At 62.4% G+C, this 54,574-nt stretch carries 62 protein-coding genes and 1 tRNA gene (1 of these 63 only partly in view); 39 read left to right on the plus strand and 24 right to left on the minus strand.

The genetic code is table 11. The annotated features are described in order from the left end of the window. Together lon and clpX are read right to left on the minus strand one after the other, a co-directional pair. Positions 1-141: the 5' end (the start) of an endopeptidase La gene (gene lon / locus ABC419_RS11385; protein ID WP_412877435.1), read on the minus strand. The gene continues 2,259 nt to the left of window position 1, outside the view; the window shows 141 of its 2,400 coding nt (coding positions 1-141); its start codon is at positions 139-141; its stop codon lies beyond the left edge, outside the window. A gap of 274 nt (positions 142-415) precedes the next feature. Next, a complete protein-coding gene (gene clpX, locus ABC419_RS11390) occupies positions 416-1,684 on the minus strand; it encodes an ATP-dependent Clp protease ATP-binding subunit ClpX (protein ID WP_200167455.1) in 1,269 nt (422 codons plus the stop codon). Positions 1,685-1,880: 196 nt separating this feature from the next. Here clpX and ABC419_RS11395 point away from each other — a divergent pair, with 196 nt between their 5' ends. Continuing rightward, entirely contained in the window at positions 1,881-2,528 is a 648-nt protein-coding gene (locus ABC419_RS11395) for an HAD-IB family hydrolase (protein WP_368924829.1), read from the plus strand. Between the two features lie 3 nt (positions 2,529-2,531). Here the strand turns inward: ABC419_RS11395 and ABC419_RS11400 are convergent, their stop codons facing one another. From ABC419_RS11400 to tig, 3 genes are all read right to left on the minus strand, one after another. Continuing rightward, positions 2,532-3,074 carry a cytochrome b gene (locus ABC419_RS11400; protein WP_200167451.1) on the minus strand — a complete coding sequence of 181 codons (543 nt, stop codon included), beginning with the start codon at positions 3,072-3,074 and terminating at the stop codon, positions 2,532-2,534. A 103-nt stretch (positions 3,075-3,177) separates the two neighbouring features. After that, complete coding sequence (locus ABC419_RS11405) at positions 3,178-3,819, minus strand: ATP-dependent Clp protease proteolytic subunit (protein WP_003165321.1); 642 nt, start codon at positions 3,817-3,819, stop codon at positions 3,178-3,180. Between the two features lie 169 nt (positions 3,820-3,988). Beyond that, the gene (tig, locus tag ABC419_RS11410; RefSeq protein WP_412877434.1) at positions 3,989-5,332 is read right to left on the minus strand and encodes a trigger factor; all 1,344 of its coding nucleotides are present in this window, start codon (positions 5,330-5,332) and stop codon (positions 3,989-3,991) included. A gap of 172 nt (positions 5,333-5,504) precedes the next feature. Here tig and ABC419_RS11415 point away from each other — a divergent pair, with 172 nt between their 5' ends. Continuing rightward, positions 5,505-6,218 (plus strand): MBL fold metallo-hydrolase, encoded by a 714-nt coding sequence (locus ABC419_RS11415; RefSeq protein ID WP_412877433.1) that lies wholly within the window; start codon positions 5,505-5,507, stop codon positions 6,216-6,218. Between the two features lie 61 nt (positions 6,219-6,279). Here ABC419_RS11415 and ABC419_RS11420 read toward each other — a convergent pair whose 3' ends face one another. Continuing rightward, complete coding sequence (locus tag ABC419_RS11420) at positions 6,280-6,576, minus strand: hypothetical protein (protein ID WP_368924834.1); 297 nt, start codon at positions 6,574-6,576, stop codon at positions 6,280-6,282. Positions 6,577-6,761: 185 nt separating this feature from the next. Between ABC419_RS11420 and ABC419_RS11425 the strand changes: the two genes are divergently transcribed. Next, positions 6,762-6,995 carry a con-10 family general stress protein gene (locus tag ABC419_RS11425; protein ID WP_125900964.1) on the plus strand — a complete coding sequence of 78 codons (234 nt, stop codon included), beginning with the start codon at positions 6,762-6,764 and terminating at the stop codon, positions 6,993-6,995. Positions 6,996-7,076: 81 nt separating this feature from the next. On the opposite strand, the gene egtB is transcribed toward ABC419_RS11425, so the two are convergent. Continuing rightward, positions 7,077-9,245 (minus strand): ergothioneine biosynthesis protein EgtB, encoded by a 2,169-nt coding sequence (gene egtB / locus ABC419_RS11430; RefSeq protein ID WP_412877432.1) that lies wholly within the window; start codon positions 9,243-9,245, stop codon positions 7,077-7,079. Positions 9,246-9,441: 196 nt separating this feature from the next. On the opposite strand from egtB, the gene ABC419_RS11435 reads away from it, so the two are divergent. Together ABC419_RS11435 and ABC419_RS11440 are read left to right on the plus strand one after the other, a co-directional pair. After that, positions 9,442-10,053, plus strand: a complete 612-nt coding sequence (locus ABC419_RS11435; protein WP_412877431.1) for a sigma-70 family RNA polymerase sigma factor — start codon at positions 9,442-9,444, stop codon at positions 10,051-10,053. A gap of 59 nt (positions 10,054-10,112) precedes the next feature. Further along, on the plus strand, positions 10,113-10,313 hold the full coding sequence (locus tag ABC419_RS11440) for a hypothetical protein (RefSeq protein ID WP_292060385.1): 201 nt from the start codon (positions 10,113-10,115) through the stop codon (positions 10,311-10,313). 13 nt (positions 10,314-10,326) lie between these two features. Here ABC419_RS11440 and ABC419_RS11445 read toward each other — a convergent pair whose 3' ends face one another. Both ABC419_RS11445 and ABC419_RS11450 read right to left on the minus strand, forming a co-directional pair. Next, on the minus strand, positions 10,327-11,523 hold the full coding sequence (locus ABC419_RS11445) for an acyl-CoA dehydrogenase family protein (RefSeq protein WP_412877430.1): 1,197 nt from the start codon (positions 11,521-11,523) through the stop codon (positions 10,327-10,329). 76 nt (positions 11,524-11,599) lie between these two features. Continuing rightward, entirely contained in the window at positions 11,600-11,905 is a 306-nt protein-coding gene (locus tag ABC419_RS11450; RefSeq protein WP_024354161.1) for an SCP2 sterol-binding domain-containing protein, read from the minus strand. 199 nt (positions 11,906-12,104) lie between these two features. On the opposite strand from ABC419_RS11450, the gene ABC419_RS11455 reads away from it, so the two are divergent. Beyond that, positions 12,105-12,287 (plus strand): hypothetical protein, encoded by a 183-nt coding sequence (locus ABC419_RS11455; RefSeq protein WP_200167444.1) that lies wholly within the window; start codon positions 12,105-12,107, stop codon positions 12,285-12,287. A 130-nt stretch (positions 12,288-12,417) separates the two neighbouring features. Here ABC419_RS11455 and ABC419_RS11460 read toward each other — a convergent pair whose 3' ends face one another. Both ABC419_RS11460 and ABC419_RS11465 read right to left on the minus strand, forming a co-directional pair. Beyond that, positions 12,418-13,611 (minus strand): tyrosine-type recombinase/integrase, encoded by a 1,194-nt coding sequence (locus ABC419_RS11460; RefSeq protein WP_412877429.1) that lies wholly within the window; start codon positions 13,609-13,611, stop codon positions 12,418-12,420. Further along, positions 13,595-14,086, minus strand: coding sequence for a winged helix DNA-binding protein (locus ABC419_RS11465; RefSeq protein WP_412877428.1), 492 nt, complete (start codon positions 14,084-14,086; stop codon positions 13,595-13,597). The genes ABC419_RS11460 and ABC419_RS11465 overlap by 17 nt, the downstream gene beginning before the upstream one ends. 212 nt (positions 14,087-14,298) lie before the next feature. Between ABC419_RS11465 and ABC419_RS11470 the strand changes: the two genes are divergently transcribed. The 10 genes from ABC419_RS11470 (at position 14,299) to ABC419_RS11515 (ending at position 24,926) form a co-directional block, all read left to right on the plus strand. After that, a complete protein-coding gene (locus ABC419_RS11470; protein WP_412877427.1) occupies positions 14,299-16,719 on the plus strand; it encodes a DNA-directed RNA polymerase in 2,421 nt (806 codons plus the stop codon). A gap of 36 nt (positions 16,720-16,755) precedes the next feature. Next, positions 16,756-17,043 (plus strand): hypothetical protein, encoded by a 288-nt coding sequence (locus ABC419_RS11475; protein WP_412877426.1) that lies wholly within the window; start codon positions 16,756-16,758, stop codon positions 17,041-17,043. Then, the gene (locus ABC419_RS11480; protein ID WP_412878209.1) at positions 17,040-17,303 is read left to right on the plus strand and encodes a hypothetical protein; all 264 of its coding nucleotides are present in this window, start codon (positions 17,040-17,042) and stop codon (positions 17,301-17,303) included. The genes ABC419_RS11475 and ABC419_RS11480 overlap by 4 nt, the downstream gene beginning before the upstream one ends. A gap of 393 nt (positions 17,304-17,696) precedes the next feature. Then, a complete protein-coding gene (locus tag ABC419_RS11485) occupies positions 17,697-17,882 on the plus strand; it encodes a hypothetical protein (protein WP_128116628.1) in 186 nt (61 codons plus the stop codon). After that, the gene (locus ABC419_RS11490; protein ID WP_412877424.1) at positions 17,879-18,097 is read left to right on the plus strand and encodes a hypothetical protein; all 219 of its coding nucleotides are present in this window, start codon (positions 17,879-17,881) and stop codon (positions 18,095-18,097) included. Before ABC419_RS11485 ends, ABC419_RS11490 begins: the two co-directional genes overlap by 4 nt. 345 nt (positions 18,098-18,442) lie before the next feature. Continuing rightward, positions 18,443-19,963: a portal protein gene (locus ABC419_RS11495; protein WP_412877423.1), complete on the plus strand. Its 1,521-nt coding sequence runs from the start codon at positions 18,443-18,445 to the stop codon at positions 19,961-19,963. Then, positions 19,963-20,814 carry a capsid assembly protein gene (locus tag ABC419_RS11500; protein WP_412877422.1) on the plus strand — a complete coding sequence of 284 codons (852 nt, stop codon included), beginning with the start codon at positions 19,963-19,965 and terminating at the stop codon, positions 20,812-20,814. Before ABC419_RS11495 ends, ABC419_RS11500 begins: the two co-directional genes overlap by 1 nt. 249 nt (positions 20,815-21,063) lie before the next feature. Then, on the plus strand, positions 21,064-22,023 hold the full coding sequence (locus ABC419_RS11505) for a major capsid protein (protein WP_412877421.1): 960 nt from the start codon (positions 21,064-21,066) through the stop codon (positions 22,021-22,023). 87 nt (positions 22,024-22,110) lie between these two features. Next, positions 22,111-22,722, plus strand: a complete 612-nt coding sequence (locus ABC419_RS11510) for a phage tail tubular protein A (protein ID WP_412877420.1) — start codon at positions 22,111-22,113, stop codon at positions 22,720-22,722. After that, the gene (locus ABC419_RS11515; RefSeq protein WP_412877419.1) at positions 22,719-24,926 is read left to right on the plus strand and encodes a phage nozzle protein; all 2,208 of its coding nucleotides are present in this window, start codon (positions 22,719-22,721) and stop codon (positions 24,924-24,926) included. The genes ABC419_RS11510 and ABC419_RS11515 overlap by 4 nt, the downstream gene beginning before the upstream one ends. Before the next feature lie 10 nt (positions 24,927-24,936). Here ABC419_RS11515 and ABC419_RS11520 read toward each other — a convergent pair whose 3' ends face one another. Next, positions 24,937-25,401, minus strand: a complete 465-nt coding sequence (locus tag ABC419_RS11520) for a surface-adhesin E family protein (protein WP_412877418.1) — start codon at positions 25,399-25,401, stop codon at positions 24,937-24,939. 52 nt (positions 25,402-25,453) lie between these two features. On the opposite strand from ABC419_RS11520, the gene ABC419_RS11525 reads away from it, so the two are divergent. From ABC419_RS11525 to terL, 12 genes are all read left to right on the plus strand, one after another. Beyond that, complete coding sequence (locus tag ABC419_RS11525) at positions 25,454-25,972, plus strand: hypothetical protein (RefSeq protein WP_412877417.1); 519 nt, start codon at positions 25,454-25,456, stop codon at positions 25,970-25,972. Positions 25,973-25,985: 13 nt separating this feature from the next. Beyond that, positions 25,986-26,447: a virion core protein, T7 gp14 family gene (locus ABC419_RS11530; RefSeq protein WP_412877416.1), complete on the plus strand. Its 462-nt coding sequence runs from the start codon at positions 25,986-25,988 to the stop codon at positions 26,445-26,447. Between the two features lie 3 nt (positions 26,448-26,450). Beyond that, entirely contained in the window at positions 26,451-28,646 is a 2,196-nt protein-coding gene (locus tag ABC419_RS11535; protein ID WP_412877415.1) for a M23 family metallopeptidase, read from the plus strand. After that, positions 28,646-32,560 (plus strand): hypothetical protein, encoded by a 3,915-nt coding sequence (locus tag ABC419_RS11540; RefSeq protein ID WP_412877414.1) that lies wholly within the window; start codon positions 28,646-28,648, stop codon positions 32,558-32,560. Before ABC419_RS11535 ends, ABC419_RS11540 begins: the two co-directional genes overlap by 1 nt. 81 nt (positions 32,561-32,641) lie before the next feature. Next, on the plus strand, positions 32,642-34,636 hold the full coding sequence (locus ABC419_RS11545) for a phage tail fiber domain-containing protein (protein ID WP_412877413.1): 1,995 nt from the start codon (positions 32,642-32,644) through the stop codon (positions 34,634-34,636). Next, entirely contained in the window at positions 34,633-34,938 is a 306-nt protein-coding gene (locus ABC419_RS11550; protein WP_412877412.1) for a phage tail assembly chaperone, read from the plus strand. The genes ABC419_RS11545 and ABC419_RS11550 overlap by 4 nt, the downstream gene beginning before the upstream one ends. Before the next feature lie 68 nt (positions 34,939-35,006). Next, the gene (locus ABC419_RS11555) at positions 35,007-35,234 is read left to right on the plus strand and encodes a hypothetical protein (RefSeq protein ID WP_412877411.1); all 228 of its coding nucleotides are present in this window, start codon (positions 35,007-35,009) and stop codon (positions 35,232-35,234) included. 4 nt (positions 35,235-35,238) lie between these two features. After that, a complete protein-coding gene (locus ABC419_RS11560) occupies positions 35,239-37,713 on the plus strand; it encodes a shufflon system plasmid conjugative transfer pilus tip adhesin PilV (RefSeq protein ID WP_412877410.1) in 2,475 nt (824 codons plus the stop codon). Continuing rightward, positions 37,713-38,177: a hypothetical protein gene (locus ABC419_RS11565; RefSeq protein WP_128116624.1), complete on the plus strand. Its 465-nt coding sequence runs from the start codon at positions 37,713-37,715 to the stop codon at positions 38,175-38,177. Before ABC419_RS11560 ends, ABC419_RS11565 begins: the two co-directional genes overlap by 1 nt. A gap of 27 nt (positions 38,178-38,204) precedes the next feature. Beyond that, positions 38,205-38,426 (plus strand): hypothetical protein, encoded by a 222-nt coding sequence (locus tag ABC419_RS11570; RefSeq protein WP_128116623.1) that lies wholly within the window; start codon positions 38,205-38,207, stop codon positions 38,424-38,426. Next, on the plus strand, positions 38,423-38,701 hold the full coding sequence (locus tag ABC419_RS11575; protein WP_128116622.1) for a DNA packaging protein: 279 nt from the start codon (positions 38,423-38,425) through the stop codon (positions 38,699-38,701). The genes ABC419_RS11570 and ABC419_RS11575 overlap by 4 nt, the downstream gene beginning before the upstream one ends. A gap of 65 nt (positions 38,702-38,766) precedes the next feature. Then, positions 38,767-40,521, plus strand: coding sequence for a phage terminase large subunit (gene terL, locus ABC419_RS11580; protein WP_412877409.1), 1,755 nt, complete (start codon positions 38,767-38,769; stop codon positions 40,519-40,521). On the opposite strand, the gene ABC419_RS11585 is transcribed toward terL, so the two are convergent. The 4 genes from ABC419_RS11585 to ABC419_RS11600 all read right to left on the minus strand — a co-directional run bounded on the left by ABC419_RS11585 (position 40,518) and on the right by ABC419_RS11600 (position 42,414). Further along, on the minus strand, positions 40,518-40,757 hold the full coding sequence (locus ABC419_RS11585) for a hypothetical protein (RefSeq protein WP_174085339.1): 240 nt from the start codon (positions 40,755-40,757) through the stop codon (positions 40,518-40,520). The genes terL and ABC419_RS11585 overlap by 4 nt on opposite strands. Then, positions 40,757-41,593, minus strand: coding sequence for a hypothetical protein (locus tag ABC419_RS11590; protein ID WP_412877408.1), 837 nt, complete (start codon positions 41,591-41,593; stop codon positions 40,757-40,759). The genes ABC419_RS11585 and ABC419_RS11590 overlap by 1 nt, the downstream gene beginning before the upstream one ends. Positions 41,594-41,794: 201 nt before the next feature. Beyond that, positions 41,795-42,025: a hypothetical protein gene (locus ABC419_RS11595; protein WP_412877407.1), complete on the minus strand. Its 231-nt coding sequence runs from the start codon at positions 42,023-42,025 to the stop codon at positions 41,795-41,797. Beyond that, entirely contained in the window at positions 42,022-42,414 is a 393-nt protein-coding gene (locus tag ABC419_RS11600) for a hypothetical protein (protein WP_412877406.1), read from the minus strand. Before ABC419_RS11600 ends, ABC419_RS11595 begins: the two co-directional genes overlap by 4 nt. A gap of 65 nt (positions 42,415-42,479) precedes the next feature. Between ABC419_RS11600 and ABC419_RS11605 the strand changes: the two genes are divergently transcribed. Next, positions 42,480-42,626, plus strand: coding sequence for a hypothetical protein (locus ABC419_RS11605; protein ID WP_252865872.1), 147 nt, complete (start codon positions 42,480-42,482; stop codon positions 42,624-42,626). A gap of 30 nt (positions 42,627-42,656) precedes the next feature. On the opposite strand, the gene ABC419_RS11610 is transcribed toward ABC419_RS11605, so the two are convergent. Genes ABC419_RS11610 through ABC419_RS11620 form a run of 3 tightly spaced genes read right to left on the minus strand, consistent with a single transcriptional unit; the run spans position 42,657 to position 44,740 of the window. Further along, complete coding sequence (locus tag ABC419_RS11610; RefSeq protein WP_412877405.1) at positions 42,657-43,115, minus strand: hypothetical protein; 459 nt, start codon at positions 43,113-43,115, stop codon at positions 42,657-42,659. An 8-nt stretch (positions 43,116-43,123) separates the two neighbouring features. Continuing rightward, a complete protein-coding gene (locus ABC419_RS11615) occupies positions 43,124-44,362 on the minus strand; it encodes a Y-family DNA polymerase (RefSeq protein WP_459562593.1) in 1,239 nt (412 codons plus the stop codon). Between the two features lie 3 nt (positions 44,363-44,365). Then, positions 44,366-44,740 (minus strand): LexA family protein, encoded by a 375-nt coding sequence (locus tag ABC419_RS11620; RefSeq protein WP_412877403.1) that lies wholly within the window; start codon positions 44,738-44,740, stop codon positions 44,366-44,368. A 78-nt stretch (positions 44,741-44,818) separates the two neighbouring features. Between ABC419_RS11620 and ABC419_RS11625 the strand changes: the two genes are divergently transcribed. Then, positions 44,819-45,394, plus strand: a complete 576-nt coding sequence (locus tag ABC419_RS11625; protein WP_412877402.1) for a hypothetical protein — start codon at positions 44,819-44,821, stop codon at positions 45,392-45,394. A gap of 329 nt (positions 45,395-45,723) precedes the next feature. Here ABC419_RS11625 and ABC419_RS11630 read toward each other — a convergent pair whose 3' ends face one another. After that, positions 45,724-46,533 carry a hypothetical protein gene (locus ABC419_RS11630; protein ID WP_412877401.1) on the minus strand — a complete coding sequence of 270 codons (810 nt, stop codon included), beginning with the start codon at positions 46,531-46,533 and terminating at the stop codon, positions 45,724-45,726. A 509-nt stretch (positions 46,534-47,042) separates the two neighbouring features. Here ABC419_RS11630 and ABC419_RS11635 point away from each other — a divergent pair. The 9 genes from ABC419_RS11635 (at position 47,043) to ABC419_RS11675 (ending at position 52,203) form a co-directional block, all read left to right on the plus strand. Further along, the gene (locus ABC419_RS11635) at positions 47,043-47,216 is read left to right on the plus strand and encodes a hypothetical protein (RefSeq protein ID WP_292077064.1); all 174 of its coding nucleotides are present in this window, start codon (positions 47,043-47,045) and stop codon (positions 47,214-47,216) included. A 32-nt stretch (positions 47,217-47,248) separates the two neighbouring features. Next, complete coding sequence (locus ABC419_RS11640) at positions 47,249-48,667, plus strand: ArdC family protein (protein WP_412877400.1); 1,419 nt, start codon at positions 47,249-47,251, stop codon at positions 48,665-48,667. Between the two features lie 69 nt (positions 48,668-48,736). Next, on the plus strand, positions 48,737-48,988 hold the full coding sequence (locus ABC419_RS11645; RefSeq protein ID WP_412877399.1) for a hypothetical protein: 252 nt from the start codon (positions 48,737-48,739) through the stop codon (positions 48,986-48,988). Between the two features lie 249 nt (positions 48,989-49,237). Then, the gene (locus tag ABC419_RS11650; protein ID WP_412877398.1) at positions 49,238-49,876 is read left to right on the plus strand and encodes a hypothetical protein; all 639 of its coding nucleotides are present in this window, start codon (positions 49,238-49,240) and stop codon (positions 49,874-49,876) included. A 399-nt stretch (positions 49,877-50,275) separates the two neighbouring features. Continuing rightward, positions 50,276-50,782 (plus strand): hypothetical protein, encoded by a 507-nt coding sequence (locus ABC419_RS11655; RefSeq protein WP_412877397.1) that lies wholly within the window; start codon positions 50,276-50,278, stop codon positions 50,780-50,782. A 42-nt stretch (positions 50,783-50,824) separates the two neighbouring features. Then, complete coding sequence (locus ABC419_RS11660; protein WP_412877396.1) at positions 50,825-51,361, plus strand: hypothetical protein; 537 nt, start codon at positions 50,825-50,827, stop codon at positions 51,359-51,361. Between the two features lie 178 nt (positions 51,362-51,539). Next, positions 51,540-51,716: a hypothetical protein gene (locus tag ABC419_RS11665; protein WP_412877395.1), complete on the plus strand. Its 177-nt coding sequence runs from the start codon at positions 51,540-51,542 to the stop codon at positions 51,714-51,716. Further along, positions 51,713-51,979 (plus strand): hypothetical protein, encoded by a 267-nt coding sequence (locus tag ABC419_RS11670; protein WP_412877394.1) that lies wholly within the window; start codon positions 51,713-51,715, stop codon positions 51,977-51,979. The genes ABC419_RS11665 and ABC419_RS11670 overlap by 4 nt, the downstream gene beginning before the upstream one ends. Further along, positions 51,976-52,203, plus strand: coding sequence for a hypothetical protein (locus ABC419_RS11675; RefSeq protein WP_412877393.1), 228 nt, complete (start codon positions 51,976-51,978; stop codon positions 52,201-52,203). Before ABC419_RS11670 ends, ABC419_RS11675 begins: the two co-directional genes overlap by 4 nt. Positions 52,204-52,209: 6 nt before the next feature. Here ABC419_RS11675 and ABC419_RS11680 read toward each other — a convergent pair whose 3' ends face one another. From ABC419_RS11680 to ABC419_RS11695, 4 genes are all read right to left on the minus strand, one after another. Then, entirely contained in the window at positions 52,210-52,803 is a 594-nt protein-coding gene (locus tag ABC419_RS11680) for a hypothetical protein (protein ID WP_412877392.1), read from the minus strand. A 117-nt stretch (positions 52,804-52,920) separates the two neighbouring features. Further along, positions 52,921-53,832 carry a TIR domain-containing protein gene (locus tag ABC419_RS11685; protein WP_412877391.1) on the minus strand — a complete coding sequence of 304 codons (912 nt, stop codon included), beginning with the start codon at positions 53,830-53,832 and terminating at the stop codon, positions 52,921-52,923. Then, a complete protein-coding gene (locus tag ABC419_RS11690; RefSeq protein ID WP_412877390.1) occupies positions 53,829-54,107 on the minus strand; it encodes a YuaX family protein in 279 nt (92 codons plus the stop codon). Before ABC419_RS11690 ends, ABC419_RS11685 begins: the two co-directional genes overlap by 4 nt. Positions 54,108-54,437: 330 nt before the next feature. Continuing rightward, positions 54,438-54,529, minus strand: a tRNA-Ser gene (locus tag ABC419_RS11695). Positions 54,530-54,574 lie beyond the last annotated feature (45 nt).

Below are 54,574 nucleotides of genomic sequence, written 5' to 3' on the forward strand. Positions count from 1 at the left end.
CAGGATCTGCTTCTCGCCCTTCATGATCTCGTCGAGGGCGCGCACGGACTTCTCGCGCCCGACGAACAGGGGCACGACCATGTGCGGAAAGACGACGATGTCTCTCAACGGCAGGACAGGGAGGATTTTGCTCTCGGTCATGATGCGTACTTTCCGGGGCCTTCGTGAATCTCAGACCCGCCGAACCGATCCGACTTGGCGTTACTGCCGCCTCGTCTCGACTCGACCCGCTATTTTTCAGCGGCTTTCGTGTGAGTATGTGGTTCTGTCTGGACGCGGTTCAAGCGTAACGGGGCGGCGGCCCACAGAAGCGTGAAAAAGCGTGTGATTTCAGACGGCCGCCTGGGTCGCCTCTGAAACGATGAAGGGGCGGCCGTGGCGAGCCGCCCCTTTTCGCTTGGATCGGACCTCAGCGTCAGGCGGCGCCGTCGGCCGTCTTCTTCTTGGTTTCCGAATAGATCAGCAGCGGCTGGGCCTTGCCCTCGATCACCTCGGCGTTGACCACGACTTCCTCGACGCCCTCATAGGTGGGCAGTTCGAACATGGTCTCCAGCAGCACGCCCTCCAGGATGGAGCGCAGGCCGCGGGCGCCGGTCTTGCGGGTGATCGCCTTCTTGGCCACCGCCGACAGGGCGTCGTCGGTGAAGGTCAGCGTCACGTTCTCCATCTCGAACAGGCGCTTGTACTGCTTGACCAAGGCGTTCTTCGGCTCGGTCAGGATCTTGATCAGAGCGACCTCGTCCAGATCCTCCAAGGTCGCCAGAACCGGCAGACGGCCGATGAACTCGGGGATCAGGCCGAAGCGCATCAGGTCGTCAGGTTCGACCTGCTTGAGGATTTCGCCGGTGCGACGCTCGTCGATCTCCTTGACCTTGGCGCCGAAGCCGATTGAGGCCCCCTCGCCGCGCGCCGAGATCACCTTCTCCAGGCCGGCGAAGGCGCCGCCGACGATGAACAGGATGTTGGCGGTGTCGACCTGCAGGAACTCCTGCTGCGGATGCTTGCGGCCGCCCTGCGGCGGCACGGAGGCGACGGTGCCTTCCATGATCTTCAGCAGGGCCTGCTGCACGCCCTCGCCCGACACGTCGCGGGTAATCGACGGATTGTCCGACTTGCGCGAGATCTTGTCGATTTCGTCGATGTAGACGATGCCGCGCTGGGCCCGCTCGACGTTGTAGTCCGACGCCTGAAGCAGTTTCAGGATGATGTTCTCGACATCCTCGCCCACATAGCCGGCTTCGGTCAGGGTCGTGGCGTCGGCCATGGTGAACGGCACGTCGATGATCCGCGCCAGCGTCTGGGCCAGCAGCGTCTTGCCCGAGCCGGTCGGCCCGATCAGCATGATGTTCGACTTAGCCAGTTCGACGTCGTTGTTCTTCGTCGCGTGGTTCAGGCGCTTGTAGTGGTTGTGAACGGCGACGCTCAACACCTTCTTGGCGTGGCTCTGACCGATCACATAATCGTCGAGGACGTCGCGGATCTCCTTGGGCGTGGGCACGCCGTCCTTGGAGGTCTTGAACGCGATCTTGTGCTCTTCGCGGATGATGTCCATGCACAGTTCGACGCATTCATCGCAGATGAAAACGGTCGGTCCGGCGATCAGTTTGCGGACTTCGTGCTGGCTCTTGCCGCAGAACGAGCAGTAGAGCGTGCTTTTGGCGTCTGTGCCGGCGGCTTTGGTCATAGACCCTTCTCACTATCCGCGATCCGCCCCGACATTGGGACGAAAGGCGCTTCCTTCACGATCGATCCAGGGAATCTATCATCGAAGGTCTTCAAAAAATGACAATCACCCATCACACGTTCCGCCACAACCCCGTTGCGGCGCCGCAGCGCGCTTCGGGGAACGGACAGGACAGATAATATGGGGATCACGGCTAATGTCTGACATGGGAAGCGGAAAAGCCTTTCACCAGTCCCCTGCCCCCGGCCAACTCATCGTCGCCTTCGATTTCGACGGCACCCTGACGATTCGCGACAGCTTCACCAGCTTTTTGAAATGGCGAGCCGGGCCGGTGCGCTGGCTGACCGGACTGGTGCAGATGATCCCGGCCGTCTTCGCCTATCTGGGCGACCGGGATCGGGGCCGGATCAAGGTCGCCTCGGTGCGCGAGTTCCTGATGGACGCCGACCGCAAGGCGCTGGAAGCCGAGGCCGAGCGCTTCGCCGCCGAGATCTGGCCGCGCTTCATGCGCCCCGACGCCCTGGCGACCTGGGAGGACTGGGGCCGTCGCGGCGCCCACCGCGTCATCGTCACCGCCTCGCCCGAAACCACCGTCGCCCCCTTCGCCCGCAGGCTGGGCGCCGAGAACCTGATCGGCACCCGCCTGGCCTTCGACGACCAGGACCGTGTGCTGGGAACCTTCGTCGGCGGCAACTGCCGGGGCGAAGAGAAGATGCATCGACTGCGCGCCGCCTATGGCGCGGACATGCAGTTGGCCGCCGCCTATGGCGACACCTCCGGCGACGCTCAGATGATCGCGGCGGCCGAGGAGAAGGGCTACCGCGTTTTCACGGGCCGCCCCTGATCCCTAGCCGACCATCCGGCCGACCGTATCGTCCTTCCAGATGAAGCGGTGGACCAGCACCATCAGAATGTGGCCCGCGATGGCCGCCAGCAGCACCCAGGCCAGCAAGCCGTGCGCGGCGTCAGCGGGGGCCGTCATCCACGGCAACTCTGCCCACCCGCCCTCAATCAGGCGCACGCCGAACACGTCCAGCGGCTTGCCCGATCCATACTGCCGCAGCAGCGCCAACGCCGGCACGATCAGCATCAGGGCGTAGAGCATCAGATGTCCGACCTTCGCAGCCAGGCCCCAGAAGCCGCCGCCGTGCGCCGGTCGCGTCTTCATGTTGTAGAGGCCCCACAAAGCGCGCAGCACGATCAGGCTCAGCAGCACGACGCCGATCCCCTTGTGCGTGCCGACCCAGAAAGCGGTGATCGGCGCCCGGCCGACAATCAGTTTGATCGCCATGCCAGCGAACTGCCACGTCAGCAGCAGGGCCATCGCCCAGTGCAGCCCCCGTGTGACGGCGCCATATCGAAACCCGTCGTCTCTCCACTGCATCGCCATGAAGCGCCCCCTTCGCTGATAACGAGTCTCAAACACGATTCGAGGCGGAATCCGTCGCCGGACTCCGCCTCGCAAATTGTCGCAGCCGAAGCGCGTTTAAGGCTTAGGGAGCCTTCACGCCGTCGTCGTCGGCTTGGGTGCGTTTGTCATAGACGTGATCGACGATGCCCCAGGCCTTGGCTTCCTCGGCGGTCATGAAGTGGTCGCGGTCCAGGGTGCGCTCGACCTCTTCATAGGTGCGGCCGGTGTGCTGGACGTAGATTTCGTTCAAACGGCGCTTGGTGGCGATGATGTCCTCGGCATGGCGTTCGATGTCCGAGGCCGTGCCGCGGAAGCCGCCCGAGGGCTGGTGCACCATGACCCGCGCGTTCGGCAGAGCGATGCGCTGGCCCGCTTCACCGGCCGTCAGGATCAGCGAACCGGCTGAGGCGGCCATGCCCATGACCACGGTCGAGACCGGCGACTTGATGTATTGCATGGTGTCGTAGATCGCGAGCGCCGAGGTCACCTGACCGCCGGGGCTGTTGATGTACATGCTGATTTCCTTCTTCGGGTTCTCCGATTCCAGGAACAGCAGCTGAGCGCAGATCAGCGAGGCCATGCCGTCCTCGAACGGGCCGGTCAGGAAGATGATCCGCTCGCGCAGCAGGCGCGAAAAGATGTCGAACGACCGTTCGCCGCGGCTGGATTGCTCCACCACCATCGGCACCAGGTTGTTGGAGATGTAGTCGATCGGATCGCGCATGAAGGCCTTCTCGAATTTCAGGGGGGTCGCACGAACTCATGGAACGCGCGCCTGTCTCCTACGATATCGCGTTCATGAGGCTTCGGCGCAAGGCGGCGCCGGAAAGCAAAATCCCCGCCCCGGAAAACCGGGACGGGGATCGCAAGCTCAGAGCCTGAAGAAGAAGGGCTTAGGCCTCGTCTTCTTCCTTCATCAGCTCTTCCTTGGAGATGGCTTCGTCCTTCACCTCGGCGACCGAGACGATCAAGTCGACGACCTTCTCTTCATAGATCGGCGCGCGCAGCTGGGCGGCGGCGTTCGGATTCTGGCGGTAGAAGTCCAGGACCATCTTTTCCTGACCCGGATAGTTGCGGGCTTCGGCCATGATGGCGTTCGAAAGTTCCTGATCCGAGACGCCGACGTTGTTGGCGCGACCGATCTCGGCCAGCACCAGACCCAGGCGCACGCGGCGCTCGGCGATCTTCTTGTACTCGGCCTTCAGTTCGTCTTCCGACTTCTTGGCGTCGTCTTCCGGCAGTTGGCCGGCGTCCTTGTCGGCCGAAACCTGGGCCCAGATGCCTTCGAACTCGGCGTCGACCATCTTCGGCGGCAGGGCGAAGTCGTGGCCTTCGTCCAGCACGTCCAGCAGGGCGCGCTTCAGCTTGAAGCGGGTAGCGCCGGCGTATTGCTGGTTCAGGTTGGTCTTCAGCAGTTCCTTCAGCTGGTCCAGCGACTCCAGGCCGATGCGCTTGGCGAACTCGTCGTCGATCTTCGATTCGACCTCGGCCTTGATGGCCTTGACGGTGACGTCGAAGGTCGCGGCCTTACCGGCCAGGTGCTTGGCCTGGTACTCTTCCGGGAAGGTCACTTCGATGGTCTTTTCTTCACCGACCTTGGCGCCCTTGAGCTGCTCTTCGAAGCCGGGGATGAAGCGGCCCGAGCCGATCACAAGGTCGGCGTCGGTGGCGGCGCCGCCGTCGAAGGCCTCGCCATCGATCTTGCCCAGGAAGTCGATGGTCAGTTGGTCGCCGTCGGCGGCCTTGACCGTCTTGCCCTTCTTGTCCTCGTAGGACTTTGCTTGCGAAGCCAGTTCCTTGAGCGCCTCGTCCAGATCCTCGTCCGAGGCCTCATAGGTCGGGCGCGTCAGCTTCAGGGTCTTGGGGTCGACCGGGGTGAATTCCGGCATGACTTCCAGCGACATTTCATAGGCCAGGTCTTCCTGACCGGCGATGACCTTGTCCATGTCGGAGGTCAGGTTCATCTCGGCCGGAGCGGCCGGACGCAGCTTCAGCTCGTCCAGAGCGCCCTGGCTGGTCTCGTTCAGCGAGGCGTTGATGATTTCGCCCATGAAGTCACGGCCGAAGGTCTTCTTGACGTACGAGGCCGGCACCTTGCCCGGACGGAAGCCCTTCAGCTTCATCTGGGGAGCCACTTCCTTGATGCGGGCTTCGAGCTTCTCATTCAGCTCAGCGACTGGAATGGTCACCGCGATCACGCGGCTGAGGCCTTCGTTCGACTTTTCGACGACTTGCATGGTCGGGTATCTGACGCTCTGTGGCGACGCCGCAAAGGCGCGCGGTGGATAAAGCAACAGGGCCGCCCCTTTCGGGAGCGGCGCCTCGGAGCCCGCCCTTATGTCGAGAAGGGGCCGAAACGTCAACGCAACGCGGTTCCTTTGTGGGCATCGGGCCGCTATCTCATGACGCATGAGCCAGTCGTCCGCCTCTTCGGCAGCCCCCATCGGCGTCTTCGTCACGCCCGTTACGCCGCTTCAGCAGAACTGCACGACGGTCTGGTGCACGCAGACGAAGAAGGCCGCCGTCATCGATCCCGGCGGCTCGGTCGACGCCATCTTAGGCGAGGTCGCGCGGCGCGGGCTGACGCTGGACGCCATCTGGATCACCCACGGCCATCTGGACCACGCCGGCGCCGCCGCCGAGATGCAGGAGAAGACCGGCCTCGATATCGTCGGCCCGCACCTTGAGGACCAGTTCTGGATCGACCTGATTCCCACGCAGGGCCAGAAGTACGGCCTGCCCGAGGCCCGCAGCTTCACCCCCACGCGCTGGCTGGACGACGGCGACGTGCTGACGCTGGGCGAGACGACGTGGGAGGTCTTCCACTGCCCCGGCCATACGCCCGGCCATGTGATCTTCTTCAACCGCGAGGCCCGCTTCGCCCAGGTCGGCGACGTGCTGTTCCAGGGCTCGGTCGGCCGCACAGACTTCCCGCGCAGCGACCATCAAGCCCTGCTGACGGCCATCACCACCAAGCTGTGGCCGCTGGGCGATGACGTGACCTTCGTGCCGGGGCACGGGCCGCATTCGACGTTCGGGGCCGAGCGGCGTAGCAACCCCTTCGTCTCGGACCGGGCGATGCAGGCGGCGCCGATCGCACGCCCGGCCTCCGGCCCGGCCTGACCCCTTGGATGCCGAACCATCGATCCGAGTTCGGATTGAATCAATCAGAACCGGTAATGGCCTAGCGCGCGGCCAGCAGGCCGATCAGAACGCCGATCCCGAGCGCATAGAGCGTCATGCGGATCGGCTCATCGCGAATCGCTTCGCAGGCCCGAGAGCCGCGATGACGCGCCCAGTCGCGCACCTCGGCCGCATCCTCGCGCACGGCCCGGCGCAAGGGACGCGGTCGAGCGCCCGCCGCCAGAATCTCATCGGCGGCCCCTTCAAGGCGGCCGCTGCGCGTCGAGCGGCCTTCGGTGATGTCCTCAGGCGAAGGCGCGTTGTCGGCGCGTGGGGTCGGGTCGTTGGAAACCGGCATGGGCTGAACTCCTGACTTCTGCACTCAGAGCCTCGAAGAACCCGCCGAAATCGTCACGGTTCCGCCGCCTGCACATGGGCGCGGTTCGTGTCGACCGAACAGGGTTTTAATCCTTTCTCGGAACCTCCGCGCCGGCGCCGGGTTCTTTTGCGCAAGCGCCACCGTCTACGAAAGGAACATCTGAAATGACCGAAGGTCAGCCCACCCGCGGCTCCGGTGTTTCCAAGCGAGGCTTCGCCTCCATGGACCCGGAACGTCAGCGTGAAATCGCTCGCAAGGGCGGCGCGAGCGTGCCCAGCGAGAAGCGCAGCTTCTCCCAGGACCGCTCCCTCGCGGCCCAGGCTGGACGCAAGGGCGGCGAAGCCTCCCACGGCGCACGAAACAAGACCGGCCAGGATCCGGCGCCGCCGAAACGCTGATCGCAGCGATCGATTTCAGAACTTTTCGACGGCGCGGGAAACCTCGCCGTTTTTCTTTGCCTGACACGCGGGACGATGTGTTCAGCAGGCCAGAAGGGCCAGGGCCACGCGCGGGGTTTCGCTGACCTCGAACGCCTCGACGCGCCAGCCGGCGGCTTCGGCCAAGGCGCGCACGCGGGCTTCGTCGAACTTGCGCGAGTTCTCGGTGTGGATCGTCTCGCCCTGCGCCAAACGGAAGACCAGCTTGCCCAACCGCACCGTCATGGGGCGAAGGGCCTCCAGATGCATCTCCATCCGCGCCTCGGTCGCGTTCCAGACCGCGCGATGAGCGAAGGCGTCCAGGTCGAAGTCGGCGCCCAGGTCGCGGTTGGCGCGCGCCAGGACATTCAGATTGAAACGGGCCGTCACCCCCTCGGCGTCGTCATAGGCCGCGATCAGGGTCGAGGGTTCCTTGATCAGATCGACGCCCAGAATGAACAGGGCGTCCGGCCCCAGCATGTCGCGCATGCCGCGCAACAGGGCCTCGGCCGTCTCCGGCGCCAGATTGCCGATGGTCGAACCGGGGAAGAAGCCGATGCGACGCCCCTGCCCCGCCTCAGGCGGCAGAACGCCCAGGTGTTCAAAGTCGCCGACGATGGGCAGCACCTTCAGGTCGGGATAGGCCTGCCTCAGCCGCGCGGCCGCCTCGTCCAGCGCCGAAGGGCTGATGTCGATGGGAACATAGGCCGCCAGGTCCGGCGCGGCGTCCAGCACGATGCGCGTCTTCTCGCTGGCGCCCGAACCCAGCTCGACCAGAACGGCGTCGGAGCCGAAGCGGTCGGCCCAGTGCGGAGCGACCCGACGCAACAGAGCCGCCTCCTGCCGGGTTGGATAGTATTCCGGCAGGCGGGTGATGGCCTCGAACAACTCTGACCCGCGCGCGTCATAGAACCATTTGGGCGGCAGGCTCTTGGGCGACGACGCCAGGCCCGCGACCAGATCGCGGCGGAAGGCCTCGTGCTCGTCGTCGGCGCCGTCGCGATAGGCGTCGTCGTCAGCGGCGGCGGCGAGGCGGACGCCCGCGAAGGCCCAACGCTGATCCGGGTAGAAGAAGTTGCGATAGGTCGGCCGCGCATGGCCCGGCGCCGTGGCGAAGGCGCCGCCGCGCAGCACCATCTGATTGGCCATGAACTTGCCGTTGTACTCGGCCGCCGTGCCCTCGGTCGGACGAAAACCGGGGTAAGGAGCATAGGCGCTGGCGGTCCACTGCCACACCTCGCCATCCAGGTTGGAGAAGGCGTCAGGGCGGCTGCGCGCCGCATGCTCCCACTCCGCCTCTGTCGGCAGACGCCGGCCCGACCACCGCGCGAAGGCGTCCGCCTCGTAGAAGCTGACATGGCGCACCGGCGCAGCGGGATCGACGGGGCGTCGGCCCGCCAGCGTCATGACCGTCCAGCCCTTCCCCTCATCCTCTCGTCGCCAGTAGAGGGGCGCGGTCCAGCCGCGCGCCTGGACCGCCGCCCAGCCGTCGCTCAGCCACAGTTCGGGCCGGGCGTAGCCGCCGGCATCCATGAAGGCCAACCAGTCGCCATTGGTCGTCAGGCCGGCGGCCAGGACGAACGGCTCCAGCCAGACGCGGTGCGCGGGCCGTTCATTGTCGAAGGCGAAACCCTCGCCCGAAGCGCCCATCTCGATCAGACCGCCCTCGAACGCCTCCCAACCGCTACGCGCCGGTTGCAGCAACGCCGCATGCGGCTCGTTTTCATAGGCCGCCGGGTCCAGCGGCGAACGGGACATCAGATGCAGCAGGTCCATCAGGAACAGCTCCTGATGTTGCTGCTCGTGGTTGAGACCCAGCTCGAACAGGTAGCGCTCCAGCCCTTCCAGCGGGGCCGAGGCGTCGGCCAAGCGCACCTCCATCCGTCGGTCGATCTCGGCGCGATAGGCCATGACCTCAGCCAGAGACGGGCGCGTCATCAGACCTCGCTCATCGCGGCCGATGCGTTCGCCGAGCGCCTCATAGTAGGAATTGAAGACCTCCTTCAGCCGAGGATCGAACGGCTCATAGCCCGGCCTGTCCAACAGCATGGTTTCGAAGAACCAGCTCACATGGCCCAGATGCCACTTGCCCGGACTGGCTTCGGCCATCGACTGCGCCTGCAGGTCTTCGGCGGACAAGGATGCCGCCAAGGCGGGCATCACCGCGCGCACGCGGCGATAGCGCTCCAGATCCCCGGCGACGCGCGCCGGCCTGCGCTGCGTTCCGGCCATGATCCCGCCTGCCCCTGGGTGAGTGTTCGCTGTGGTCACCCTGTAGAAATGCAGCCTGAGACGAGGCGGTTCCGCGTGATTGAAACCCGTCTCCGCGCCCCTTCACGGTCCTGTTTCAGAGGAACAGTCACGATCAGAGGGCGTTCTGATTCAATCAAGTCGCCGTAACGGCGCAGGTTTTTCAGGATCCCGCCGCATGCCCGAAGTTCGCATGCCAGAGGGGCCGAACGCCATCGAGCCCCCGCCATCGCCGCACCCGCTTGATCGGGCGCCGGATCTGGCCGACCCGGCCAACTGGCGCGCCATGCTGGCCTGTCAGATACCGGCGCTGAGAGCCTTCGCCTTTTCGCTGGCGCGCAACCGGGCGGATGCGGACGACCTGGTTCAGGAAACCCTGGTCAAGGCCTGGGCCCACCGGGCGCGGTTCGAGGCGGGGACCAATCTGCGGGCCTGGTTGTTCACCATCCTGCGGAACAGCTGGTACACCGGCGCCGCCCGCCGTCGACGCGAAGTGGCCGATGAAGAAGGCCGCCACGCCGCCAGCCTGACCTCCGAGGCCAACCAGGAATGGACCGCCGAACTGACGGCGCTTCAGCAGGCGCTGAACACCCTGCCGCCCGACCACCGCGAGGCCATCATCATGGTCGGCGCCGCCGGTCTTTCCTATCAGGAGGCGGCCGATATCGCCGGTTGCGCCGTAGGCACGGTCAAGAGCCGGGTCAATCGCGCGCGGCGCCGCCTGGCCCTGCTGCTGGCGCACGAACTGCCGCTCGGCGGCGCAGAAAATAATGAGGGTGACGACAGCTAGGCGGAGGGAACGGAGGAACCGGCGAAGGGGTTCAATTCCCGATCTCAGGAGAGTCCGTCATGATGACTCCGCAACGTCCTCCCTCCCCCGCCCCCCCGCGCACGGGCAAGCGCGGCTTCATGGACTGGCTGTTCGGTCGCACGCCGCCGCCGCCCAGCAAGGCCAGCCCCAACCTCTATCTGGGCGACATCGTGGACGGCGACTTCAGTTCGCCCTCGGTCCATCATCATCACAAGCGGCCGCCCAGCGACGAGCTATGAGCCGGGCTACAGCCTAGCGTCGCGCGGCGTACTCCAGTCGGGCGATGGTGCGGTTGTGCACCTCGTCCGGACCGTCGGCGATGCGCAGAGTCCGCACCATGGCGTAAAGCTCGGCCAGCGGCGTGTCGCCCGACACCCCCGCCCCGCCGAACGCCTGGATCGCGTCGTCGATGACCTTCAGCGCCATGCGCGGCGCGGCGACCTTGATCTGGGCGATCTCGGACTTGGCGCCCTTGGCCCCGACCTCGTCCATCATCCAGGCGGCCTTCAGCACCAGCAGACGGCACATCTCGATATTGGTGCGCGCCTCGGCCACCCGCTGCTCCCACACCGAATGCTCGGCGATGGTCTTGCGGAAGGCGGTGCGGCTGAGCAGGCGGTCGACCATCAGCTCCAGCGCCTTCTCGGCCGCACCGATGGTCCGCATGCAGTGGTGGATGCGGCCCGGCCCCAGGCGGCCCTGGGCGATCTCGAAGCCGCGCCCCTTGCCTGCGATCAGGTTGGAGGCGGGAACGCGGACGTTCTCCAGCACCACCTCGGCGTGGCCGATCGGCGCCTCGTCATAGCCGAAGACCGACAGCATCCGCTCGACGCGGAAGCCGGGCGTGTCGACCGGGACGATGATCTGGCTCTGTTGCTGGTGAACGGCGGCGTCGGGATCGGTCTTGCCCATGACGATGGTCACGGCGACGTTCGGGTGCGCCATATTGGTCGACCACCATTTGCGGCCGTTGATGACGTAATGGTCGCCGTCGCGCTCGATCCGGGTCTGGATGTTGGTGGCGTCGGACGAGGCGACCTCAGGCTCGGTCATCAGGAAGGCCGAGCGGATTTCGCCCGCCATCAGGGGCTTGAGCCACCGCTCCTGCTGGGCGGCGTCGCCGTACATGTGCAGCACTTCCATATTGCCGGTGTCGGGCGCGTTGCAGTTGAACGCCTCGGCCGACCACAGCGCCCGGCCCATCAGCTCAGCGATGGGCGCGTATTCCAGGTTCGACAGCCCCGCCCCATGCTCGCCCGGCAGGAACATGTTCCACAGGCCCTCTGCCTTTGCCCTGGCCTTCAGCGCCTCCATCACCGGCGGCTGGCGCTTGGAATCGGCGCGGACCTGGGCGCGATATTCCGCCTCGCGCGGCAGAACCTCCGCCTCCATGAAACGGCGCACCCGCTCGCGCCAGTGTTCGCCCCGCTCGCTCAGCTGGAAATCCATCTTACGCCTCTCCCTACATGAAAACGGCGCGGCCCCGTCGGAGCCGCGCCGTTGAACATCAAGCCTCAGCCCGCGCTCAGCCCTTGAGCAGCGGCGCCAGCTTCTGGGCGATCATCATGTCGCCCGCGATCTTCAGCTTGCCCTGCATGAAGGCCATCATCGGGTCCAGACGACCTTCGGCCAGGGCGACGAAGTCGTCCCACTTGATCGAAACGGTGGCGTCGGCCGGCTTGTCGTCGTTGCTGACGGTGTTCGGAGCCGAGGCGCCGTCGATGAAGATCTTGCCGTCATCGCCGAAGTCCAGCTTCACAGTCTTGCCCAGACCCGAGTTTTCGCCGACGGCGGCGCGGATCTTGTCGGTGGCGAGGGCCAGATCGGCCATGTGCGTCTCTCCCGTTGAGAAGTTGAACCACACGCCTAACCCGCGCGCCGGGCGGCGCCAAGATCACGCAAGGGAAGGCCAGGCCACGAAGCCCCCAATCGCGCCGGTTCCATCACCTATGGCTCAGCTTACATGAGTTTGCGTTCGGCCGTGACGAGATGGCCTAGAAGTTGCGCGTTTGCGTAACAAGGACTCGCCAATGACCCGCCTGCTCACTCCGGAGGAAGTTCGCCTGGACCAGTTGTGGCGCGAACACTTCGGCCAGCCCCTGCCCATGATCGGCGCCCCCGAGGTCGCCCGGCGCATCCTGCGCCAGCACGGCGTCGCCGTGCGCCGCCCCAGCGACGCCAAGGCCGCCGCCCCTTCGGAGGGCCGCGACTGACTTCTGATTTTCGGAAAGAATTCTGGCGGAGACGGTGCCACACAACCCAGCAAATCCGGGCTTTTGGTCATCGGGACCGTGCCAAGCTGGCACGATTACCCGTGACTTCACCTAATGTTGCGTTGACGCACTATGCGGCATCGCGTTCTTGCTTACCTTTCACCAGTCCCTTGAGGTCGTCGGCGATAATATGGCCGTAGCGGTCAGCGGTGATCTTCACGCTGCTATGCCCGGCGAAGCGGCTGACCAGAGTCAGGCTCTCCTTGTTCCGAAGCATGTCCGTGATCGTCGTGTGGCGCAAGGTATGGAACTTCACATCGTCGATGTTCTGCCCCGCCTTCTTCACGCCCTCACGGACGCGGCGCCATTTCCAATCCATCGTCGAGGTGTGCCACGGGAACAGGCGACCATCCGGCGACAGCATCCGCAGGAATGGAAGCATATCGACGATGGCCTGTGACGCCGGGAGCGTCTTGGCCTTGCCGTTCTTAAGCCGCTCGATCTTGTCGAGGCCGGTGCGAGCCAGTTCCGCCGGGGTGGCGTCACGGAAGCGCGGCCAAGCGATGATCGTGTCCCCGTCCCCATCGACGCTGATCCACTCGTCGCGAAGCATGAGGGCTTCACCCTTGCGGCAAGCGGTGTCGAGCAGGAACCTAACGAAGCACCCGAACCGCTTCCAATCGTTGGAAGGGTTCTCGATCTCGTAGTCGGCAATCACCTTGAAGATGGCGACAACTTCTGCCTTGTTCAGCGTCCGCTCTTGGATGTTGTTGACCTTGATCGACGGGAACGGCGGCTTGGCGAAAAGGATCGGCTTCTTGTCCGGTCCCTGCATCTTGGTCGCCTTGTCGAGCGCGCCCGACAGGACTTCAAGCTTGCGCTTCACCGTCGCCGGTGCAGCCCGTCCGCCCTTGCGTCCGCCCCGCAGAGACAAGATTTCGGCGATCTCTTCCAACCGGAAGGCGTGAAGCTCCGACAGCAGGTCTTCCCCGCAAATCTCCCGCAGGATTTTGGCGGTGGATTTCAGCGTGGCTTGGGACCGGTGCGTCTTCCAGATGGTCTTTTCGCAGTGGTCGAACAGGTCGTTGACGGTCATGCCCTTGGGCTTGCCCGCTTCATCCTTCTTCACGACCGGCTTGGCCACCTGTTCGGCGGAAATCCCGAGGGCGATTTGCGGCGCCATCATGATCGCTGTGCGCTTGTCGCGGGTCTTGGTCGAGACGCGATGGCGTTGGCCATCCTCTCCCTTGAACTCGACAATCCAGATGCCGTTCGGACGCTGCTTCACGTCCCATGCAGTCTCGATGTTAGCCTGATACGTCATTGTCTCCGTCCTTGCTCTGTCCAGTGGCTACGGTTCGACGGAGTTGGTTTGCGATGGCTTCTCCCTTTTCGGTCAGGCGGATGACTTTGCGGCGTTGGTCGTCTTCGTCGGTTTCGAGCTTGATCCAGCCCAGCCCATCGGGGTCGCGCTTGGTCGGCTCCATGAGCAGTTGATATGACCGGCCGATGGACTGGCCGAAGATCGGCTCGCCTGTGTTGTCGGTCCCCGCGATCTCCTTGAGGTCGCTGATGATGATCGACTTACCGAGGCTGTTGGCCTCGACGATCAGGACAAAGGCGTAGATTTGGCGCAGCGATGTGCGCGGCGGGATTTCATAGGCGATAATCTGCATCGCCTTCGCCAGAGCCATGAACTGGCCAGCCCCCTCCTTGAGTCGGCTTGGCGCCTTGAGGCGTTCACCATTCTCGACGACGGAGCCTTGGAGTTCTTCGGAGGTTTTGCGGCGACGGGGCATCTTCGGCGGTCCTTTAACGGGTCTGCCAAACGATTGCTCTGAGTCACCCATTTCCTCAATTGAAAACAGGGTTTGGATAGCGGCCTCCTGTGGTTGCTGAGAACCCCTATGTGCCACAGCAGGGAAGATGTGGTCAACGCAATTATGTGCGTTGTCACACTTCGCCGGTTGTGACCGGCGTTAAGCCCTCGCGCTCCCATGATAAGTAGAAGGTGCGAGAAACCTTCAAAGACAAACTGGCGCGACAGATCGCGCTTGAGGACGAGAGCCGTGCGCTCGGCGCCAGCCGATACCGTGCGCGACGCCCGCTGCCTTGGCGACATGAACCTTCCAGCACGGACGAGGAAGGCGACCTTCCGCCCGGCCGTCAGCTATTGCGTCTGGCCATCCAGCCCACCGCCGAAACGATCCGGTCGTTCTGCGACATCGTGAACCACGGCGGCGGCGCCCGCACCCCGGAAGCCGCTCTGATCCTCTCCAGTGTCGGCGCCGAAGAGGCCGCCTATCTGACCGGCCGCGTGATCCTTTCGGCCGCAGCCGAAGGCAAGAAGCTGACCGCGACCGCCATCGCCGTCGCCGACGCCATCATTGAACACAGCCAGATGGAGAGCCTTCGCCGCGCCCGCGCCGATGTCTTCAAGGGGGTGCTTCGCGTCCAGTCGCACGGCGTCCGCTCGGCCAAGATGAAGCGCAAAATCCAGAACGTCATGACCGAACATGGCGTGGATCAGTCGTTCCCGCTGGCCATGCGAATCCGCACCGGCGTCAAGGCAATCGAACTGTTCTGCGATGCGACCGGCCTATTCGCCATCGAGAGCCAAGGCCAGCGCACCAAGTATGTCCGCCCGACCGAAGCCGTTCACAAATGGCTGGAGCAACAGCACGCCCGCTGCGAACTGCTGGAGCCGATCAACCTCCCGATGATCGTGCGTCCGCGCCGTTGGTCGTCGCCGTTCAAGGGCGGCTACGTCACCAAGCAGCCCGGCAACCGCCTCGTGAAACAGGCGAACGCCGCCTATCACGATCAGCTTCGCGATCACATGATGCCCGGCGTCTACGATGCCGTGAACGCGGTGCAGGAGACGGCGTGGAAGATCAACGCCCCCATCCTCGCGATCATGCGCGAAATCTGGGACGGCGGCGGCGTCCTCGGCGATCTCCCGGCGCGCAATCCGCAGCCGATCCCGCCGCGCCCGGCCGACTACGCGGAAAACGAAGAGGCCGCCAACCGCTGGAAGCGCGAGGCGTCGGACATCCACGACCTCAACGCCAAAAACGTCAGCCAACGGCTGGCCCTGTCGCAACGCCTGTGGGTCGCGACCAAGTTCGCGGACGAGGAAGAAATCTACTTCCCCCACTCGGTGGATTTCCGAGGCCGCGTCTATCCCCTGTCCACTGGCGGGCCTAACCCGCAGGGCGATGATGTCGCCAAGTCTCTCCTGACCTTCGCTAAGGGCCAACCAATCACGCATGACGGCGCCCGCTGGCTGGCGATCCACCTCGCCGGTCTGTTCGGCATCGACAAGGTTCCGTTCGAAGAGCGGGTCCAATGGGTCTACGCCAACCAATCCGCTATCCTCGACAGCGCAACCGACCCGCTCGACGGGCAAAGGTTCTGGGCCTCGGCCGACAGCCCGTTCATGGCTCTGGCCGCCTGTATGGAATGGGCGGGCTACGTCAACGAGGGCGCCGACTACATCAGCCACCTCCCCGTCAGCCTCGACGGGTCAAACTCCGGCCTCCAACATTTCAGCGCGATGCTCCGCGATCCCATCGGAGCCAAGGCGGTCAACCTCGAACCGGGCGACCGCCCGCAGGACATCTACAGCGATGTCGCCCGCGACGTTCAGGCCAAGGTCAACGACAGCTACGACCCAGACGCCACGGCGTGGAAGGGCAACAAGGTCACGCGCAAGATCACCAAGCGTCCGGTGATGACCTTCACCTATTCGGCCACGAAATACGGCTACTGCGACCAAATCCTCCAGACCCTTCGCGAGATCGACGGCGAGGGTCAGCCCTACCTCGACGCCGACAACTATCTGGCCGCCCGCTACATGGCGGCCGAAATCTGGGACGGCGTTCAGGGCACTGTCGTCGCCGCCGCAGAGGCCATGGCTTGGCTGCGAACCGTGGCGTCGATCATGACCAAGGCGGGCGTCCCGATCCGCTGGACGGCGCCGACAGGCTTCCCGGTTCTCCAGACCTACGCCAGCCGCAAGACCGGCCGGGTGGTGGTGACATACAAGGGCCAGCGCATCCGGCTCGAAACAAAGATCGAGCAACGCAAGCTGGACTCCAAACGTCAGGCCAACGGCATCAGCCCGAACCTGATCCACAGCATGGACGCTTCGCACCTCATGGGCGTGGCCAACCGCTGCTACGACCTCAACATCCGCTCGCTGGCCGTCGTCCACGACAGCTTCGGCGTCCACGCTGCGCGCGCATCCGAACTGCGAGACATCCTCCGCAACACCTTCGCCGATCTCTACGAGACGAACTGGCTTGAGGTCTTCCGAGAAGAGTTCGTCTCGCAGCTTCCGCCAGAATGGGCCGACCAAATCCCACCGGTCCCGACCCTCGGCGACTTCGACATCCAGAGCGTTCGCCGCTCGGACTATCTGTTCGCTTGAGCCGTCAGCCCGCTATTGAACAACCGACCCAATCCCATGAACCCTCTTCCCTCAATCGGTGATCGCGTCCGCACGGAATCGACGATCGCCATACTGCGCGAGCCAGCATTCGAACTGCTCTCCCGCATCCAAGACGCCAATCCCTCGGATCAGGTCCGCGCTCTGTTTCTGGTTGCTGCCGTGATCTCTGACGCCATTGGCATCGACGGCCACGACGCCCTGAACAGCGCGAAGCGAATGCTCTCGACGGCGGAGGGCCCGCACACCGTCCACGTCCAAGCGATCCGCGACTATGCTGACGGCGAGTTGCGCCGGATTGATTGAAGCCTGATCCGTCAGTCTTCGTCGCACTGGCCCGGCTGATGCAGTCAGACGCCGCGCACTTCCTCATGCCGCTCGACTTGGCCGACGAGGCGTCCGCGTGGCTCCTGTCGCAGTGCATCCAGCACGACTTGAACGACCTCTACATCATGGGTCGTGAGTTTACCGCAGGAACCCTGATCTCGATTGCCGATCCAAAAGGCGCGCTGGCATTCAGGTTGTGGGGGTCTGAGCATGTCGTCGGGCCTGTCGCTTTCGGTTAGACACCACCCGCTGACATCGTTGGCTGCACGTCTGCTTCGGCTTGCCGACCCTCATGTAGGTGAAGACGGAAGCGCACCCGACGCACCTCGCCGTGGTCTCAAGTCCCGCGCCTTTGGCTTCGGGCATTCCGGTTGACCGTCTTTTCGCAGCCGAAGCTTTGCACCGGTCGTTGCAGAAGCGTTTCGCCTGCGACGACAGGGGAAGTTCGGTGCCGCAGTAGGCGCATCCACCTTCGTCTTCGCTGAGAAGACGCGGCTTTGGCTCGTCCACGTCAACCGTGTGTGCAGCCAGCAGTTCTTCGATCCTTTCGGCCCACCGGCCCTCACATTTCAGCATCAGCGATTCTACCGCGATGCCCCTCCCAAAACCATTTTCTCGAAAGGGCAATCGCCATGAATTTCGTCCGCGATTACATCCTGCCGCGCTTGAAAGAGCGCAGCACCTATGTCGGTCTCGTCGCTCTGGCGACCGCCTTCGGCATCGCCGTTGACCCCGCTTACGTCGATGTCGCTCTGGCTGTTGGCGCCGCAATCGGCGGCGTCATCGGTATCGTCTGGAAGGACACGCCCGCCGCGTGAGCGACCGTCACAAGCCCACCGCCCATGGTGCGGACAGCACCTTTCCGACCAACATTCCCGACCTGATGCTTTGGCTCGACAGGCATTGTCCCGAGCCGATGCCCCGCCCCGGTCAGACGATTGAGGAAGTGATGTTCGCCGCTGGCCGCCGCGATTTCGCGCGTCAGATCAAACGCCATTTCGAACGGTCTCTTAAGCGGCCGAACGCCCTCTAAGGAGACCGGCCCATGTGCTCCCTCTTCAAGAAACCGAAGGTCGTTTCGGCGCCAGTTGCGGCTGACGCGCCCATCCTTCGCAACCCCTACCTCGACGGTCTTGATGCCGTGGTTCGTGCCCGACAAGGCGGCGTCCGCTCTCTGACCATCCGTAAGGCCACGCCCGGACAGGCGACGACTGGAAACCCAGCCGTCACACCGGCCCCGGCGACGCCCGCTCCCGCACCCTCCACCGGTGGCGGCCAGACTGGCGCCCCACGGGCGCAAGCTGAACTCCTGTCTCGGCTCCCCGGCGCCCCCGGCCTGATCGGCAAACACCTTCTCTCGAAAGTCTAACCACTCCGCATGAAGTCCGCAGCAGCGCGGTTCAGCGCGCTGTCTGTCGCCCGCACGTCCGTTCTGGATAAAGCGCGTGAGGCTTCGCGCCTGACCATTCCCGGCCTGATCCCAGAGATCGGCCAGAACGAACACTACAGCCCGACCCAACCCTATCAGTCGGCGGGGGCGCACGGCCTCCGCAGCCTGTCGGCGCGGTTGCTGGCGACCCTCTTCCCGACCTCGGTTCAGTTCTTCCGGCTGGAACTCGACGCCTTCGCGGCGGCCCAACTTCAAGCCGACAAGAACGATGTAGACACCCGTCTCTCGCAGGTGGCTGAGACGACCGCCGCGATGATGGACGACCTCAAGGTTCGTCCCGCGCTGGCAGAGGTCATCAAGCAACTGATCGCGGCGGGCAACGTCGTCGCCTACCTGCCGCAAGACCGTTCCCCTCGCGTCTATCGCATCGACCAGTTCGTGTTGAAGCGCGACAACTACGGTCAGTTCACCGACATCATCATCCAAGAGAAGGTCTGGCCTTCGACCCTGCCCGAGGACGTTCGCACCGCCCTCGGCATCAAGCTCGACCCGAATAAGGACGAGCAGCAGATCGACGTTTACACCGTTGTCGAGCAGCGCGACGGCAAGGTCACGCACTGGCAGGAGATCGACGGCAAGACCGTCCCCGGAACAAAGTCAGACGCGATCCCAACCGATCAGGCTGGATGGCTCGCCCCGCGATGGACCGTCGTTCCCGGTAGCGACTATGGCCGCAGCCACGTCACCGAATATCTCGGCGACCTTCTGTCGATGGACGACAACTACAAGGCCGTCACGCAGTTCGCGGCCATCGCCTCTCGCGTCGTCACGGTCGTCAGTCCGAACTCTTCGCTCGATGTCGCTGAACTCGCGAAGGCGGAATCCGGCGACTACCTCTATGGCGAACCCGAAGCCATTCAGACGCTCGGTCTGAACAAGTCGCAGGACTTCGCCGTCATCAAGGATGTGACGGCGACCATTGAGGCGCGGGTCAAGGAAGCGTTTCTCGTCGCCAACTATCGCGACGCAGAGCGTGTCACAGCCGAGGAAATCCGCAGCCAGTCCGAAGAACTGGAGAACGGCTTGGGCGGCACCTTCTCGGTGCTGGCGTCCGAACTCCAGCAGCCGATTGCATCGCGCTATCTCTACGTCGCCGCACAGCGAAACCTCATCCCACCGATCCCTGACGGCATCCGTCCCAAGATCGTGACGGGTCTGGCTGCGCTTGGTCGAGCCGCCGAGGTCAACCGCCTCCGCACGTTCGCCGCCGACGCCATCCAAATCCTGACGCCGCAAGTCTTCGCCAGCCTCGTGAACGCCCCCGCGTTCTTGAGCCGCCTTGGCAATGAACACGGTGTCTCCAGCCTCGAAACCCTCCTGAAGACGGAGGAACAGATGGCCCAAGAGCAGCAGCAAGCCATGGCGCAACAGGCCATGCAAGCCGCGACCCCGGCCATCACGGAAGCCGCCATTGGCGCAGCGACCCAAGACCCTAACCAAGGAACTTAATGAGCCTCGAAAGCCCGGTCACTGAGACCACCACGCCCGCTGATTTTTCGCAGATTCCGGCGTCGGCCTTCCCAGAGGGTGCAGACCCCTCGACCTACAAAGACTCCCTGTCGGCGCCGGAAACCCCGGCCAAGCCAGAACGCCCCGCCCACATCCCCGAGAAATTCTGGGATAGCGAAGCTGGCGTCATCCGCACTGACGATCTGGTGAAGTCGTATGCCGAGTTGGAAGCCAAGCAACGCTCTCCCAAGTCCGAGGAAAAGCCCGCTGACGAAGCGGCTAAGCCCAACGATCTGACCATCAAACCGGCGACGGAAGAGGCCCCGGCACAGGCCGAGGCCAACCCTGTCACGACTGCGTTTGAGTCATTCGCCAAGCACTACGAAGAGACGAAGGGGCAACCCGCCGAAGATCAGATCGCAGAGATCGTGAAGCTCGGCGTCCCGCAATCCGTCGTGGACAACTATCTCGCCGGTCTGTCGGCCATGTCCCAACTCGCATTCCAACAGGCACATGCGGTGGCGGGCGGCGAGGAAGTCTTCGACGCTGCAACGGATTGGGCTTCCAAGTCCCTGACCGCAGCCGAGATCGACAGCTACAACGCCCTCGTCTCCAACCCCACGACCGCCACACAAGGCATCGAATGGCTGGTGGCGAAATACAAGGCGGCCCGTCCGTCCGAAGGCTCGTTCGTCGAGTCGATGCCGGGCGCCGCAGTCGGTGACGTGTTCCGATCCAAATCGGAAATGGTCGCCGCGATGAAGACCGACCGATACCAGACCGACCGTGCCTATGTGGCCGAGGTCGCGGAAAAGGTCGCTCGCTCGCAAGCAGCGGGAACGCTGCTCTAAGCACCCCTAAGACCCTGATCGCTTGCCTCCATAGAGGCTCGCCAGCGGGGCCGCACAGTTCCCAGCGCAAACACGGAACTGACCGTCTTCGGACGGGCGGCCGGTGAAAGCCCGGCCTAACCCTTTCTCCCAAATCAAAGCGGAAACATCCGGCTGCGAAGAGGCCGGTTTCGACCGCACAACCTCATGCGCCAGCGGACTCCGATTGATCGACGGGAGCCAAAAACTCTCTCTCAATCAAGGAGCCTAATGGCTAACTCCACCCCATCGAACCCCGGCTTTAAGGCCGGTGGCGCCGCAGGAAACACCGACCTTCTGCTCGATATCTTCGGCGGCGAGGTCCAAGCATCCTATGAGCGCATGACCGTCATGCGCGACAAGCACCGCATCTTCTCGCTGTCCAACGGCAAGTCGCTGCGCTTCCCCCGCGTCGGCCGCGCGACCGCGACCTACCACACGCCGGGCACCGAGATCGTCGGCAAGCAAATCGACCACGATGAGATCGTGCTGTCGTCCGACGACAAGCTGATCTCGGACGTGTTCGTCTCCGACATCCAAGAAATCCTGAACCACTTCGACATCCGCTCGGAATACGTTCGCCAACTGGCCGAAGCTCTGGCCGTCCAGTTCGACCAGAACGCCATGCGCGCGGTCGTGAAGGCTGCTCGTGCGACCGACCTGCTCGGCGGCGGCGCCTCGACCCCGGTCGTGGATGCGGCTCTGCTCACGGACGCCACCAAGCTTTTCGAAGCCTTCTCCAAGGCCAAGGAAAACCTCGACGGCAAGAACGTCCGCGTCGATATGGTCGATGTGTTCGGTCTCGTGAAGAACGCCCAATGGTATCTGATGGCGCGCTCGGACAAGAACCTGAACCGCGACTACAACGGCGGTGACGCTTCGCTCCGCAAGCACACCCTCGAAACCATCGACGGCATCAAGATCATCAAGTCGAACATCGCACCGTTCGGTGCTGACGACTCGGCCAACCTGACGATCCCGGCTCGCTACCGTCTGAAGATGGGCACGACTGTCGGCGCCGTCTGGACCAAGGACGCCATCGGCACCGCCGAAGTCCAAGGCGTCTCGGTGCAGACCGAAGACCAGATCAGCAAGCAAGGCACGCTGATCCTCGCGCGTCAGATGACCGGCACGGACACGTTCCGCGCCTCGGATGCGGTCGAACTCCGCACCGGCGCCATCCCGGCCTAACGACCGGCAAACCGCCAAACCAGAAGGGCGCGCTCTCTCACGAGGGCGCGTCCTTTTTTTCACCTCGTTCCGAAGGAGACCGCGCCCATGCTGGCTGCGCCCATGACGGAACTTGAAGCCGTCAACGACATGCTGATCGGCATCGGCCAGCTTCCCGTCAACGCCATCATTCCCGAGATCGTCGATCAATCCATCGCGCTCGGAGAACTGAACAAGGTCGTTCGCGAAGTCTGCCTCTACGGCTTCAAGTTCAACACCGATGAGGATTTCGTCCTCTCCCCCGACATCGACGGATTCATCGCCGTCCCCTCTGGCGCCCTCGACATCGACCCGATGGACAAGGCCCAAGACCTGATCGTCCGCAAGCATCCGACGAAGGGCTTCGGCCTCTGGGATGCTGCGAACCTGACGTGGGTGATGGCCCTGCCGGTCAAGGTCCGCATCAAATGGTCCTTCACCTTCGACGCCTTGCCGGAAGCCGCTCGCGGATACGCCGTGATCGCAGCCGGTCGGAAGTTCACCGCGCGCGTCATCGGAGACCCTGCCGCTGATCGCTTCGGCGAAGAGGATCAACGCCGCGCATGGCTGACGCTGCAACGCCAGCAGTCCGCCTCGGCCGACATCAACATCTTCCGCGCCAACAAGGCTCTCGCGGCATCCCTCAACCGGCGTGGCCGGGCTTGGAGGTCCGATAAGTGAGCCTCGTGACCCGCTCGCTGCCGTCCCTTCACGGGGGCGTTTCGCAGCAATCGCCGCTGGTCCGCTCGCCCGATCAACTCGAAAGCCTGACCAACGGCTGGCCGTCCATCGCGACCGGCCTGACCAAACGCGCACCCTCCGAGATCATCGCCCGGCTGATGCCGACCGCGCCGGAAAACGCACACGTCCACACCATCAACCGCGACACCACTGAACAGTATGTCGTCATCGTCGCAGACGGTCAGATCAAGGTGTTCGACACCCTGACCGGCGAAGAGAAGACCGTCACCGCTCCCGGCGGATGGGGCTATCTCTCGACCGTCGAGGACTACAGCACCGACATCTCGGCGTTCAGCGTCGCGGATTACACCTTCATCACGAACCGCCGCGTGAAGTGCGCCATGGGCGCGCTCGGCGCCGATACCCAGCCCGATCCCGCCGAACAAATCTGGCTGAATCGCCGGATCGGCACGGACGCCAACGGTGATCCCTACGCGCCGGGAAGCACCTACAGCTATCCGCTGAACCCAGCTTCCGGCGTCATCACTGGCACGGTGCAGCGGTTCGACAAACTGCCGCCGGTTAATCAGGGCGACACGCCTCCGGCCGAAGGCGCGATCTACCGTGTCCAAGGCGACGAGACTGGCGGGTTCATGTCCTACTATGTCGTCCGTCGCGGCGGCGTCTGGGAGGAATGCGTCAAGCCCGGATTGGTCAATGCCATCGACTACAAGACCATGCCTCACGCACTGGTCCGCGATAGTGACGGCACGTTCGTCTTCGCCCCGTTCTCGTGGGCGCATCGCCGCGTCGGCGACACCGAGATCAACCCGAACCCCGGCTTCATCGGTCGCCCGATCCGCAAGGTCTTCTTCTATCAGAACCGCTTGGCGTTCCTCTACGACGAGAACTGCATCCTCTCGTGCGTCGGCGACTTCGGGAACTTCTGGCGGATGTCCCAGACCGACTATCTGGAAAGCGATGTGCTGGACGCCGGGGCGACCTCTACCAAGGTCTCGCCGCTGCTTGATGCGACCACCCACAATGACGGCATCCTGCTCACGTCCGACCAGACACAGTTCAGCATGTCGCATGGCGAACTCGGGCTGAACGCATCGTCGCTCGCGATCCGGCCGACGACGAACTACACCCTCAACACGTCCGCTGGCCTCGCCGCACTCGGCTCCGAAATCTACTTCGCAGTCGAGAACAGCGGGTATGCGAAGGTCATGGAATACACCCGGCTCGCCGGGGCTGACACGACCACGGCTTCGGACGTGACGGCGCATTGCGACCGCTACATCCCGGCTGGCGTTCACGACCTGATCCCGGCCGATGACCTGTCAGCCCTGTTCGTCCTGACGCACGGTGCCCCGAACAAGGTCTACTGCTACAACTTCTATTGGGCTTCGTCCGACGAGAAGCTTCAGTCGGCTTGGCACGAGTGGGACTTCGGACCCGGCGCCCGGATCGTCTCCGGTGCCTATCTCAAGGGCAACGTCTTCCTGACGGTCGAGCGCAACGACGGCCTATGGCTGGAGAAGGTCAACCTGACCGCTGGCTCGCGCCCGGCCCAGACCGCCCGACAAATCCATCTGGATCGTAGGGCGACCGTCACCGGCGAGTATCAGCAGACCACCAACATGACGCAGTTCATCCTTCCGTATCGCCCGGCCAAAGACCGGTTCGAGATCGTTCGGGGTGACGCCTTCACGGCCCGGCCTCAAACGCTGATCGACCCTTCGACCTACGTCTGGATCACAGACAATATCGTCGAGGTTCCGGCCAGCGAGATCACCGGTCCTGTCGTGATTGGGGAAGGCTACGAATTCGCGTTCGAGTTTTCGACCCAATACATGCGGACCCAGCGCGGCGAGGCCATCACGACCGGCCGCACCACGTTGCGGACGTTCAGCGTCAACTTCGTGGACACCGCCTATTTCAAGACATCGGTTGCGCCCTACGGCTTCAATCCGAATGTCGAAGAAATCCTGCCCGCCAAACTTTCGCAGTTCAGCGGCAAGACCTTGGGTGCCGCGAGCTTCCGTCTGAACGCCCCGGCCTACGCGACAGGGACGCACCGTTTTCAGGTTTACGGCCAGAACACGACGACCCGCATCCGCATCGCCAACGACACCCACGTCGCCTCGACGTTCGTCGCGGCCGAGTGGGAAGCTAACTACTACAACCGAGCGAGGGCCTAACGGTCCTCGCTTATTGCTTCGCTCTGGCGCGTTGCCCCGCCGCTGCTCTTTGTTCAGGGGTAAAAAGTTCAGCGATGTTGGCTGTGCTCATTTCTCCATACTGCCCGTCACAGAAACCTTTGACGATCTTGTCGCCGTTGGTGTCAGGGGCAGAAACCGTTCGCGCAGCCGACAGTTGGTTGGATGCCACCACTGACCCATTCGCGCGATAGCGATTAAGAGCAGTGAACGCCATCGCCCCATCTGAACAAGAGATGGAAACACGGGCGAGCATGTAATCCGTGTCACCGTCATCTTCTGGATGGAGTAGCCAAAAAGCGACCCATCCTGTGACAAGAGGGCCGTCAGCCCGGACAGACCCAAGGTCGATCAGTGTGACGCCTCCGCTGTTAGCGTTGACCGCCCGCCAGTCCGCTGCCGCCGCCGAACTCGCAATCGCCATAGCGGCGACCACGCCCAAAACCACACTTTTCATAAGCCCCTCCGTTCCGAGCGTCTTGCCATCGGAGAGGTAAACCAATCAACCAATGATCGAATTCCATGACCTCGCCGATGTATCGGGCGAACAGATTCACGACTGGCTCGACGCCATCGCGAACAACCTCCGGCCCGCTGATTTCGACGAGATCAGAGCGACCAATCCTCTCCTGACCATCGGTGATCCAGACCCGCTTCTGGTTCTAACGATGTCGGTCATGCAGAGCGAGGACGCTTGGGTCATCACCGACAACGGGGAGCCGATCTCCGTCTACGGCGCCGGGCCGTCCGACGATCCATCATCGGGGATCGTCTGGATGCTCGGCACACCGGGCATGGAAAGACCGAGGGCGAAGATCGCCATCGGCAAGGAGACCTACGCCGTCTTCAAACGCTGGCATCAACGCTGGCCACGTCTCTTCAACCACGTCGATGCTCGCAACAGCATGAGCATTCTCTGGCTGTTCCGCGCCGGGTTCGAGATCGAGGAAGTCGATCTCACCCACGGCCGGGAGAGCCGCCCATTCTACCTCATCAGCAGCATTCAGGAGGGACCAATCCATCTGTGATCCCGTGACTATCATGACGACCATCGCCGTCGTCGGGGCCGCGACCGAAACCATCGGTCAAATGCAGTCCGCCAAGGCGCAGCAGAAGGCCATCGACGCCCAGCTTGCCACCACCCAGCAGGAAATCCGGGTCGCCCAGACCGCCGAACTGAACGAGCGTCAGCGCGTCGCCCGAAAGGAACAGGCCCGCATCAAGGTCGCCGCCGGTGAAGCCGGTCTAAATATCGGCGGAAGCGTCGAAGCTCTCCTGAAGGACAGCCTCATGCAGACCCAACTTTCCGCCGAACGCACAAACCTCAACGCAGAGTCCCAGCAGCGCGCAGCCGCAGCCGAAGCCAACTCCATGTCATCCCGCATCCAGTCGCCGACCATTCTCGGCGCGGGCCTCCGCATCGCAACAGCGGGCGCCCAAGGATACTACGGCGGCAAGAGCATCAAGCTTCAGCAAGACGCAGCAGCCAACGGGCCGAAATGATCCATGGCTGACCTTTCCAGACAATCCCAGCGTCGCACGACGCAAGACCGCATCACGAACAACCGCGATTCGATCCTCCCCACCCGCCGCGAAGATCGCGTTGACCCGGTTCGCATCAACGCCTCGATGCGCGACGCCCAGCGCGGCAACAACCTCGACGAACTTCGTCGGTTCTTCGGCGGCGTCGAGGACACGGCTCAAGCCTTCTATCGCAACGACATCGCCCAGACCGCCAAGCAAGCCGAAGAGGACTTCGCTATCGGCACGACCGATGCTCTGTCGGGTGTAGAGTTGGACCCGGCCAAGGCCGAAGCCACCGCTTATCAGCGCGCCTATTACAGCGTCACGGCGTCCAACCGTCAGACGAAGTTCGAAACGGAAACCGCCCAAGGGCTGGACGATCTCATCAACGATGGGGCGACGGTCGAGGACATCGAGACCTACATGAACGAGCGGTCTACCGCCTTCATCGGTGAAGTCGGCGACTTGTTCGAAAGCCCGGAGGTCCGCCTTCAAGTCGGACAGCGGATGCAGCGTTGGTCGAACGATCTGAACGCTCGCGCCTCCAGCGTCCTGCAAGAACGCACCGACCGCGAAATGCTCGACATGACGACCGGCGAAGTTCAGGCCGCGCTTGGTCGCGGCGAAGGCATCGACCTTCTGGCAACCGTGGGCCGCCTCAAAGAGGCGGGCCTTGATGGCGTCGCCGTCCAAGATGAAGTCGTCAATGCCGTCGTGGCCTACGCCACCCAGACCGGCGATCTGACCGGACTTTACTCGCTGCTCGACACCCGTCGTCCAGAAGATGTCGCGGCCGAAATTGAAGAGGCTCGCACCACGGCCAACGCCGCTTCGACCATCGAAGGCGAACCGCTTCCGTCCGTCACGGCTAAACCTGCTCCGGCGCCCACTACTCCCGCTCCGGCCTCGACCTACATCATGCCGCTGAAAGGCCGCGTGACCTCGGGCGTGGGCGCACGTCGCGCGCCGCTTCGCGGTGCATCGACGGACCATGGCGGCATCGACATCGCCGTTCCGATTGGGACGCCTGTCGTCGCTCCGGCCGATGGCGTCGTCGAGTTCGCTGGCCCCCGTGGTCGCGGCGGCAACACGGTCCTGATCCGTCACGCAGATGGTCGCGTCACTGGCTACGCCCACCTCGACAGCATCAACGTCAAGGCGGGTGATCGCGTGTCGCAAGGCACCGCCTTCGCAGCTTCCGGCAACACCGGCAACTCGACCGGCCCGCATCTGCACTTCTCGGCTCGCGACGCGGAAGGGCGCCGCATCGACCCTCGCTCCATCGTCGGCCAGCCCGCCCAGAACGCGGCGGCTGATCCCTCGGCTCCGGCCGTGGAAGTGGCCGATGCAGACACACCGGCCCAACGCCGCGCCCGCGCGCCCGGCGCATCGGTCCTGACCTCGGCTCAACAAATCCGCGTCTTGAACGCGATTGAAGGCGTGGAGTCAGACACCGAACGTCGGACAGAGAAAGCTCGCCTCGAAGCCAAGGATGACCTGACACTCGACCTCTACAACCGTTCGCTTCGCGGCGAGAACGTGGACGAGGCGATCCAGACCGCACAGTCCCGTGGTGTTCTCGAACCCGGCGAAGCTATGACCTTGCGCGGCGCCTTCCGCGACTTCCGCAATACTGTCGCGGACGGCGAAGAGAACGAGGATGTCATCCTCAACTATGCCAGCCGCTTCGCCGTGGCGGAACCAAACTATGCAGCAATCGGCGCCCAAGCTGACCGCGACTACAACGCGGGACGTTTCGGCACAGGCCGCAATGCGACCCGCGCCTATCTCGCGGTCAAGGAGCGTGTGGCCAACGGTTCGCGTCAGTCCGCCATCATCCCGCCCGAGGAACGTCGCACCGCTACCGTCGCCCGATCCTACGTCGGATCGACCCTCGGCGAACTCGTGGGAGAAGGCGCACCACCTGAACGCCGCCGTCTCGGCGCCGAAGCCCAGATCGAATGGGAACGTCGCGTCGCCAGCGGCACCCCGCCCATGGCAGCGGCTGACGCGATCATCGCCGAATATACCCCCCGACTCTCACGACGCTCCACGGCTTCACCCGGTGGAAACACCCGCGCTCCCGGCGCGACGCGCGCGCCCGGCTCAACCCAGACGGCCAGCGCGAGCGGTGTCACCCGCGTCGATAGGAACGGCAACATCATCCAAGGAGACTAATGGCATCCATCCGCTTCACCGGCCCTGACGGGCATGTGTTCGAGTTCGAAGAAGGAACCCCCGAACACGTCCGCCGCGCCTTCATTCAACGCCACTACGGCACGTCCGCCGAACAGAACAACAGCCGCCAATCGGCGGCTGTTGCCCTCTCTGCTCCGAAAGACAAACGCAGCCTCGGCGAGCGACTTGGCGACGTTCTCTCTAACACCGTGAACACCGGCTTCATCGCTGAAGGCTGGCGGGCCGGTCTGGATGACACCGCCGACTACATCGAGGCTGGACAGCGAGGCGACCACAAGGCTGCGATGAAGGTCAATGACCGCTTCACACTGAACCCTATCCGACTCGTCTCCCGCCTCTACAACTCGGTCGGCGTCCTGACCGACATGACGCAGAACACGCAGGACACCCGCACGGCGGCTGACGATTGGGTCGGGCGCGAGCGCGCCCGTCGTCAGGAGTTTGCTCAAGCCTCTCGTGACGATCCGTTCTGGGAAGCTGATGGCGGCATCGTCGGAAAAGCCCTTCACGGCGGCGCCGCTCTGCTCGGCACCCTCGGCGGTGCTGCAATCGACCCGACTTCCTACATCACAGGCGGCACGTCCGTTGGTGCGAAGATCGCCGTTCAGTCTGCTGTCGCGGGCACCGTGGACATCCTCGCCCAGATGGATGCGACCGGCGTGACGCAGGATCGCTACGACGTTCTACAGACGGTTCTTTCGGCCGGTGCGGGCGCAGTGTTCACAGGCGCCTTTGAAGGCGCCGGCGCCATGGTCAAAGGTCGGGGCAACGTCCGCGCCCGCGTGGATGCGGACCTCCGCTCCGACCCGGTGAACCTTCCGCAGACCTTCCGCGACGAACTCGACACGGCCGATGCGATCTCCCTCCCCGCTCTCACGATGGACGACTGGACCTTCCGCCCGACCCAACAGGGTCCGGTGTCGGCCCTGCCGATGCGCGTCGAGGCTCTCCGTGCCGAACGCATGGATGGACCGCGTGTAGACGGCGCCGACGCTGGCCCGGATATCAACCCGGACTGGACCAAGGGCATGTCGCCCGAACGTCTCAAGGCCGTGACCGAACACCTCGACCGCCTCAAGGGCTACATCAAGCCGGAGCAAGTCGAACTGTTCGTCCGCTGGGCGGGCAAGGAAGCCGTGGACCTCGCGGACGATCCGTCGCCGCACTGGAACCAAGAGATTTTCGATTTCGACAAGCTGGCCAACGAGCCGGAGAAGTTCGAGGAAATCGTCGGCGTCATGGCCCAAATCTTCAAGCCGCTCTACGACGCGGCCGGAGACTCGAAGAAGACGTGGCAGTCCGTCCGCGACCGTCAAGCAGCGTTCGGCGTGACCGTTTCCGACGTGGTGAAGGCGCACAGCGACATTACCGGCGAGAACGGGATCGCGGCCAAGATGCACGCTCTGGAGACGATTTCGATCCAGCACACCGACCACCTCGTGACCAAGATGGGCGAGCTTGAGAAGTCGCTGAACGACGGCAACTTCAACGCCAACCTCGTCGGCGACGTGGCTGCTCAACTGCAAGCGACCGTGATGTTCGACGCCATGGCGGCGGGCGCCAAGTCCGAGATCGGCCGCGCGCTCAACATCATGAAAATGGCCAAGCAGCGCGCCCGGATCGTCAATGACATTCAAGGCCAGATGGACCTCATGTCCGATGCCCTCGGCACCGGCGAGCTTGATCCGAAGGCTATGGCCGAAGCCCTCAAGAAACTACGCGAAGCCTATGGCTCGGGCGGCGAACGCGCCTTCAAGGACGAACTTCGCAAGGGGCGTCACATGGGGTGGGACGACTATCTCTCCTACTACATCGTCGCCGGTTATCTGACGACGCCAGCGACCGCCGTCCGCAACGCAGTCGGGTCGGTTCTCCATGCGTCCATGACGGTCGGGGAACGCTACATCGCAGCGGGCATCACCAGCCCGCTACGTCGTGGCCTCGGCGGGAAACGCACATCGGCCGAAGGCGTCACTTTCCGTGAGGCCAACGCCTATCTGTTCGGCATCCATCAGTCGTTTGTCGATGCGGCCAAGGCTGGATTCAAAGCCTTCGCTCACGCGGCTCCCCAGTCGGACATTGAAACGTCCGTGGGTCGATACGCCATGGCTCAACCTTTCGAGTTCAATGCGGCTCGCCGGGACAAATGGAAGAAGGGCGGCATCGGCGTCATCCCCGACATGGCCATGACCGGCCTGTTCGGAACGCTCCGCACCCTCGGCATTCGCCCGTCTCTTGGGATGGACGAGTTCACAAAGGTCATGACGCGCCGGATGCAGATCAACGCATTGGCGGCGCGTGAAGCCTCCTACCGTTCGGCTCGTCTGCGCGGCAAGGAAGCGGATCGCGTCTTCGCCAAGACCCTCGACGCTGTGACGCAACGGCCCACCGCCGAAGCCTTCGTCCGTGCGAAAGCCGAATTCGATGAAGTCGGCGAGACCTACGATCCGGCCAAATCCTATCTTGGTGACACCCGCCTTGAGGATGCAGCCGACGTGCTGGCCTCGGTCGATCTCCATGAAATGGCCAACGACTACGCCCGCCTCATGGCCTTCCAGAAGACCGGCCCGGCGGTCGAAGCCTTCGAAAAGGCGATGAAATACATCCCCATTATCAAGGCACTTTATGTCCCGTTCTTGAGAACCCCTCTGAACCTCGTTCGTGCTGGGATGGTGGACCGCAACCCGGCTCTGGCGTGGATCACAAAGGAGAACCGGGCGGCCTTCAAAACCTACTTCGCGGCTCTCGACGGTCAGGAGAAAGCCCTGTCTCGTGGCGGCGCAGAAGCCGACATCGTGATGGCTCGAATGGTCAGCGGCATGGCTCTCATGGGAACCGCTGCGATGCTGTTCGCCAATGGCGATCTTGTCGGCAAGCGCACTCCGGCCGAAGAACAGGACGGCATCAAGTCCTATTCGGTTCGTCTCGGCGGGCGTTGGTATCAATACAGCACCCTCTCCCCGTTGGCCGAAATGATCGGCATCACGGCCGATCTCTATCAAACCATGCGAGACCGCGATCTCACCGACGATCAGGCGACCGCCATGGCGGGCGGCGTCGCAGGGGCGATCATGAACAACATCGTCAACAAAGCTGCGCTCCAAGGCGTCCGCGACTTCTTCGATCTGCTCGACCCGTCGTTTTCCAACACGGAATCCTCGCGCGGCACGGCAGTCACCAAGGCCGCCTTCAAGAAGCTGGGCGATTCTCTCGTCCCGGCCATCGTCCGCAACACGGCTCAAGCTCAAGACCCGGTGATGCGCGAAGCGTCAGAGTTCCTTGACTACTTCGCTCGCAACATTCCGATGCTCTCGGACAGTCTGCCCGAACGCCGCGACTGGTTGGGCCTCCCTATCGTCCGCAAGGATCGAGACGGCGGCCTGATCGAAGCTTTGGTCCAACCTCTCCGCGTGTCGGAGCGGGAGGATGACATGGTGCGTCTGGAAATCTCGGCACTGGCGCAGAACGATCCTGACTTGCTGATGGCGACGCGGCCCGCCGCGCGCTTCAACGGTCAGAATATCACGCCGAAGGAACACGCTCGCGTCCTGTCCATCCAAGGTCAGGAATGGCGCGATCCCTCGACCGGCCTGAACATGCACGAAGCCTTGGCCGAACTGGTCAACAGCGAGGACTACGCCAACTACAGCGACCCTCGGCGCGCGCAATCCATCAAGGACACCGTGTCCCGCTATCGCCGACTGGCGACGGCGGCGATCAAGCGCGGCGATTATCCCGACATGGACCCGATGCTTGACCGCACCGGCGCCGCACAGGCGCAGGATGTGGGCGAGAAGAAGGGTTGGGAGCCTTACCGGATCGAGAACAAGGCCCGGTCCTACGGCGTCTCGGACGATGCTCTCGCAAGCATCATGAACTTCGGCGCCGACTAAAACACCGCAGATAATCCACCCGGAATAGCCCGGTCGCTTTCGAGCGGCCGGGCCTTTCGGCGTGGCTCCCCGAAAGGATCAATGAGCTACCAAACCCGCGTCATCTACAACGTCGGGGAACGCCAGCGCGAGTTCGACCTCGCCATCCCCTACCTCGACAAGAACCACATCAAGGTCGCCCTAAACGGCTCCGCGCCGTTTTTCGAATGGGTCTCCGACAGCCGCATTCGGCTGACCTCTCCGGCAGTCACGAACAGCATCCTCAAGATCAGCCGCGTCACCCCGATCTCGGCCGCAGCCGTCGAGTTCCAGAACGGCGCCACCCTGACGAAAGAGGAACTGAACCGCGCTGTCCTCCAGCTTCTCTACCGCCTTCAGGAGCAAGACGACTTCCTGAACGACAGTCTCGACCGCGCCATGGTCAGGCTCGGCGATCACCTCGGCGTCGTCACCACGCCCGACGCGATCATGGACGAACTGCTCCGGGTCTCGGAGTTGGGCGACGACCTGCTGAACCGGTTCCGCGACGCCCTCGCGAGCATCGACCTCAACGCCGAAACGATCATCAGCAACACCCTCTCGCTGTCGAACCAAGCGTTCCGCATGGACAACCTCACGGCTGTCGTGGACGCGCTCGCCAACCTTGAAGACGGCACTGGTCTCGCGACTATCATCCAGAACGAGGCGCAGGCTCGGTTGGATGGCGACCAAGCCTTGATCGACACGCTCAGCCTGTTGGGCGCCAAGAGCGGCGACAACCTCTCCTTCATCCTCGACCTCAACAAGATCAGGACATCGCCGACCGAGAGTCTGGCGCAGCGTTTCAGCGCGCTCTACGCGGCTGACGCCAACGCCCTGTCGGTCATCCAGAACGAACAGACGGCCCGAACCAACGCCATTGAGGCGGTCACGCAGACCCTGAACACACAGGGTAGCAAGATCGCCGACAACGAGGCGGCTATCGCCAATGAGGCGACGACGCGGGCGACCGCGATCTCGGCCGAAGCTCAAGCTCGCCAAGCCCTGTCGGCCACCATCCCCGGCCAGATCAACGCCGCTGTTATGGCGGAAACCAACGCCCGCGTGGCGGCGGATCAGGCCGAGGCCCAAGCCCGCCAGTCATTGGCTGTGCAGGTCGGAAATAACTCGACCGCGATCCAGAATGAGGCGACCGCTCGGGCCAACGCTGACGGCGCCATCGCACAACAGTTCGCTGTCCTCGGGGCGTGGCGGAATGGTCAGTCGGCCTTCGTCCTCGACCTGAACAGGGTCGAAGTCGGGCCGGGCTGGACGCTCGGCACCCGCCTGTCTGGCATCGACACCTCCATCGGCAACGTCTCGGCGTCCGTGGTCGATGAACGCACCTCCCGCATCAACGGTGACAACGCGCTCTCGCAGACGCTCCAGACCGTGCAGAACACGGTGGGCGGCCACACTGCGTCGATCACCTCGCTCCAACAGGTGACGAACGGGATCAACGCTCGCTGGACGGTGGCCCTTAATTCGAACGGCCACATCACCGGGATTACCGCGAACAACAACGGCTCGTGGGGGACGCTCTCTTTCGTCGCCGACGAGGTGGGCTTCGTGGCGCCGGGCGGCGGGACACCGGTAAAGGTCATGTCGATTGTGAACGGTAAGGTCCGTTTCAACTCGAACGTCGAGATTTTCGGCGACCTTCTCGTCACTGGTTCGATCACCACACCGAAACTTCTCGAAAACTCTGTCACCCGCATCGACTCCGTTTCGATGGCTGGCTGGCGATACGGCAACAACGTCAAACAGAACGCCATCACCTACACGGTGGACCTGCCATATGCCGCAAAGCTGATCTGCCTCGCCACCGGGACGCAGAGCTACACCAGCAACGAAAGGGCTTGGCACTTCGACATCACGGTCAACGGCGTCGCCGTCACTGGCGTCGGCGGCTCGGGCGCCCGCACCGACTCCGTGTCCACCTCCGGCTACGCCAACCTCGGCCCCGGCCAGCACACCGTCACGATCAACTGGCTCGGTGGGGACAGCACTCTGCGCCTCGTGGCGTCCAACCTCATCATCATGGCGGTTTTCAAATGATCTATGTAATCGGCAAACTCGGCGAGCCTCGCATCTACCTCACCACTGACGATCCGGCGTCCGCACAACTGCAATGTCAGGAAGGCGAGACGGCGGTTCAGATCGACGCGGTTCCAGTCTTCGAAATCCCACGGGATTTCCGATCTCAACGCAATGCGCTCTTGTCTGCCTCGGACTGGACGCAGATGGCTGACTCCAACCTTTCACCAGAACGTCAGGCCGAATGGGCAACCTATCGGCAGCGTCTTCGTGACCTCGATCTGACCGTCGAGCCTGATTGGCCGACGCCCCCGGCTTGGTGAAGTGACCGGCCTTAAGGGGCCGGTCGCCCGTCTAAATACAACTACCTTCCAACAATCTCAGGAGACGCATGTCCCAACTTCCGACCGCTGACCAGCAGCATCAGAACCTTCTCGCTCAAGAGCAATCGACCCTCGCCGAAAAGGCGCAACTGCTCGAACAGCTTGAGCAAACGAACGCCGTTTTGGCCAGTATCCGCGCCGCCCTGCAAGGCATTCAGCTTGGCGCCGCCATCGCAGCAGAGCGCACCGCCGCTGCTTTGAAGGAAGCCGAAACCTCGGCCCCGACCAAGGAGTAAGGGGATGAGCGGGCTGAACCCTCAGTTGGCCCAGCAAGTCCAAGACCTTCTTGAAAAGACGAAGCAGCAGAACGCTTTTCTCGCTGCTTGGCTGGGTGGCTCGCCGACAGGCGGACCCAACTCTGACGGTCGCTATCCTTTCAAGGATTTGGCCGGTGGAGAAATCCTCGTTCCATCGCCCGCGTCCTTCAACGACATGGTATCCGGCCCGGCGGCTCTTGCCGTCGCGGCGCGGGTAGCATCGGACCTCGCGCGCGATCTCGCTCAAGGTCATGCAGACCGGGCCAACGATCAGCGCATCCTCTCGGAAGCCGCGCGCGGCGCCGCCGTCGAGGCGCGCAATCTCGCGCAGCAGCACATGAACCATGCGGGCACGAGCGAGGCTAACGCCCGCCATTGGGCGGAACTGGCGCAGTCTAAAAGCGAAGGTTCGACCGCAGACCGCATCATCGTCGAGCAGCTTGCGGAACAGGTCGCGGACAACGCCGCACTGTCGGCTCAAGACGCCGAGGACGCAGCAGCGTCAGCAGCCTTGGCCGCGACGTTCGATCCCAACCTGTTCGACAAAAAGTCCGACACCCTGTCGGCGACGCGCCTCGTTGACATGATCGACCCGGCGCGCATCCCTGTTCTGGTCGGGCAGACGCCCGTCGTTTCGACCGGCGGAATCCCGAACCTCACAGCGCAGCAGCAGACCGGCGTCATGCCGGGAACTCTCGTCGCCACCACTGACGGGCGACGCTGGGTCTACTCGGGCACAGGCTCGAAAACGGCGGAAGCCAGCTACATCGAGCAGGGCGACGTGACGCCGATCTGGGATGTCATTGCCAACAAGCCCAATTACTTCCCGACCAACATCGCGAACGTCGCCGGGCTGCAATCGGCTTTGGATGCCAAGGCCCCGATTGCGAACCCGGTCTTCAACACGATCAACGTCAACGGAACAGTCTGGGGCTACAGCTTCGCGGCGAACTCAAGCCTCTTCTACCCGGACGGCAATCATACGGTCATCAAGACCGGTGCAGCGGGCGCGGAGAAATACTGGCGGTTCGATCAGAACGGTTGGCTCTACGGTTTGAGCGGCGGTCTTTACATCGCCACCAACGCCCATATCGCGGGCGATCAGTTGCGCGTCGGCCTGACAGACAGCGGCTCAAGAGCCGATCTTAATCGCGGGTGGCTCGAACTCCGCAACGACAGCAACGGCTATGGGCCATACATCGACCTCTCGGCTAACAACGCGGCCGATTATCATGCGCGCATGTCGTGGGCGGGAGCGCGGTTCGATCTGATCTCCACGACCTCCCTACAGATGTTTGCACGAGGGGCGAACAATCACGTCCGCGCCACCAGCGAGACCGGCAAACAGAACGGCGACGTTCTAACCGAAGGGGGCGCCGAGCAAATCCTTGGCAAGCAACTGACCTTCCCAAGCGGGAAGAATCCGCAAGACGCCGGGGCTGGTGCAATGCTGGAAGTTCGAGGCGAAGGCAGCGGCTATGGCGCGTGGATGAAGTTCCACCGGCCGGGCGCCTACGGAACCTACTTCGGCATGTTCGAGGACGGTAAGTGGGGATTCGGCGGCTGGTCCGCCGGGGCCACGATCTACGAGTTCTGGACCTCCAAGAACCTCGACGCCAACGGGTTGATGCGTCGCTACTGCGACGGCTGGAACACCACCACGGACGGCAACGAGCGGTTCTACTTCGCCACGAATGGACGGAGCTACTACCGCTCCCGCAGCGGTCATCAGTGGCGAAATTCAGCCGATCAGCCGATGATGACGCTGGAGAACGACGGAGTGTTGGATGTAGCTGCACACCTCGCTGTCCGAGGCTCCGCGATCAACCTTTACGGTGGTTCGCCGACGATCCGCTTCATGGATAGCGACAACCGCACAGCCCACATCCACGTCAACTCGAACCGTTTCTACGTCCTTCGCGGCGCAGGGACGAACGATAGCGGTTGGGCGACGGTCCCGAACAAGGGGTGGCCTCTGGAGATCGACCTTGAGACCAACCACGCCACATTCGGCGGCTCGATCTACCTGAACTCCGAATGGCTTCGTATCCATGGTCAGACCGGTGTCTATTGGGAAACCTATGGCGGTGGCTGGCACATGTCAGATAGCTCGTGGCTTCGTGCCTACGGCAGCAAAGGCATCTACACCGGCGGCCAAATCCGAGGCGGAACGGTCGTCGGCGAGTCCGATAGGCGCCTGAAAGCAAACATCGCGACAATCACCAACGCTACCCAGAAGGTCGAAGCCCTGACGGGCGTGACCTTCGACTGGAAGCGCACCGGATCGGCGGGCATGGGCTTCATCGCTCAGGACTTCGAACAGGTCATTCCGGCCCTCGTCACCGAGGACACGGACGGCATGAAGGGCGTCGAATACGGCCCCGTCGTCGCGCTGGTTGTAGAAGCTCTGAAAGAGACGAACGCTCGCGTCGCGGCTCTGGAAAACGGGAGAGTCTAATGGCTCTCCCGTCCTCCGGCTCGATCAGCATCGACGATATCAAAACCGAACTCGGCATCACCGGCGAACTGTCGCTGACCGATCAACGGGTGCGCGATCTGGCTGGCGTCCAGTCCGGGTCGCTCATTCTCCCGAACGATCTTTGGGGCAAGTCGGCCCGAACAGTGCGCCTCGTCATTACAGGCTTCGAACAGGTCAAGATGGGCTTCGGAGATTGGGGCCGTCAGCAATACGACAAGATCACGTTCGGGATTTCGGTCTCGCCTTATCTTGCGCCGACCTCATACGCTTGGGGCGGGGATGTCTTCGGAAACTCGGCAACTGCCGTGTTCATGGGACCGGCCTATCAAGTGATGGGCTACACCTACCAGAACTCGGGCAACGCCTACTGCTCTGTCGTCGTCGGCGGTCGCACCTACGAACTCTCGCTCGACTTCCAATACACCGCTGGCGATGCGGTCTAACCCTCACATCAACAATCGAAAGGTCTCATGGACCCCAACAATCAATCTGAACAAACGCTCGTCCTGATCCTTGGCGAAATCAAAGGCCAGCTTGGCACCTACATGAAGTTCATGGAGACCTTGCAGGAGAAGCACGACAGTCTGGAAAGCCGCGTTCGTGGCGTCGAGAACTTCAAGTTCTGGATCATGGGCGCAGCCGCCACAGTCGGCGGCATCGCCGGTTTCATCGTCGATTTGGTGAAGCCATGAGCGACCGCGCCTCTGAAAAGGAACTCGACCAGCTTCACGCTGTCGTCGCCATGCTGCTGTCCAATGAACTCTCTCGCGCCTGTATTCGCGCCGAGGAAAATCCAAGCGATCCGGGCAAAGCGATCTCGCCGCAACTGATCGCCCAAGCCATCAAGTTCCTAAAGGACAACGGCGTCGCCGCATCGGCTTCATCGCCGCGCCTCGACGACCTCACGGCCAAACTCGCCGACCTCGACCTCGACGATGAGGTGCTGTCGAGGATGACGCCGCAATAACCCAAGCCCCTTGCTGACCGACCGCTCGCTTTCACCGGTGGCGGTTGGGTCATGCCCTCTACTGTTTGAAACAACGCACTGAAACGCCGCGCGAAAAGCTCCAGCGGTCCTTCATCAACTTCGTTCGCTACGTCTGGCGATACGTCCTCGGCCTCCCCAAACCGACCCGCATTCAAGAGGACATCGCCCGCTATCTCGAAAGCGGCCCGACCCGGCGCGCTATCGAAGCCCTGCGTGGGATCGGCAAGTCCTTCATCACCTGCGCCTATGTCGTGTGGTGTCTCTGGCGCGATCCGCAGAAGACCGTCCTAATCGTCTCGGCCGGTGAAAGCGGCGCCGCTGACAACGCCAACCTCATCAAGTCGATCATCTTCCACGAGGCGGGCGATCAGCTATGGGCCGAACTCCGTCCCGGTCGCGATCAGCGATCCTCGACGCTGGCGTTCGATGTCGGCCCGGCCAAGTCGAACAAGCAGCCTTCCGTCAAATGCCTCGGAATCACCGGCCAGTTGGCGGGCAACCGCGCCGACATCCTGATCGGCGACGACGTTGAGAACCAGCGCAACTCCGCGACCGAGGATCAGCGTGACAAGCTGCGCCACGCCACCTCCGAATTCGGCAAGATCATCAAGCCGCTCGACACGTCGGAGATCATCTACCTCGGGACGCCCCAGACCGAAGAATCGATCTACGGCGGCCTGCCCTCTCGCGGCTACGATGTTCGCATCTGGCCTGCCCGCTATCCCCTGAAATCCAAGCTCGCAAACTACGGCGATCACCTCGCGCCGCTGCTCCGCGCCGATATCGAGAAATGCGGAACGCTCTGCGATCCCACCGGCCTGTCGCTTCTGGGCGGCGCCCCGACCGATCCTGACCGCTTCACTGACGCCAAGCTGCTCGAAAGCGAAATGGACGGCACGGCGGCCGAGTTCATGTTGCAGATGATGTTGGACACGTCGCTGTCCGACGCCGAACGCTTCCCGCTCAAGACTTCTGACCTGATCGTCATGAACGTCGATAAGAGCCGTGCACCTGTCGCACTCTCCTACACGTCCGCCGACGATAAGCAGATCAAGGACGCGATGCTCCCGAACGTCGGCTTCACCGGCGACCGGTTCTTCTCCCCGTTCAATGTCAGCGAACATTGGGCCGACTACACCGGCTCCGTCATGCACATCGACCCGTCTGGCACGGGCGCCGACGAGACGGCCTACGTCGTCACAAAGTTCCTCAACGGCAAGGTGTTCGTCACCAAGTGGGGCGGCGTCGCCGGTGACGGCGGCTCGCCTGAAACGCTCTCCAAGCTGGCGGCTATCGCAGCCGAGCAGGAAGTCCGCGCAGTCATCGTCGAAGACAACTTCTCGGACGGCATGTTCCGCCGACTGCTGACGCCGGTCCTGATCGCCAAGCACACGTCGAAATGGCGTTGCGGTATCGACGGCGTGAAGGTCCACGGCATGAAGGAAAAACGGATCGTCGGCGCACTGGAGCCGGTGATGAAACAACACCGTCTGGTCATCGACCGAGAGGTTCTGAAACTGGACCTCGCCGTCTCCGACCGGATCAAGTCGGGCGTCTTCCAGATGACCCACATGACCGCCCAACGCGGCGCCCTCAAGCACGACGACCGCATCGACGTGCTGGCCTTGGCTGTCGAATATTGGAAACAGCATATGGCCATCGACGCCGCACAGGCCGAGGCCGACCATCGCAAGAAGCTGGATCGCGAGTTCGAGAAACGCTTCTTCGCTGGCACGGCCATCAGCCCGCTATTGAACAAGCCCGGCCGCCAGCGCGGGGCCGGAAGGCGGATGCATTAACACCAGAATGTCTTGAAAAGGGCCGCGTCCTCTTCGATCTCAAACCAGTAGGTAGTGAAGGCGGGCGGCGAAGGCCGCCCGGCCAGCAGGTCGTCAATCGCAGCGTCGATGCTCGTGCTGGCGTCTTGCGACCAGTGGTTTTTGATATTCTGGCTCAACCAGATGACGTGCTTTGTGAGTTGGGTGACTTCACCATTGAGAGGAATGTCCACCCGGTAAGGCGTTGGCTTGTCCATCACTTCACCACCCGGAACTGCGGAGCCGCGCCGTTGGGCTTGCCGCCCTTGATCGGCGTGTCCTTGATCCACTTCCGCCAGACGGTCATCCCGGCATACTCGCCAGTCGTCGGCTCAACCTCTTCCCAGCCGGGAATTTCCCGTTCGCTGTGACGCCAGTGGCCAGCACGGTCATGAGGCTCCGGCGAAGCGTGAGTGCCGCCTCCGACTGCGACGCCTCCGATGTAGACCTTCTTCTTGAGGTGGATGACCTGCATGTCGGGGATAGTCCCTTCACCCCGCTTGGCGCGCGCCGTTCGAAGGGCGGCCATGCCATTTGACGCAGCGCGCACGACGTATTGGACTTCCGGCTTGGCGAGCAGTTCGAGAGCGACCGTGGCCAGCCAGATCATCGGCCACGAAAAATTGCCGATAGGACCAATGTCCTCAAAGACCATCCACTTGCCTTTGAAGTGCGCCCCATGGCGATCATCCATACCAAAGGTCGCGACCGAGACTCCGAGACGTTCAGAGATCGCACTCTCCAGCAGGACTACGGAAGTTTCGCCCGCATGAACCTCGGAGTCGAACACCAGAGCGACCCGCTCCAGATGCAGGCTCTTCATCAGGTCAATCGTCGTTTGCACGGGCGGTTCGCCCCACGCCTCTGCGGCAATGTGGTCGGAGTAGCCCGCCAGCATCGTTCCAAAATGGTAGCTGGGATGCGAGATAAGAACCTCAAAGTTCTCGCGGTTTTCTCGCAGCGGCGAACCTGCCTCGAAACTTTTGTCCGGTTCAAGGACGAGATGCTGACCGCGATAGCAAGCCTCAACGAGGTCGTGGAACGTCTTGGCCAAATGGGTGTCTCCGTCGTCGTTTCCGATGACTCATGACATCACACATTCTCAAACTGTCGAGCATTTTACCCGACTTTTCTGATACTTACGCCACACACATCACCCAGAGCCAAAGATTGTCTCATGGATCGTCAGGGGGTCAATCAGAATGCCGGAAGTTAGGCTTCGACAGGCTCGCGATCTTCGTTGCCGGTCGTCTGGTCACGCATGGGTCGGGCGTCCGAAGCTGTCGTAGTATCGCCCGGTTTCGCGGACGGTTCGCTGGATAGCCTCTTCAGCCTCTTCGACCGAAGCAAAGCCATCTGCGACGCTCAACCATCGGAGCGGCGGCATGACCACAAACAGACCCCCACGCAGCGGTTGATAGGACTGTTCGATCTTCCAGCTTCGGCCGTCGATGGACGGCAGGATGCGATAACCGCCGGGCTTCATTTCGCGGCGTCCTTCTTCGGAGCCTTGCGAGCCTTCACCTCCGCCAGCTTCGCAGCCGTCAGGGCCTCTACCTTGGCGGCCAGACCGGCGACGGTGGCGCGCAGGGCCGCGATGTCGCTCGACAGAACCATCGTGCGCGAATGGAACTCTCTATCCCGCCGGTCCAACTTCAGACGAAGCGTCTCGACATCTTCGGCGAGGGCGCGGCTGGCGATCAGGTTCTCCAGCGCGTCGATCCGACAGCGCAGCCAATAGATGACATCTGCGACGGTCGCCGTTGGACCCAGATGGGGACGGCCTTTTTGTGCAGCGTGGATGATTGCTGCGCGAAGGTCAGCGACGTTCGCAGCGAGTTTCGGCAGGTCGATGCCGCCGGTGAGAAGTTTCAAGATCATCGCGTATTTAGTCAGCGACGATCCGTGCTATAGCTGTTCAGAACTTTGGGGAGATCATCATGGGATTGTTCAGCGCACTGTTTGGCTCGACGCCGCAAAAGCGCGACACGCTTCCGCGCAAGCCAAGCAAAGCCGAGGCCATGAAGGCATGGGGCGAGAAAACTAAGCCGGGTAGCGGCAACTACGTTCCGAAGCACAAACGCTGACGGCCTTTGTCAGCCGCGACGCCGCTTAGACTAAAATAGGTTGTCGGGCTGTGCGGGGAAACCGGTGAACGGCTTTGCTTCGCACACGCCTTCTTCAGTCGTGTCGGGCGTGTTTGGGAACATCCGCTGATCGAAATATTTCCCGGTTTTCCGATTCACGAAGAACTGCGACCAGATCATTCCGCCCGGCGCCGATGTGTTTGTCGTATTTCGAAAGGCAATCACATCCGAGTTGATTTCGGCGATTGCTACTGTCGCCTCGCAATCGTCGCGGCAAAATTCACGTCGATCCAAATCAACCCTCAAATGCTGCGTTGTGGGCGATGAAGCCGAACCGTCGTCCGAATATAAACGACGTTCGCCCACGCAAACCAAATCAAACTGTCTCAGCGCATCGGCAGCAGCCGGGGTCGATAGGGCGGAAAGAGCAACGGCAAACAAGGCAGATTTCATGCCATGGGTGTGCCAGAGCTTTGCCGAAACGTCCATCTACCCGATCAGGCCCGGACCTCCATCAGGTCGCTGAACCGCGTAGTATATCGCGGCGACCGATTGTTCGCCCGCGTAGACCATGGCGTCACCTGACGTATCCCGCCGGGCCGCAATGTCCCCCGACCGAACCGAGCGTTCACCGCATCAAGAGCGGTCATCAGCTTCTCCGACCTGATCGGATCAACAGTCGGCAACAGGTCGCGCGGTGCATCCGCTTGCGCCTGTAGGTCCAGCAGGACCACACCGGCCTTGGCGAACTTCCGCCCGTCCTGCCACATGGACCGACCCGCCGCGACGGCCTGACCGATGATCGCGAAACTGTCGGCAGTCGGCTCGATCTCGAACGACCGCTGGCCGTGATACCACTCGCTCCCATCGTGGGGGTGCGTATGGATGAAGACCTGCATGGCTTGGGCCACAAGCCCATTCTTTCGACACTTCTCCGCAGCGCGTGAAGCGTGGGCTGCCAACGCCTCGCGCATGTCCGTCCACGTCTCGACCGGCCGCCCGAACATCCGTGTCACGCTGACGGTTTGCTTCTGATCCGGCGCCAGCGTGAGCGGCATACAGGACACCCCGTTCAACTCGGCATGGGTCCGCTGGCCGGTGACGGTCATGAGCTTCCTGACGGATGCGGAGGGAAGATTGGCGAACTGTTCGACCGTGAAGATGCCAAGGTTGTTCAGCTTCGTCCGACTGGCCCCGCCGACACCCCAAATCTCGTCGATGGGCATGGTCGCGAACGCCTCGCGCCGGGCGTCGAGGTCGCTGAAATCCGTGACGCCGGTCGCCGTCTTCGCGTGTTTGTTCGCCAGCTTCGCCAGCGTCTTCGTCGGGCCGATCCCGATGCAGGTTGGAATCTTGGTGATCCGACGAACGCGCTCTCGCACCCGGCGGCAGTAGTCCGCCCGCGCGAACTGCGTCAGGTCCAAGAACATCTCGTCGATGGAATAGGGTTCGACCCTCGCGAAACTCTCCGACAGAACCTCGTAAACCCGGCGGCTCATGTCGCCGTAGAGCGCATAGTTGCTGCTCTTGGCGATGACGTTCCGATACTCCGGCTTCCGTTTCGATAGGTGCCAGACCTCGCCCATCTTGATCCCGAGGGCCTTGGCTTCGGCCGATCTGGCGATGGCGCACCCATCGTTGTTCGACAGCACGATCACCGGCTTGCCGATCAGGGTCGGGTCAAAGGCCCGCTCGCACGAGACGTAGAAGTTGTTGCCGTCGATCAAACCGAACATGTGTCACACGTCCGTCCTGACCAGAGCGGCGATCATCGCCCAGACTTCGGTATCGTCACTGACAGGTTGGGGAGCGTCGTTCGACGGTTCCAGCCACCATTCGCCATCCTTCTCCGTGAGGATCGCAAGGACCACATCACCGTGCAGGAACGCTACGCAGACCTTCCCAGACGATGGCTCTGCGTCGGTGTTGACCACGAGGATGTCGCCGCCATGGATGCCGCGCTTCCTCAGACCCTCGCCCTTGACCCTCACGGCGTAGCGTTGGGGCCGACGTAGCTCCAAAAGTTCCGCCAGATCGGGCACCGCTTCGACGTGATCCTGCGCCGGGGATTGGAATCCCGTCGTCTCGTCACCTCTGTAAGCGGCTGCACCCATCCAGCCTCAATGTTCTCTTTCCGTTCCGGTTTCAAGATGACTTGGCGTGGTCGTCCACAGCGGCTACGGATCGACGTTATGAAACGCTTTGCCCTGATCGCCGTGTTCGCCCTTTTCGGTTGCAGCCAGAAGCCGCCCGAGCCTCCGAAACCTCTTGAGTGGACCTCGCTTCCAGACGGCAGCAAGACCAACATCGGTGAAGGCTTCGTCGCGGAAGGTCAGTTCTTCGACGGGCCGTCAGCCGTGATGCGTTGCTGGCCTATGTCGGCCGGAGGGTTCGACTGCCTCGTGGCCACGCGACAGACTTACAGCTTCATGTATTTCAGTCGAACGAAGACGGAAAAGCTGCCCGAGCAATACCCTTTGCTGGTGGGTTCACCTGTCGGCTACCAATGTGCCGCCAGTCCCGATGGTGGCTGGCAAGAGTCCATCCATTCGGATGCTGGGGAAATCAAGTTGAGCGTTGTCTCGGCTTTACAACATCCTCGTCCGTCAAGCTGGACGAAGGCGGAAGTCGAGAAGGTGTTCGCCGATAATGCGATCCAGCCGGAGAGCCATTGGCTCAACTGTCGGAACATTACGCGGGTTGTTGGCAGCACCAGCCTCGCCGCCGTCGCCTCCACGGAAGTCACCCGCGAGGTCGTCGGCGGCTAACCGGCCTTATCGCATCGACGTTTGGTTGGTCGTGATGACCCGAATAAACTTTCCGTCCGCATCGAACAGGAGAGCCGCTGACCGAGCGTCGGCGGTTCCCCACGCGGTGCCAGTGGAATGCAGCCACATCAACTGCGTCTGACCGTTCGGAAGCGTTGTGCGACTATTCGGCTGGCCCAAACGGGCGATCACGTCCGTCATCGGGGTTCCAGCAGCGATCTGATCCACGGCCGCAGGATCATAGTTTGTGCCGACTGAGACGCATCCAGCCGTAGCGGCCGAGAGCGTGAGAGCCGCAATGGCTGTCGCAAGCTTTTTCATCTCATTGCTCAGTTGGTGGTGACTGCGAAGACGACGACGTTGGACTCGCTCGTCAGGACGGCGCACTTCACGTCGGCGATGATGACGTGAGCGATCTGCGTCACGTCACGAGGATTCTGTATGGTGATCCGGCCACCAGAGCTTTCCGTGCTTTCGATGTAGAACGGAGCGTTGGGGGCGACGATTAGGGCACCCTTCATTTGTTCTTTGAACTGCCGAGCAAACTCAGGGGGAGCCGGTGCATCCCACTTGAAGTCCGTAGCAAGGCCGCGACCGAAAAGCTTCTGGTCATATCGGGAAGAAATGCTGTCGAAAATCGCGTCAACGTCACGATTTATCTTCACGATCTCCCAGCTTGCGCCGTAGGCGTTCTGACCCATGTAGGTGCCATTCGGTGTATCGACGGAAGATATGGCCAGACCGACCACATTGCTTCCCATCGTGTATCCGGCTGGCTTCACCGGCGAGGAATAGAACGCGCTGAACCAGTCGATGCCATAGTCGGAACCGAAGATGCGAGAGTCGATTACGAACTTCCGCGCGTCTGCGTTGTAGACTGCATACTCCTTGTTGAGATCAACAGAGATAGCGAGGCTCGTCGGCATCGTCTGACGAGCCGCAGCGACGCGGGCTTCAAACGCGGCAGTGGTCTCAAACTCATCTTTCACCAAGGGCGCCGAACGGAGCAGTTCAGAGGCTGCATCGAACGTGATCGGTTCGATTGTGGTGTTGAGCATGGCATCACAAGCGCGCTGTTGGGCCGACGCTGCCGTAGCAACGGTCGCCGCGCAAAAAGCGAGCGCAAACATCTTCTTCATAGGAATCTCCCCCGATCTCGGGCGAACCTCGCACAAAGATCGAAACTATCCCAGATTGAAATTTGGGTCGCGTATCCGAAGTGGGGAATAAGCGTGTCCCGCAACTGTCAGCCCCCCGGTGGGGGTATCGTCCGGGGACCGCCCTGCCCGACGCTGGCCAGCGCGGGACGGCATAGGCGATGCGCGGGGAGCCGCGTTCCTGATTCCGATGCGATGCCTTGGCACGGTTTCGGGCACGGTCTGCCCTACCCTCTCGTTAACCGCTTGAGATCGCTTGGCCTCGTTCCCGTAAGACAGGGCACATAGGGTCGCGCCTGATCGTCAGGCCCAATGCTCCAGCACATCGAGCGACGATCCTCGCGCGTGATCTAAACGCGCGCGCGATGGGCCTCGACCCTGCGCGGGTTAGACCCTGCCTTTTTTCGTTGACGACATTTTTTGCGTTGACAGCAACCATTCGTCGATTCACGTTTGGGGTATCGAATGACTCAACGCAAAGGTTGTCCTCAATGCTTACCGAACTGCCCGGCGACTTCACCCGCCTGATCGAACTGACCGGCGGCCACTATGACCTGACTGTCTGGGTCCGCCCGGATGTCGATCTCGACTCCACCTTCGAAGCCATCTGCGACGTGACCGGCGACCGCCTGTCGGTCAACGGCTGGCTGTTCTGCGAAGCCTAAACCCGCGTCAACGCAAACAACGGATTAAAACAATGAAAACTGACATCTACCAAACCGTCACGGATTCCATCATCGGCATGCTTGAGGCTGGCGTCCGCCCTTGGGCGCCGCAATGGGAGGCCGGATCGTGCGGCCTTCCTGCGATCCCGACCCGCGCCAACGGCGAAGCATATCGCGGCATCAACGTCGCGCTTTTGTGGGGCGCGGCCGAAATGAAGGGCTATCGTCACCACACTTGGATGACCTTCAATCAAGCTAAAGAGCTTGGGGGATGCGTCCGCAAAGGCGAGAAATCATCGCCCGTGATCTATTGGGGTTCGTATTCCAAAGAGGATGAAACCGGCGAGGAAGAAACCCGGCTGTTTGCCAAGGGCTATGCGGTTTTCAACGTCGAGCAAATCGACCATTTGCCGGAACGCTTCTATGAGGCCGCGCCGGTTGCTGCGACGGCCGAACGCATCAAGCTCGCCGATCAATGGGCGGTCGGGACTGGTGCCGAAATCAGACACGGCGGGTCTAAAGCGTTCTTCTCGCCCAAGTCCGATCACGTCCAAATGCCGCCTTTGGAGGCATTCTATGAACGCGAAGCCTATTACGCGACGCTCGCCCATGAACTCACGCACTGGAGCGGGGCCAAGGCCCGCCTTGATCGCCAGTTCGGGAAGCGGTTCGGCGATAAGGCGTATGCGTTTGAGGAATTGGTGGCCGAAATGGGCGCCGCCTTCGCCATGGCTCGCCTTGGGATCGCGGTTGAGCCTCGCGAGGATCATGCGTCCTATCTGGCGTCATGGCTCAAGGTTCTGAAATCCGACAAGCGCGCGATCTTCACCGCCGCGAGCAAGGCTCAAGCCGCTTGTGACTTCCTTTTCGACCTCGCCGATAAGGCCCCAAAACAGGCCATAGAGCGGCCTTCAATGGCCGAGGGCGTCATCTATCTGCCCGACCTGTCGGGAGGCTCCAGCGCGCCGGAAATCGAGTCCCACGGCGACGATGACGACACAGACCCGACGCCGCCCGTCGCGCCGAAACGTCCGCCTGTCTCTACCCATGTCGCGGCCGGGTCCCTGTCCAAGCTGACGGCGGTTGCAGGGGGAGGCATTAGTGCCTCCCGCCCATTCCATCCGCGCCGTGATCCGAGCTTGAGCGAGTTCTTGAGCATCCGAGGCATCTGCGACGACGGCGGCGAGCTAAAGGCCCGCGACCTCGACCGCTGGCATCGCGAGGCACCTTTCAGGCGCAAGCTTGTCCGGGCCGATGGCGTGTCGCTGGAGACTGCCGCGCGTCAGGCGTGGGAAGCCGGGTATTTCGATGATGTCGCGGTTCCGGCTTGGGATAGTAGCGACAACATGCATCCAGTGACGCCGGAGATGTTGATCGCCGCGCTGGATCGCGAGCTACGCGAGGACTACGCCGCGATGTGGGGCGAGCATGACGCGGAGTTCTTAGCATGACTTTGGAATGCGGACGGCTTGCCGTCCGCGACACCTGCGCTAAACCTGCCGACTTGAAGGGGGCAAATCATGCGAAGAATCATCATCGCCGCAGCATTCGGAGGGGCCTGTCTCGCCGGATGCGATCAGCAGTCAGCGGAGCCGGTCGGCAAATACGTCATCTATCAGGAAGCCGGGGTAGCCGGTTCGATCCGGCTCAACACCGTGACGGGCGAGGCCCACATGCTCATTCCGAGCGACACTGAAATGATGCACAACGGAGTGACCCTTAACGGCAAGCCGCTCGTCTGGCGCAAGATCGCGAACAGCAACGCGAACTGATCGCCGAAAGATATGGCGGCCATCCAGCACATCCGACTAAATAGGTCCATAACCTGTTTCGCCGTGTGCAAGACGTGCAAACAGGGCCGCTTAGATATTGGATAAATATGGATAGGATCGTATATTAGGTTCTGTCATCAAATCCGAAAACTTAAGGCCCTGCGATCTTGCACATCGCGGGGCCTTTTGTCCATTTGGATTAAGATGATTCCTTTCAACCCTGTTCAAGATGTCGTTGAACATCTCGACATGATCGGCAACGATAAAGCCCTTCTCTTCTCCTTCATCAAGAAAAACCCCGACTTCGTGCGTTGGTGCGAGCGGATCACGGAGACACAGTATCGAAGCGTCTCGACGGCCGTCACGCCCCTGCCAGCGTTCGACACCGTGACCGCGCTCCAGACGACCGTCTTTGACAACTGGACCGGCCATGAGAAGCGCGGCCCGTATCAATATGGCGTCGAGGTCAAAGCCTATACCGCCGACACAATCACGAACTGGAAGCGTCCGAACTGGAAGGCCAGCGCGAAGATGTGGCCCGCCGCCGACGCTGTGAAGATCGCCAAGAAATCCAAGGTCGAGTTCAGCGACATCACCATGCAGAAGATCGAGGGTCTGTCTGCCGAAGGTCGCGGCTTCGTCGGCGTGATGAAGCACGTCAGGCCGGGTGAAGGCTCGCCCTACAATGACGAACACGTCGTCTGGCTGGACCTTGAGGGCGATCCTGCCTGTCTGATCCACGCACCCTCGTTCCAAGCGTTCACGGCGCCGTTCGACGCTCGCGACGCCAAGGGCAAGGGTCTGGTCGGTAATGCCGTCCTGCAATCCCGCTCCGCTTCGTCGCCGGGCCTCGTCGGGTGGTCCACCGGCTCCGCTTCGCCCTTGTAGTTTCTGGGGAGCAGGTCGCTCCCTCTATTACACTCTTCAATACCTACTATAGTAATAGAGGGAGAACCCCTCCTGAAATACGGGCCTTTGGCCGTTCCCTCTATAATAGAGGGAGACCCCTCAAATACGGTGTTTCGACCCTTATTTTGGCTCCCTCTATAATACAGGGCGTCACGCGCTCGCATCCTGCTCGGCGCCTGACCTTCCTGAACTACGGGGGAGCGGGGTTGCGGCGGCGGCGAGGCGGCGAACGTGCCGTTGTGACCGTATCGGGGCTGTGCTATACAGGTTTCGTGGCGGGGTATTCCGCACCGGGCGCACCTGACGCCCACCGATATTGAAACACCCTTACAAATCTATCGGAAACACACGCGGCGTTGCCGCGTCAGGAGTATCACTATGACTGAACCCGACCTCGATGGTCTGGTCTGCGAAGACGACTTGGAAGCGATGGTTGCGGAGCGACTGGCAGACGTGCCGCATTTCTGGTCAGGCGATCATGATTTGCTGATCGACCACCTGTTCACGCCGACGCGGGTTTACGAAGCCTCGACCGATTGCGAGTTGGTGGGCGGGACTATCGACCTTACGGACTACGCGCGGCGGCTCGGGACGCATCCGCACCATGTCCTGATTGATTATCGGCATCGTTGGGCGGCCTATGATTGGGCCATGGAAAATCTGTCGGGAGGGCTGACGGTTCTCCGATCCGATAGCGTCGGGACGCACCCCGATAACCTTTCATCGTTTGAATGGGTGATCGTCGAGACGGCGGGCTTGGGCCTCTGCCTGACGGGTCAAATCAGTGGCTGGCTCGGGCGCGATCCTCCGCAGGTGTTTTTCTTCAAGGACAAGGCGCGGGCGACGCTGTTCAAGACCTTCGCCAGCGACTGGCTGGCAGGATAGCCGGGGCTTTAACTTTGCTCGGGTTGGCCTGAAACTCGCGCCATGAACCTGTCCGACGCCTTCGACCTATACGTCTTGCCCGCGCTGGCCGAATATCATGCGGCCGAAGTCGCATTGTCAGCCGACGAGCCAGACGCGGAGCTATTAGTCAGGCGCCGGAGCCGCCCGGCGGCGGTCGAGCTTCACCAGTTTGCAGATCGCGTTTTCGACGTTCGCCCTTCGTGGCTTCCAGCGGTCAAGGAAGTGAAAGACGTGCGGGACTGGCTTGCCTCTACCCTCACCGGCGTCGCCGTGGCCGATGTAGGTTTGGTCGGCGATGTTGCGGACGGCTTCAAGCACGTCACTCTGACGCGCAAGTCTGCACGGACTCAGGGTGAGGCGTCGTCCACCGTTCAATCCATGGGCTACGGGCGCGGCACCTACGGCGCCGGGAAGTATGGCGGCGGGCGGCAGATGGTCATCACCACAAACGATGGCCGCGAGCGTCAGCTTTCCTCGATCCTGCTGCACGTCGCGAACGGCTGGCTTGCGGCCCTCGGACGGCCGTCGATCAAGTCACTGGCGGACCTGTCTGCGTAGGCCGTGACAGCGGTTTAGGGGTCGCTGACTAAATACAAACATAGCCGCACCGACGAAGGTCAAGTCGTCAGGTCGGGCCGATGTTTGTGACGTTCTCCGCAGCCTGAACAGCTTGTTCGTCATCACTGAAAGGCCCCTCCGATCTTGACCATCGGCGGGGCCTTTTTGGTTTCCGATTATGACGACCCCATTCCATTACGACGGCCAGCCCGTCACCGCAGCGGAGGCCGCCGCGATCATCAACGACCGCCGGGCGGAATGGCATCGTAAGCGGCTCGACCGTGCACGAGGTCGTGACGAACGCGGCTCGAACATTCTGCGCCAAATCTGGACGATGATCCGGGGGCGCGCATGATCGCACCGCCAACACCCGGCGCGTATGTCGCCCGTTGGAAGGACGGCCACCCGCCCGAGGACATCATGCAATGGTTGCGCTGTGCTGGCGTGTCTCCCCACACCCGCGCATTTCATATGGTCAGGAACAGCGCACCTAAAAACGGCGCGCGTAGCGTGTCGCGGCAGGTCGAGGTCCACTTCGACAACGAGATGGACGCCTTCATGTGCTGGATGGCGTTCAGCGACGACCTCGTTGAGCAGCCGAAGAGGGTTGCACCATGACCCGCACCTATACCGACGCCGAATTGACGCCTCGGATGCTGGCTCAAAAGCTACTGCTATTCAGCCGCGCCGACGCCAACGCCCAGAACACCCGGTCGGAGATCAGCAAGACCCGGACCCGGCTGCACGAGCTTGAGAACGCCTTGGTCACGCTGGACGCGGAGATCACCGAAGCGGCCGAGTTCTGCGAAGCCTACTTTCTGCGTCACGGCCGGATGGACTAACAGCATTCAGGTGTTGACCGCGTAGCTCAGGACAGCGGGCTGAATGTCTGCCTCCCAACTCACGGCCATATCGGGATACATCCGGTTCGCTTGCCCGGCGGGGCGTCCCTTTTTCAGCCTATAGTCACCCGCCGTTATCCGTCGTTCCGGGTCGCCGGGGATGCTGTAGGCGATGATCAATCGGAACCGCCAACCAGCGGCGGCGGTCTCGTCGTTTGGTCCGAGAAGCACCGGTTCGCTGCTTTGACTTGATTGGTCGGGGAACAGGATGGGTGCGGGTGATATCAGCAGGGCGGCTGTCTCACATGCATCGTAAAGCGATACATCATCGTCTTTGACGAGCTTGAATAGGTGCACGACGCGGATTGCCGGAGTGTTGCCGACGTTGGTCCACCGCCAGTTCAGGTCGATTTCCAACGCGCCATCTCGGACCTCGATGGTCAGGTTTTGGTCGATGAAGTGCTGTATCCACGGACGTTCGCTCATCAGCGCGATCCGAGCAGCCACGGCTGCTGCATCTGCGCCTTTCGCGGCCGCCCTTACCAACTCCTGATTGCTCCGCAACTGCGCCCAGATGAACAGGAGACCGACGACGTTCACTCCTATAGCAACCCAGCTTGCGACTGCACTGGCCCAAGCGTGCCCAGCCGCTGCCTGTGCAGCCCGAAGGCCGTCTAAAGCTACTGCGTCCATCAATCGTCCTCGCGGAAGGTCACATCAAGCTGTGCGGCGCCCGCGCCCCTTCATCACCTTGTTGAAGTCGATGTCGTAGCCAGCCTCGTCCAACTCCTCTGCGAGTTTCCTTTGCCACCCGCCACCGGCGTCCAAGTCCAGATAAACTACGCCGTTGTAGTCGGACGGCCACTCGACATCGCCCTTGCGGATGGCCGCTACACGTCCCCGCCCCAACTTCCCGATGAAGTAGCCAAGCTCCAGCACGACGTTCTGCCGCGCTCGCGGATGGAGAAGGTCATCGCCTACAGCCCGGCCAACATCATCCGGCGTGAACAAGACGATTGCGAAGCCGACATCACTGAAGGCTTCCAGCTTCTCGATGATCGTGCGGCCCTTGTTCCGCTGCTCGTGTAGGATGATCGCTTCAAACCCGAGACCCTCGACGAACCGGGCGACCATCACGGGCGCCGCTTCATCGTGCCCGTGAACGATGAAAACCTTCGTGGTGTCGAACTCGCCGGGAGAGGCTTGCTTCTGAGGCTTGGCTCGCGCCTCAACATAAGTCCGATAGTCGCGTTCAAAGGGAACGATGGCTGAAGTGACAAGCTTCCGAAGGTCTGCGCTGTATTTCCCGCCACCGTAGTAGAAGGTGTGAGCGAAGTCCGTCAGCCAATCGGGGTTTGCGGCCCCGCGTTCGATCAGTATCAAAGTCAGTCCGAGCATCTCGGCCTTATCTGACGGCCAATCCAGAACATCACTGCCGACCATTCCGCCAGCGCGTTCCTGACCCTCGAAGGCGTCGAAATCGACCTCTGCCTTCAAGGCGTCGTTTATTGATCGAAGCTCTTCGTTATCCAACGCCGCAGCCAGTTCCCGAAGTGGCCGCTGATAGGTGTTGTAGTCAGCGGATTGCAGACTGAGCACCGCGTTTCGAATGTCGGTCAAAGCGTTCACGATTGATCTTCCAGTCGCGAAGCCGCTGCTTTGTCGAGTATCGCTTGGCGATATTTCTCTTTCATTTGGTCTGCGATGTTTTGGATCGCATCGTTGTGCGAGTAGCTGGACGCCTTCTCGTCAACCATCGTTTCCATTTCAGCGATTGCCCGCTCGATTTCCCCCGGATCGCGTGGATTGAACTTCACCTCTCCGAGGTGTCCGTCGATCTCCTTGGCGAACTTGGATAGTTCGTCCAGCTTCCGCGAAAGCTTGTCGAGGCCAGTGATTTTCACGCCCGATTGTCTCCTGCAATTCTTCGGATACCGAAGATACAGCGAGCAAGGTCGCGTTCGCCACGTCAATGTCTCCGGCACAGAGCGGTGCGAACCATGCCAGACCGTGCCAAGCCCGGCGGTGCGGGCCTGAAAATCGTGCCAACCGTGCCAAACCATGCGGCACGATATTGATTTCGTTTACGAAAATGGGGAGCGGGAAAACCGTGCCAAGGGCCAGATTTCCCCGCTGGAACCGTGCCAACCGTGCCAAAAACGGGCCATTTGGCGCGCTTGGCACGGCACGATCCGGCCAGATGGCCGTAAGTTATTGATTTTTCGAGGGATGGCTGGCGGAGACGGAGGGATTCGAACCCTCGGTACCCCTTACAGGGTACGACGATTTAGCAAACCGTTGCCTTCAGCCACTCGGCCACGTCTCCGGCAGGCCGCGTGGATAGCGAGTCGCGCGGCGCTTCGCAATGCGG

It is taken from the genome of Brevundimonas phoenicis, assembly GCF_047237745.1.
GTDB lineage: Bacteria > Pseudomonadota > Alphaproteobacteria > Caulobacterales > Caulobacteraceae > Brevundimonas.

Coding starts and splice junctions, on each gene's coding strand:
- egtB (WP_412877432.1), bottom strand. CDS start 9,245: ATGGCCGGAACGCAGCGCAGGCCGGCGCGCGTCGCCGGGGATCTGGAG.
- ABC419_RS11465 (WP_412877428.1), bottom strand. CDS start 14,086: ATGCCCCGTCGCCGCAAAACCTCCGAAGAACTCCAAGGCTCCGTCGTC.
- tig (WP_412877434.1), bottom strand. CDS start 5,332: ATGCAAGTCGTCGAAAAGTCGAACGAAGGCCTCAGCCGCGTGATCGCG.
- ABC419_RS11535 (WP_412877415.1), top strand. CDS start 26,451: ATGGCTGACCTTTCCAGACAATCCCAGCGTCGCACGACGCAAGACCGC.
- ABC419_RS11475 (WP_412877426.1), top strand. CDS start 16,756: ATGAACCCTCTTCCCTCAATCGGTGATCGCGTCCGCACGGAATCGACG.
- ABC419_RS11585 (WP_174085339.1), bottom strand. CDS start 40,757: ATGGACAAGCCAACGCCTTACCGGGTGGACATTCCTCTCAATGGTGAA.
- ABC419_RS11460 (WP_412877429.1), bottom strand. CDS start 13,611: ATGACGTATCAGGCTAACATCGAGACTGCATGGGACGTGAAGCAGCGT.
- ABC419_RS11575 (WP_128116622.1), top strand. CDS start 38,423: ATGAGCGACCGCGCCTCTGAAAAGGAACTCGACCAGCTTCACGCTGTC.
- ABC419_RS11405 (WP_003165321.1), bottom strand. CDS start 3,819: ATGCGCGATCCGATCGACTACATCTCCAACAACCTGGTGCCGATGGTG.
- ABC419_RS11665 (WP_412877395.1), top strand. CDS start 51,540: ATGACGACCCCATTCCATTACGACGGCCAGCCCGTCACCGCAGCGGAG.
- ABC419_RS11660 (WP_412877396.1), top strand. CDS start 50,825: ATGAACCTGTCCGACGCCTTCGACCTATACGTCTTGCCCGCGCTGGCC.
- ABC419_RS11510 (WP_412877420.1), top strand. CDS start 22,111: ATGCTGGCTGCGCCCATGACGGAACTTGAAGCCGTCAACGACATGCTG.
- ABC419_RS11640 (WP_412877400.1), top strand. CDS start 47,249: ATGAAAACTGACATCTACCAAACCGTCACGGATTCCATCATCGGCATG.
- ABC419_RS11635 (WP_292077064.1), top strand. CDS start 47,043: ATGCTTACCGAACTGCCCGGCGACTTCACCCGCCTGATCGAACTGACC.
- ABC419_RS11450 (WP_024354161.1), bottom strand. CDS start 11,905: ATGGCCGATCTGGCCCTCGCCACCGACAAGATCCGCGCCGCCGTCGGC.
- ABC419_RS11485 (WP_128116628.1), top strand. CDS start 17,697: ATGAATTTCGTCCGCGATTACATCCTGCCGCGCTTGAAAGAGCGCAGC.
- ABC419_RS11610 (WP_412877405.1), bottom strand. CDS start 43,115: ATGGACGTTTCGGCAAAGCTCTGGCACACCCATGGCATGAAATCTGCC.
- ABC419_RS11605 (WP_252865872.1), top strand. CDS start 42,480: ATGGGATTGTTCAGCGCACTGTTTGGCTCGACGCCGCAAAAGCGCGAC.
- ABC419_RS11455 (WP_200167444.1), top strand. CDS start 12,105: ATGACCCGCCTGCTCACTCCGGAGGAAGTTCGCCTGGACCAGTTGTGG.
- ABC419_RS11395 (WP_368924829.1), top strand. CDS start 1,881: ATGTCTGACATGGGAAGCGGAAAAGCCTTTCACCAGTCCCCTGCCCCC.
- ABC419_RS11495 (WP_412877423.1), top strand. CDS start 18,443: ATGAAGTCCGCAGCAGCGCGGTTCAGCGCGCTGTCTGTCGCCCGCACG.
- ABC419_RS11595 (WP_412877407.1), bottom strand. CDS start 42,025: ATGAAGCCCGGCGGTTATCGCATCCTGCCGTCCATCGACGGCCGAAGC.
- ABC419_RS11565 (WP_128116624.1), top strand. CDS start 37,713: ATGGCTCTCCCGTCCTCCGGCTCGATCAGCATCGACGATATCAAAACC.
- ABC419_RS11520 (WP_412877418.1), bottom strand. CDS start 25,401: ATGAAAAGTGTGGTTTTGGGCGTGGTCGCCGCTATGGCGATTGCGAGT.
- ABC419_RS11670 (WP_412877394.1), top strand. CDS start 51,713: ATGATCGCACCGCCAACACCCGGCGCGTATGTCGCCCGTTGGAAGGAC.
- ABC419_RS11620 (WP_412877403.1), bottom strand. CDS start 44,740: ATGGGTGCAGCCGCTTACAGAGGTGACGAGACGACGGGATTCCAATCC.
- ABC419_RS11530 (WP_412877416.1), top strand. CDS start 25,986: ATGACGACCATCGCCGTCGTCGGGGCCGCGACCGAAACCATCGGTCAA.
- ABC419_RS11415 (WP_412877433.1), top strand. CDS start 5,505: ATGAGCCAGTCGTCCGCCTCTTCGGCAGCCCCCATCGGCGTCTTCGTC.
- ABC419_RS11570 (WP_128116623.1), top strand. CDS start 38,205: ATGGACCCCAACAATCAATCTGAACAAACGCTCGTCCTGATCCTTGGC.
- ABC419_RS11560 (WP_412877410.1), top strand. CDS start 35,239: ATGAGCGGGCTGAACCCTCAGTTGGCCCAGCAAGTCCAAGACCTTCTT.
- ABC419_RS11525 (WP_412877417.1), top strand. CDS start 25,454: ATGATCGAATTCCATGACCTCGCCGATGTATCGGGCGAACAGATTCAC.
- ABC419_RS11435 (WP_412877431.1), top strand. CDS start 9,442: ATGCCCGAAGTTCGCATGCCAGAGGGGCCGAACGCCATCGAGCCCCCG.
- ABC419_RS11645 (WP_412877399.1), top strand. CDS start 48,737: ATGCGAAGAATCATCATCGCCGCAGCATTCGGAGGGGCCTGTCTCGCC.
- ABC419_RS11420 (WP_368924834.1), bottom strand. CDS start 6,576: ATGCCGGTTTCCAACGACCCGACCCCACGCGCCGACAACGCGCCTTCG.
- ABC419_RS11555 (WP_412877411.1), top strand. CDS start 35,007: ATGTCCCAACTTCCGACCGCTGACCAGCAGCATCAGAACCTTCTCGCT.
- ABC419_RS11615 (WP_459562593.1), bottom strand. CDS start 44,362: ATGTTCGGTTTGATCGACGGCAACAACTTCTACGTCTCGTGCGAGCGG.
- ABC419_RS11500 (WP_412877422.1), top strand. CDS start 19,963: ATGAGCCTCGAAAGCCCGGTCACTGAGACCACCACGCCCGCTGATTTT.
- ABC419_RS11445 (WP_412877430.1), bottom strand. CDS start 11,523: ATGGATTTCCAGCTGAGCGAGCGGGGCGAACACTGGCGCGAGCGGGTG.
- ABC419_RS11425 (WP_125900964.1), top strand. CDS start 6,762: ATGACCGAAGGTCAGCCCACCCGCGGCTCCGGTGTTTCCAAGCGAGGC.
- ABC419_RS11650 (WP_412877398.1), top strand. CDS start 49,238: ATGATCGGCAACGATAAAGCCCTTCTCTTCTCCTTCATCAAGAAAAAC.
- ABC419_RS11550 (WP_412877412.1), top strand. CDS start 34,633: ATGATCTATGTAATCGGCAAACTCGGCGAGCCTCGCATCTACCTCACC.
- ABC419_RS11675 (WP_412877393.1), top strand. CDS start 51,976: ATGACCCGCACCTATACCGACGCCGAATTGACGCCTCGGATGCTGGCT.
- ABC419_RS11625 (WP_412877402.1), top strand. CDS start 44,819: ATGAAACGCTTTGCCCTGATCGCCGTGTTCGCCCTTTTCGGTTGCAGC.
- clpX (WP_200167455.1), bottom strand. CDS start 1,684: ATGACCAAAGCCGCCGGCACAGACGCCAAAAGCACGCTCTACTGCTCG.
- ABC419_RS11505 (WP_412877421.1), top strand. CDS start 21,064: ATGGCTAACTCCACCCCATCGAACCCCGGCTTTAAGGCCGGTGGCGCC.
- ABC419_RS11440 (WP_292060385.1), top strand. CDS start 10,113: ATGATGACTCCGCAACGTCCTCCCTCCCCCGCCCCCCCGCGCACGGGC.
- ABC419_RS11630 (WP_412877401.1), bottom strand. CDS start 46,533: ATGAAGAAGATGTTTGCGCTCGCTTTTTGCGCGGCGACCGTTGCTACG.
- ABC419_RS11655 (WP_412877397.1), top strand. CDS start 50,276: ATGACTGAACCCGACCTCGATGGTCTGGTCTGCGAAGACGACTTGGAA.
- ABC419_RS11400 (WP_200167451.1), bottom strand. CDS start 3,074: ATGGCGATGCAGTGGAGAGACGACGGGTTTCGATATGGCGCCGTCACA.
- ABC419_RS11545 (WP_412877413.1), top strand. CDS start 32,642: ATGAGCTACCAAACCCGCGTCATCTACAACGTCGGGGAACGCCAGCGC.
- ABC419_RS11540 (WP_412877414.1), top strand. CDS start 28,646: ATGGCATCCATCCGCTTCACCGGCCCTGACGGGCATGTGTTCGAGTTC.